The sequence below is a fragment of the Pseudomonas wenzhouensis genome (assembly GCF_021029445.1).
Classification (GTDB): Bacteria; Pseudomonadota; Gammaproteobacteria; order Pseudomonadales; family Pseudomonadaceae; genus Aquipseudomonas; species Aquipseudomonas wenzhouensis.
The window spans coordinates 4,157,819-4,215,489 of record NZ_CP072610.1 but is presented as its reverse complement, the minus strand read 5'-3'; the positions used below and the strand labels follow the sequence as shown (position 1 = coordinate 4,215,489).

Below are 57,671 nucleotides of genomic sequence, written 5' to 3'. Positions count from 1 at the left end.
TTCAACCTCGGCGGTCGTGCCCATGAGCTGGGCGTGATGGAAGTGGCGCACTATCTATGGCAGAAGTTCGGCCGCTCGCAGCGTGTGCTGTTCATCAGCGTGCCGTTCGAGGAAGTGGTCGGCGAGATTCTCGGCAAGGTCGACAACAGCCAGATGGGCGTTATCCTCAAACGCATGATGCTTCGCGCGGCCACCCGTATTGCCGAAAACCTGCAGATCGAAGCGCTGGTCACCGGTGAGGCGATCAGCCAGGTCTCGAGCCAGACCCTGACCAACCTGGCGGTGATCGACTCGGCCACCGACATGCTGGTGATGCGCCCACTGATCGCCAGCCACAAGCAGGACATCATCGACACCGCCACGCGCATCGGCACCGCCGAATTCGCCAAGAACATGCCGGAGTATTGCGGCGTGATCTCGGTCAACCCGACCACCAAGGCGCGCAGTTATCGCATCGAGTACGAGGAGGCGCAGTTCGACATGGCCATCCTCGAACGTGCCCTGGAACGCGCCACCCAACTGCCCATCGACCGTGTGATCGACGAACTGGGCAAGGACGTGCAGGTCGAGGAAGTCGGCGAAGCGCTGGCCGGACAGATCGTCATCGATATCCGTCACCCCGATGCCGCCGAAGACCAGCCGCTGGACGTGCCGGGCATCGAAGTGCAGGCGCTGCCGTTCTACGCGCTGAACAACAAATTCAAGGAACTGGATGAGAACCGCCAGTACCTGCTGTATTGCGACAAGGGCGTCATGAGTCGCCTGCATGCCCATCATCTGTTGAGTGAGGGGCATGCCAATGTGCGCGTTTATCGTCCGTCATAGAACGCCGGGGCTCAATGGCGGGAGTATCCGCCATCGCCCTCCCGACCGCTCGCTTTCACAGGTGCCGTATTCGGCCCGCTGACTCCAATTTCTTCATATTCGTCGTCCAGGCTGGGCGACACACCGAATCCTCTGATCGAGATACATACAGTGATCGAAAAACTGCGCAACATCGCCATCATCGCCCACGTCGACCATGGCAAAACCACCCTCGTCGACGCCCTGCTGCGTCAATCCGGCACCCTGGAGCGTAACGAGCTCAACGACGAGCGCGTGATGGACAGCAACGACCAGGAAAAAGAGCGCGGCATTACCATTCTGGCCAAGAACACCGCCATCAAGTGGAACGACTACCGCATCAACATCGTCGACACCCCCGGCCACGCCGACTTCGGCGGTGAAGTCGAGCGCGTGATGTCGATGGTCGACTCCGTACTGCTGGTGGTCGACGCCCAGGACGGCCCGATGCCGCAAACCCGCTTCGTGACCAAGAAGGCCTTCGAAGCTGGCCTCAAGCCGATCGTCGTGATCAACAAGATCGACCGTCCGGGCGCGCGTCCTGACTGGGTCATGGACCAGATCTTCGACCTGTTCGACAACCTCGGCGCCACTGACGAGCAACTCGACTTCCAGGTCGTTTACGCCAGCGCCCTGAACGGCATCGCCGGTCTCGACCACAGCGACATGGCCGAAGACCTGACCCCGCTGTACCAGGCCATCGTCGACCACGTGCCGGCGCCGAACGTCGACCTCGACGGCCCGTTCCAGATGCAGATCTCCGCGCTGGACTACAACAGCTTCCTCGGCATCATCGGCGTTGGCCGTATCGCCCGTGGTCGCGTCAAGCCGAACACGCCGGTAGTGGCCATCGACGTCGACGGCAAGAAGCGTAACGGCCGTATCCTCAAACTGATGGGCCACCACGGCCTGCACCGCGTAGACGTCGAAGAAGCCACCGCCGGTGACATCGTCTGCGTCAGCGGCATGGACCAGCTGTTCATCTCCGACACCCTGTGCGACATCAACCATGTCGAGGCGATGAAGCCGCTGACCGTCGACGAGCCGACCGTGTCGATGACCTTCCAGGTCAACGATTCGCCGTTCTGCGGCAAGGAAGGCAAGTTCGTCACCAGCCGCAACATCAAGGAGCGTCTGGACAAGGAGCTGCTGTACAACGTGGCCCTGCGCGTTGAAGAGGGCGACAGCGCCGACAAGTTCAAGGTCTCTGGTCGTGGCGAGCTGCACCTCTCGGTACTGATCGAAACCATGCGCCGCGAAGGCTTCGAAATGGGCGTCGGCCGTCCGGAAGTGATCATCCGTGAAGTCAACGGCGTCAAGCAGGAGCCGTACGAGAACGTCACCATCGACATCCCGGAAGAAGCCCAGGGCAAGGTCATGGAGGAGATGGGCCTGCGTAAGGGCGACCTGACCAACATGGCGCCGGACGGCAAAGGCCGTGTGCGCCTGGAATACAACATCCCGGCTCGCGGTCTGATCGGTTTCCGTAACCAGTTCCTCACCCTGACCAACGGCGCCGGCATCCTGACCTCGATCTTCGACCGTTACGACACCGTTAAGCCGGGCACCATGTCTGGCCGTCAGAACGGCGTACTGGTGTCGATCGATACCGGAAAGGCGCTGACCTACTCCCTGGAAACCCTGCAGGCGCGCGGCAAGCTGTTCATCGAGCACGGCCAGGAAATCTACAACGGTCAGATCATCGGCCTGAACAGCCGCGACAACGACCTGGGCGTCAACCCCACCAAGGGCAAGAAGCTCGACAACATGCGTGCTTCGGGCAAGGATGAAACCATCGCTCTGGTACCGCCGGTTCGCTTCACCCTGGAGCAGGCCCTGGAGTTCATCCAGGATGACGAGCTGTGCGAAGTGACGCCGAAGTCGATCCGTCTGCGCAAGAAGATCCTCGACGAAGGCGAGCGCACCCGCGCTGCCAAGAAAGCCAACAAGGCTTGATGCGGCTAGCTTAGCGCTGTAACTGAAAAGCCCCGCCAGAGCGATCTGGCGGGGCTTTTTTGTGGGTTTTCGCCGAGCGCCGGGACGCGCGGGCATGAGTCGCGGGCTAGCGGCTCAGCTCATACACACAGATGTTTACCGTGCTGGCCAGGTTCAGTGACTCGATCGCGCCGCTGCCGGCGATGCTGAACGGCGTGGCGTTGAGCTCGCTCAGCGCCTGGCTGGGGACGCCGCGCGCTTCGTTGCCGAACAGGTAGCACTCGGCCTGCGCGAAGGCCGGTGCGCGCAGGCTTTGGCCCTGCATGTCGAGGCAGGCGATGCGTGCAAAGCGCGTGCTCAGGTTGTCGAGGCTGACATCCTGCTCGATGGGGGTGTGAAAGATTGCCCCCATGCTGGCGCGCACCACCTTGGGATTGAAGGGGTCGACGCTGCCGGGGCTGAGCAGGCAGCGGAAGCCGCCGAACCAGGCGAGGCTGCGCAGGATGGTGCCGAGGTTGCCGGGGTCCTGGATCTCGTGCAGGTAGATGGCCTTGCCGGCGGGCGCCGACGGGTCGGAGCCAATCGCCGCCATCGGCACTACCGCGATGATCCCCTGGGGGGTCTTGGTGTCGGCGATCTGCGCCATCTGCCGGTCACTGATCAGGTGCGTCCTGAACGGGCTCTGCCAGTGCTCGTAGGCGGCCGTGACGTAGAGTTCGCTGCTTGCCAGTAGGGGCGCGTGCTGCGCCGCTTTCTGCAGTTCCAGCACCAGGTGTTCGCCCTCGACGAGGAAGTGGCCGAATTGCTCCCGGTACTTTTTCTGCTGCAGTTTCTTGACGTCGTCGAGTTTCATGGAAGGCCTGGAAAGGGGCGTGAAAGCGGGGCTCCTCGCGGTAGCGAGGCCGCTGCGATTGTACCTGCCACCCGGCGGGCTGTCAGGCTGCAGGGCCGGCCGGCGTGAGCCGGAGGGCTGCGATGGCTTATACTCGCGACAATTGTGCAGCCCGGGTCACCATGCCGGCGGGCTGCCTTCCTGGAATTGATCTGGTTGAACGATGAAACGCTCAAAAAGCAGCAGCCGCTGGCTGAACGAACATGTGAACGATCCCTACGTGAAGCAGGCGCAGAAGGACGGCTACCGCTCGCGTGCCGCCTACAAGCTGATCGAGATCAACGAAAAGGACAAGCTGATTCGTCCCGGTATGCTGATGATGGATCTGGGCTCGGCCCCCGGTGGCTGGTCGCAGATCGCCGGACGTATGGTGGGGGCCACCGGCCGGGTAATCGCCAGCGACATCCTGCCGATGGATTCGCTCGATAACGTCGACTTCATTCAGGGTGACTTCACCGACGACAAGGTGTTCCAGCAGATTCTCGATCTGCTCGATGGTCGTCGCCCGGATTTGATCGTCTCTGACATCGCCCCCAATATCAGCGGCGTCGGCGTGGCCGATCAGGCAGCGTCGATGTATCTGGTGGAACTGGTGCTGGACATGGCCCGACAGGTGCTCAAACCTGGCGGCAACTTCGTCGCCAAGGTGTTTCAGGGCGAGGGTTCGGATGAGTACCTGCGCGACGTACGGCGTTCCTTCGAGAAGGTCATGGTGCGCAAGCCGGCAGCCTCGCGTCCGCGTTCGCGTGAGGTGTACTTCGTCGCCAAGGGCTTCAAGGGCGACGCTCAGTAAGGATCAGTTTGCGCGCACGCGCGGCGTTTGTGCTGAGCTAGCCTGCGCTCGGCGTTCAGTGATGCGCTTGCTGCGGGGAGGCTTACGGGGGAAGTGGCCGGCCTAATGAGGCCGGCCACTGGCATGGCCCGTCGGGGCGTTGTCAGCCCTCAACCTGGCGCAGTTGCGCCGGGGTGTCGCCGAGGTTGTTGAGCATGCGCTCGCTGTACCAGTCGAGGAAGTTGATCACGCCGAACTCGTAGGTCTTGGAGTACGGGCCCGGCTGGTAGGCGGTGGAGTTGATGCCGCGCTGGTTTTCCTCGCCGAGGCGTCGATCCTGGTCGTTGGTGGCGTCCCACACCTGGCGCAGGCGCGCCACGTCATAGTCGACGCCTTCTACTGCATCCTTGTGCACCAGCCACTTGGTGATGACGATCGTCTCCTGGGCGCTGACCGGCCATACGGTGAAGTTGATCAGGTGATCGCCCATGCAGTGGTTCCACGAATGCGGCAGGTGCAGGATGCGCATGGAGCCAAGGTCCGGGTCGGTGATGCGGCCCATCAGCTTGTTACAGCCGGGCTCGCCGTCCATGGTCATGGAGACGGTGCCCTTGAGCAGCGGCATGCGCACGATGCGGTTGCGCAGGCCGAAGCTGGCGTGGGCGTAGGGAATGTTGTCCTTGTCCCAGCGGCCGGTGCATTCGGCCACCTGATCCTTGAACGCCTGGCTGGCGCGTGGGTCGGTGACGTCATCCCATTCCAGCAGGGTGTTGAGCAGTTCCGGGTGCGAACCGTTGCAGTGGTAGCACTCGCGGTTGTTCTCGATCACCAGCTTCCAGTTGGCCTTCTCGTGCATGACGCTCTGCACCGCGACCTTGGTGTTCTCCATGTCGTACGGCTCCATGTAATGAGCCAGGGTGCTCAGGAACTCGTCGATGGCCGGCGGGTTGTCCGCCAGGCTGATGAAGATGAAGCCGCCAGCGGTCTTGCAGTTGACCGGTTTGAGGTTGTAGTCGGAGAGCTTGAAGTCTTCGCCCATCTCGGTGCCGGCGAACAACAGGCGACCATCGAGCTCATAAGTCCATTGGTGGTAGGGGCAGACCAGCTTGGCGACCTTGCCTTTGTCGGAGACGCACAGGCGCGAACCGCGATGGCGGCAGACGTTGTGGAAGGCATGGATCTGACCTTCGGCGCCGCGGATGACGATGATCGGGTTGTCGCCGATCTGCAGGGTGAGGAAGTTGCCCTTGGTCGGGATTTCGCTGGTCATGCCGGCGATCAACCATTCCTTGTGGAAGATCTCCTGCATGTCGACCTGGAACAGGCGCTCGTCGTTGTAGAACGGCTGCGGCAGCGAGAAGCTGTGGTCGCGTTCGTGCAGCATCTGCGCGGTGGCCTTGCGGACGGGCTCCAGCGGGTCGCCCAGGCTCAGGTTTTGGGTGCAGTCCATGTTGGCTCCTCAGTGGCTGGCGCGTTATGCCTGCCGGAAAAAGTGGCTGATACGGTATGTGCCGCAAGGTGGTCGTTTGGCGCTGCCGCCTGCGATGGGCGTGCATGCGTGGTGAGGCGGAGTGTGGAGCCGAGCCAAGGCGAAACCTTATCCATGGGCGACATGGCCGGATTCGTTTCCGACGCGCCAGAGCCCGTGGCATGGGGCAGGTCGCGATAAGCATGCGGATGTCGCGGATGGATAAATGAAGGCGCACGGGCTTTCGCACAATCGCAGCCACATAGGCCGACATCCGGCCGCGTGGAGAGCCGTGCATGACCACCAATGCCTTCCTCAACCCGGTTACCACCCAGACCTGGACCAACGGCCGCCATCTGGTGCGTTGCGTCAAGGTGATCCAGGAAACCTGGGACGTGCGCACCTTTTGCTTCATGGCCGATCAGCCGGTGCTGTTCTTCTTCAAACCGGGGCAGTTCGTCACCCTGGAACTGGAGATCGACGGCCAGCCGATCATGCGCTCCTACACCATTTCCAGCTCGCCTTCGGTGCCTTACAGCTTCTCCATCACCATCAAGCGCGTGCCCGGTGGCAAGGTGTCGAACTGGCTGCACGACAACCTCAAGGAAGGCGACGAGGTGCCGGTGCACGGCCCGGTCGGGCTGTTCAATGCCATCGATTTCCCGTCCGAAAAAGTGCTCTACCTCTCCGGTGGCGTTGGCATTACCCCGGTGATGTCGATGGCGCGCTGGTTCTACGACACCAACGCCAATGTCGACATGGTCTTCGTACACAGCGCGCGCTCGCCCAAGGACATCATCTACCAGCGCGAGCTGGAGCACATGGCGGCGCGCATCAACAACTTCAGCCTGCACGTGATCTGCGAGAAGCATGGCCTGGGTGAGTCCTGGGCTGGCTATCGCGGCTACCTGAACAAGCCAATGCTGGAGCTGATGGCACCGGACTTCCTCGAGCGCGAAATATTCTGCTGCGGCCCGACGCCCTACATGAGCGCGGTCAAGCGTCTGCTCGAGGCGGCGGGCTATGACATGAGCCGCTACCACGAGGAGGCCTTCGGCCCGACGCCACCGGAGATCCGCGCCGAGGTCAAGGAGCTGGCCGCCGAGGCCGCCGACGCGCCGGAAGTGCCGGTGGCTGAGCTCAATCAGGTGGAGTTCGTCAGCACTGGCAAGAGCATCCGCGTGGCGCCCGGCGAAACCGTGCACGCGGCCGCCGCCAAGCTCGGCCTGCACATTCCCAAGGCCTGCGGCATGGGTATCTGCGGCACCTGCAAGGTGATGAAGACGGCGGGCGAAGTGGACATGGAGCACAACGGCGGCATCACCGACGAGGACGTGGCCGAGGGCTATATCCTGTCGTGCTGCAGCGTGCCGAAAGGGGATGTGGCGATCGATTACTGATCGTCACGGTCGCGGCTGAAGCCCCTCCCACGAGTGCGCGGCTTAGTCTGTAGCCCGGATGAAATCCGGGGCGGTTGATCGATTGCCCCGGATTGCATCCGGGCTACGGTCGCAGCTCAAGCCCCTTCCTCGGGCATGTCAGAGCGTTATTCAGGCGCTCATCACTTCACGGATATCGGCGGCGAGCTGGCGTACGCGGGCTTCGTCGGTATCCCAGCTGCACATGAAACGCGCGCCGCCGGCGCCGATAAAGGTGTAGAAACGCCAGCCGCGAGCGGTGAGGGCGGCGATGGCCGGCTCCGACAGTTGCAGGAACACGCCGTTGGCCTGTACCGGGAACATCAGGCTGACGCCGGGTACATCCGCCACCAGGCTGGCCAGCAACTGCGCACAGCGGTTGGCGTGGTTGGCGTATTTCAGCCAGACATCGTTCTGCAGGATGCCGACCCAGGGCGCGGACAGGTAGCGCATCTTCGAGGCCAGTTGGCCGGCCTGCTTGCAGCGGTAGTCGAAGTCCTCGGCCAGATCCTTGTTGAAGAAGACGATGGCCTCACCGACGGCCATGCCGTTCTTGGTGCCGCCGAAACACAGCACGTCGACGCCGGCCTTCCAGGTCAGCTCCGCCGGGCTGCAGCCGAGGAAGGCGCAGGCGTTGGAGAAGCGTGCGCCGTCCATGTGCAGGTGCAGGCCCAGTTCCTCGCAGACCTGGCTGATGGCGCGCACTTCTTCCGCGCTGTATACGGTGCCGACTTCGGTGGCCTGGGTAAGGGTGACCACGCGCGGTTTCGGGTAGTGGATATCCTGGCGCTTGCGGGCAATTTCGCGGATCGCTTGCGGCGTGAGTTTGCCGTTCTCGGTCTTGGCCAGCAGCAGTTTGGAGCCATTGGAGAAAAACTCCGGCGCGCCGCATTCGTCAGTCTCGACGTGGGCGGTTTCCGAGCAGATCACGCTGTGGTAGCTCTGGCACAGGGAGGCCAGGGCCAAGGAGTTGGCGGCGGTGCCGTTGAAGGCGAAGAACACCTCGCAGTCGGTCTCGAACAGGCGGCGGAAGTGATCGGCAGCGCGCGCCGTCCACTCGTCATCGCCGTAGGCGCGCTGGTGGCCCTGGTTGGCTTCGGCCATGGCGGCCCAGGCTTCGGGACAGATGCCGGAGTAGTTGTCGCTGGCGAATTGCTGGGCATTGTCGGACATAGGCGCGTTCCTTCTGAAAAGCCTGCCGGCGATGCTGCCGGCAAAGCGCGAATTTTACTCACGAGCCTCTGGGGAGGGCGTCCGCAGCCGCGACGAGTTGTTGTGCGGATGCGTACTGCTGGGTCGTTTCGTGGCTGGCCGTTCGGCAAAAAGATGGAACTTGCCCCGTAACGGGGGCTCACACCTTGCAGAGGGCGGCATTCGCTCCGCCTTCCGCAATCAAGAGAAGGAGTCTTCCATGACCTATCGTCACCTGCTCGCCCTTGCCCTGCCGCTGGCCGTCGCACTACCGGTTTCCGCCGCCGAGTGGTCGGACAAGGCCAAGACCGAGTTCGTTCAGCAGTGCATTGCCGGCGCTCCGGCAGGCTACGAAGAGGCGCAATTGCGTGCCTATTGCGAGTGTGCGGCAAACAAAGTCAGCCAGGCGTTCAGCGAGGAAGAACTGCAGGCCATGAGCCGCCAGACGCCGCCCGACCCGGCCATGCAGCAACGCCTGGTGAATGCCTCCAGCAGTTGCAGCGGCAACCTCAAGCCCTGACGCGGCGTTGAGCAAATAGCATGCGCTGGTGCCGGAGCCTCTGGCGCCAGGTATCCACAGCTCGTGCACAGTGAAGTCCACGGCATTTGTGCACAAGACACTTCTATCTCATTGATCTTGTTCGATTTTTAGTCGATTCTCGGCAGCCCCCGTCCAGCCTGGCCTCGCGCCCTCGTCGAACAGCCTATGCACAGTTTCATCCACACCTTTTGTGCATATCCCCACGCCTTTGCGGTACTTGCCTCGATTGCGGGTGGATAACCATTGCCGTCCCTGCGCCTGGATGGTTGTTGAGCACCTGGCCAAGGTGCCTGTCATACCTGGCCTGCAGTCAGTTGATGACAGCTTTTCCACAGGCTGTTCCACCGTATCTGTGCATGGCTTTAGTTGCTAACCGACTGATATAGATCAGGAAATGATCAAGGTGCGGGGCGCCGCGTAGCACGCGGTTTGCAACGGCCTGTGCACGGCTTATCCACAGCTTGATCCCCGCTATCTGTGCGCAAGACAGGGCGCTGATCGCGACGCGCCTGATTGCGACAAGGCCATGTCGCAAACGAATGCTCTCGCGGCGTTGGCAGGCATTTGAGGGGGCAGGGGCGGCCCTACCATCGCTGCACAGGGTCTTGCCGGCCCGCCCGTTCAAGACCGCCGCCCACAGGCGCTGCAGGAGAGTCGAGATGTTCAGCAAGCAGGATCAGATTCAGGGTTACGACGATGCGTTGCTCGCGGCGATGAGCCAGGAAGAGCGTCGTCAGGAAGCGCACATCGAGCTGATCGCCTCGGAGAACTACTGCAGCCAGCGGGTGATGCAGGCGCAGGGCAGCGGCCTGACCAACAAGTACGCTGAAGGCTATCCGGGCAAGCGCTATTACGGCGGCTGCGAGTACGTCGACAAGGTCGAGCAACTGGCCATCGACCGCGCCAAAGCCCTGTTCGGTGCCGACTACGCCAACGTCCAGCCGCACTCCGGTTCCTCGGCCAACAGCGCCGTGTACCTGGCGCTGCTCAATGCCGGCGACACCATCCTCGGCATGAGTCTGGCCCATGGCGGCCACCTGACCCACGGTGCCAAGGTGTCGTCCTCGGGCAAACTCTACAACGCCGTGCAGTACGGCCTGGATACCGCCACCGGGCTGATCGACTACGACGAGGTCGAGCGCCTGGCCGTGGAGCACAAGCCGAAGATCATCGTCGCCGGCTTCTCCGCCTATTCCAAGACCCTGGATTTCCCGCGCTTTCGCGCCATCGCTGACAAGGTCGGTGCGCTGCTGTTCGTCGACATGGCCCACGTCGCTGGCCTGGTCGCTGCCGGCCTGTATCCGAACCCGATTCCCTTCGCCGATGTTGTCACTACCACCACGCACAAAACCCTGCGTGGCCCGCGTGGCGGCCTGATCCTGGCCAAGGCCAACGAAGAGATCGAGAAGAAGCTCAACTCCGCGGTGTTCCCCGGTGCCCAGGGCGGCCCGCTGATGCACGTCATCGCCGCCAAGGCGGTGTGCTTCAAGGAAGCCATGGAGCCGGAGTTCAAGGCTTACCAGCAGCAGGTGATCGACAACGCTCAGGCCATGGCCAAGGTCTTTATTGAGCGCGGCTACGAGGTGGTGTCCGGCGGCACTGACAATCATCTGTTTTTGCTCAGCCTGATCAAGCAGGGGCTGACCGGTAAGGAGGCCGATGCTGCGCTGGGCCGCGCCGGCATCACCGTGAACAAGAACGCCGTACCCAACGACCCGCAGTCGCCGTTCGTGACCTCGGGCATCCGCATCGGTACGCCGGCGGTGACCACCCGAGGTTTCAAGGTCGTCCAGTGCCAGGCGCTGGCCGGCTGGATCTGCGACATCCTCGATCACCTCGGCGATGCCGATGTCGAGGCGCAGGTGGCCAAGCTGGTCGCCGGGCTGTGCGCGGATTATCCGGTCTATCGCTAACGCGTTTTGTTCTGTTGCCGGAGCGTGATAACCAGGGTCATAGCCGTAGGGTGGGCTTCAGCCCACTAGCAGCGGGCAGTCCTGGTGGGCTGAAGCCCACCCTACTGGAAACGTCTGACGATCAAAAAAGCATCTACAGGTTAGGCGTTCGAGAACAGATTCAAGGAGCATCTTCATGCAACGTTATTCCGGCTTCGGCCTGTTCAAGCACTCGTTCAGCCATCATGAGAACTGGCAGCGCATGTGGCGTAATCCAACGCCCAAGCCGGTGTACGACGTGGTCATCGTCGGCGGTGGCGGCCACGGCCTGGCCACGGCCTATTACCTGGCCAAGGAGTTTGGCGTGAAGAACGTCGCGGTGGTCGAGAAGGGCTGGCTCGGCGGTGGCAACACCGCACGCAACACCACCATCGTGCGTTCCAACTACCTGTGGGATGAGTCCGCGCAGCTCTACGAACATGCGATGAAACTGTGGGAAGGGCTGTCGCAGGACATCAACTACAACGTCATGTTCTCCCAGCGTGGCGTCTACAACCTCTGCCACACCCTGCAGGACATGCGCGACGCCGAGCGCCGCGTCAGCGCCAACCGTCTCAACGGCGTGGATGGCGAATTGCTCGATGCCAAGCAGGTGGCCGAGGAGATTCCCTACCTCGACTGCAGCAAGAACACCCGTTACCCGGTGATGGGCTCCACCGTACAGCGTCGCGGTGGCGTCGCCCGTCATGACGCCGTGGCCTGGGGCTACGCGCGTGCCGCCGATGCACTGGGCGTCGACCTGATCCAGAACACCGAGGTGATTGGTTTTCGCAAGCAGAACGGCGCGGTGATTGGCGTGGAAACCAACAAGGGCTTTATCGGTGCCAAGCGTGTCGGTGTGGTCACTGCCGGTAATTCCGGGCACATGGCGGGGCTCGCCGGCTTCCGCCTGCCGCTGGAATCGCACCCGCTGCAGGCGCTGGTGTCCGAGCCGATCAAGCCGATCATCGACAGCGTGATCATGTCCAACGCCGTGCATGGCTACATCAGCCAGTCGGACAAGGGCGATCTGGTCATCGGTGCCGGTATCGACGGCTACAACGGCTACGGCCAGCGCGGTTCCTACCCGACCATCGAACACACCCTGCAGGCCATCGTCGAGATGTTCCCGGTGCTCTCGCGGGTACGCATGAACCGCCAGTGGGGCGGCATCGTCGATACCAGCCCGGACGCCTGCCCGATCATCTCCAAGACCCCGGTGGACAACCTGTTCTTCAACTGCGGTTGGGGCACTGGTGGCTTCAAGGCTACGCCCGGTTCGGGCCACGTATTTGCCGCCAGCCTGGCCAAGGGCGAAATGCACCCGCTGGCCAAGCCGTTCTCCATCGACCGATTCCACACTGGTGCACTGATCGACGAGCACGGCGCTGCTGCCGTGGCCCATTAAAAGTTCGCGCGCAGCGCGACATCTGATGACCCTCTCCCTCCGGGAGAGGGTGCCCGAAGGGCGGGAGAGGGCGGTTCGACTGATCGCGGTTCCCTCACTCCCTCACCCCCGGCCCCTCTCCCAGGGGAGAGGGGAGACAAGCTTGTCCCGCATGGCTATACGAGCGGGTTTGAAGATTTTCTGGAGGTACCGAGCATGCTGCACATCTTCTGCCCCTACTGTGGCGAATTGCGCTCCGAAGAGGAATTCCACGCCAAGGGCCAGGCTCATATCGCCCGCCCACTCGACCCCGATGCCTGTACGGATGCCGAGTGGGGCGAGTACCTGTTCTTCCGCGACAACCCACGCGGCATCCACCACGAGCTGTGGGTGCACGCTGCCGGTTGCCGCCAGTATTTCAACGTCACCCGCCACACCGTGACCTACGAGATCCTCGAGACCTACAAGGTCGGCGAGAAACCCTCGGTCACCGCCGCTGGTGCCACCGCAGGAGTAACGGCATGAGCCAGGTCAATCGTCTTGCCAAGGGCGGTCGCATCGACCGCAGCCAGCCGCTGAGCTTCACCTTCAACGGCCAGACCTATCAGGGCTTCGCCGGTGACAGCCTGGCCGCCGCGCTGCTGGCCAATGGCGTGGATATCGTCGGGCGCAGCTTCAAGTATTCGCGGCCGCGCGGCATCGTCGCCGCAGGTGCGGAAGAGCCCAATGCCGTGCTGCAGATCGGCTCCAGCGAGGCGGCGCAGATCCCCAACGTGCGTGCCACCCAGCAGGCGCTGTACAGCGGTCTGGTGGCCAGCAGCACCAATGGCTGGCCGAGCGTCAACACCGACCTGATGGGCATCCTCGGCAAGGTCGGCGGCGGCATGATGCCGCCCGGTTTCTACTACAAGACCTTCATGTATCCGCAGAACCTGTGGATGACCTACGAGAAGTACATCCGTAAGGCCGCAGGCCTGGGCCGTTCGCCCACCGAGGTCGACCCGGATATCTATGACCAGCTCAACCAGCACTGCGATGTGCTGATCGTCGGCGCCGGCCCTGCCGGTCTCGCCGCCGCGCTGGCTGCCGGCCGTAGCGGTGCGCGGGTAATCCTCGCCGATGAACAGGAAGAGTTCGGCGGCAGCTTGCTTGACACCCGCGAGACCCTCGACGGCAAGCCTGCCGCCGATTGGGTCGCGCAAGCCATAGTCGAATTACAGAGCCTGCCGGAAGTGACCCTGCTGCCGCGCGCCACGGTCAACGGTTACCACGACCACAACTTCCTCACCATCCATCAGCGCCTGACCGATCACCTCGGTGAAACCGCGCCGATGGGCCAGGCCCGTCAGCGCATGCACCGCGTGCGTGCCAAGCGTGTGGTGTTGGCCAGCGGCGCCCACGAGCGGCCGCTGGTGTACGCCAACAACGACGTGCCCGGCAACATGCTGGCTGGCGCCGTGTCGACCTACGTGCGTCGCTATGGTGTGGCGCCAGGGCAGGAACTGGTACTGTCGACCAACAACGATTACGCCTACCGCGTGGTGCTCGACTGGCTCGATGCCGGGCGCCAGGTGGTGGCTGTCGCCGATGCCCGCAGCAACCCGCGCGGCAGCTGGGTCGAGGAAGCGCGTGCGCGTGGCGTGCGCATCCTCACCGGCAGCGCAGTGGTCGAGGCGCGCGGCAGCAAGCGCGTCACCGGGGCGCGTATCTGCGCCATCGATGCCAAGGCACACAAGGTCACCAGCCCTGGCGAAGTGCTGGACTGCGACCTGATCGTCAGCTCCGGCGGCTACAGCCCGGTGGTGCACCTGGCGTCGCACCTGGGCGGTCGCCCCGAATGGCGCGAGGACATCCTCGGTTTCGTGCCGGGCCCGGGCAACGGCATCCAGCAGCGCATCGACGCGGGTGCGGTGAATGGCGTGTTCGCCCTCGGCGACGTGCTTGCCAATGGCTTCGAGGCGGGCGCCAAGGCGGCTGCCGATACCGGCTACAAGGCCGTCAGCGGCATCCTGCCGCAGGCCGAGACGTTGCACGAGGAGCCGATGCTGGCGCTGTTCCAAGTGCCGCACGACAAATCCACCGCGCGCGCGCCCAAGCAGTTCGTCGACCTGCAGAACGACGTCACCGCCGCCGGTATCGAGCTGGCCACGCGCGAGGGCTTCGAGTCGGTCGAGCACGTCAAACGCTACACCGCGCTGGGTTTCGGCACCGACCAGGGCAAGCTGGGTAACATCAACGGCCTGGCCATTGCCGCGCGCTCGATGGGCATCAGCATCGTGCAGATGGGCACCACCATGTTCCGCCCGAACTACACGCCGGTGACCTTCGGCGCCGTGGCCGGTCGTCACTGTGGCGAGCTGTTCGATGCCAAGCGCTACACTGCGATGCAGGCCTGGCACCTGAAGAACGGCGCAGAGTTCGAGGATGTCGGCCAGTGGAAGCGCCCCTGGTACTTCCCGAAAAATGGCGAGGATCTGCATGCCGCCGTGGCGCGTGAGTGCTTGGCCGTACGCAACAGCGTGGGCATCCTCGATGCCTCCACCCTGGGCAAAATCGACATTCAAGGGCCGGATGCACGTGAGTTCCTCAACCGCGTCTACACCAACGCCTGGACCAAGCTGGACGTAGGCAAGGCGCGTTACGGCCTGATGTGCAAGGAAGACGGCATGGTATTCGACGACGGCGTGACCGCCTGCCTGGCCGACAACCATTTCCTCATGACCACCACCACCGGCGGCGCGGCGCGGGTGCTGGAATGGCTGGAAATCTACCACCAGACCGAATGGCCGGAGCTGAAGGTGTATTTCACCTCGGTCACCGACCACTGGGCCACCATGACCCTGTCCGGCCCCAACAGCCGCAAGCTGCTGGCCAAGGTCACCGACATCGACCTGGACAAGGACGCTTTCCCCTTCATGAGCTGGAAGGAAGGTCTGGTTGGCGGCGTGCCGGCGCGGGTGTTCCGCATCTCCTTCACTGGCGAGCTGAGCTACGAGGTCAACGTGCAGGCAGACTACGCCCTGGGCGTGTGGGAGCAGATCATCGAAGCCGGCAAGGAGTTCGACCTGACCCCCTACGGCACCGAGACCATGCACGTACTGCGTGCGGAGAAGGGCTTCATCATCGTCGGCCAGGACACCGATGCCTCGGTGACCCCGGACGATCTGAACATGGGCTGGTGCGTTGGTCGCACCAAACCGTTCTCCTGGATCGGCAAGCGCGGCATGAACCGCGACGATTGCCTGCGTGAAGATCGCAAGCAGCTTGTGGGGCTGAAACCGGTCGACCCGAACCAGGTGCTGCCGGAAGGCGCGCAACTGGTGTTCGACCCGAAACAGTCCATCCCGATGCAGATGGTCGGCCACGTCACCTCCAGCTACATGAGCGCGGCGATGGGTTACAGCTTCGCCATGGCGGTGGTCAAGGGCGGCCTCAAGCGCATGGGCGAGCGCGTGTTCGCGCCGCTGGCCGATGGCAGCGTGATCGAAGCCGAAATCTGCAGCTCCGTGTTCTATGACCCGAAAGGGGACCGCCAGAATGTCTAACGTCAACGTCTATCAGCATCGCCCCGTCGACATTGCCGGGCAGTCGCCACTGCACCACGCCGGCCTGCATGAGCTGGTCGGCAAGGGCCGCAAGAACGCCGGCATCACCCTGCGCGAGAAGAAGCTGCGCGGGCATCTGGTGATTCGCGGGGATGCCAAGGACGCCGCCTTCTCTGGCGGTGTGCATAAAGCCCTGGGCCTGGAACTGCCCCCGGCGCTGACGCTGGTGGCCGACGGCGACACCTCGCTGCAGTGGTTGGGCCCGGATGAATGGCTGCTGATCGTACCTGGCGGCAGCGAGTTCGAGGTCGAGCGCAAACTGCGCGAAGCCCTGGACGGCCAACACATCTCGGTGGTCAACGTCAGCGGCGGGCAAACCCTGCTCGAACTGCGCGGCCCCAAGGTGCGCGAACTGCTGATGAAGTCGACCAGCTACGACGTGCACCCGAGCAACTTCCCGGTGGGCAAGGCGGTGGGCACCGTGTTCGCCAAGTCGCAACTGGTGATTCGCCACACTGGCGAGGACACCTGGGAGCTGGTGATTCGTCGTAGCTTCGCCGACTACTTCTGGCTGTGGCTGCAGGATGCCAGTGCCGAGTATGGGTTGGCGGTCGAGGCCTGATGCACGTAGGGCGGACGACGCTTTTTTCGTCCGCCATGAAGCCGCAACGTGGATGGGTGAAGCGTCATCCACCCTTGTATTTTGTTTTTGCTCAAGTCGCTCTTGAGCACAAGGCACCCGGATGCCGTATCCACCCTTGGCGACAAGGCCGTGATGTAGATTTCGCACCGGTTTGCCTGCTTTAACTTGCCAGAGATCGGACAGTATCTTCGACCCGGCCAAGCCGTGAGTCAGCATTCACAAGGTGGATCGCGCAAGCCATGAGCTCTTTTGACTTCATCCCTCTGGGAATCGACATATCCAAGAAGAAAATCGATTGCGCCCTGATGCTGGGTGCAAAATTCAAGAACAAGGTCTTCGCCAATAACCCCGAAGGGTTTGTCGGGTTGTGCGCTTGGATCGATCAGCACGCCCAAGCAACAGTGCACATCTGTATGGAGGCTACGGGCATCTACTGGGAGGCAGTGGCTGTACATCTGGCCAATGCGGGGCATCGCGTCAGTGTCATCAATCCAGCCCTGGCCAAAGCCCATGCTCAATCGCTGGGTCTGCGTAGCAAGACTGATGCAATCGATGCAAAGGCGTTGGCTGATTATTGTCGGCAACGACAACCTGCCCTTTGGGTTGCTCCATCACTTTCGGAGCAGCGGTTAAAAGCGCTGGTACTGCGCCTTCAAGGCCTAGTGACCATGCGCACCGAGGAAAAGAACCGGATCGAGTCGGCCCGTGACTCGGTGCGTGAAAGTCTGGACAAGCACCTGCAATGGCTCGACGAAGAGATCAAGCGTATTGAACTGCAGATATCCCAGACGCTTGATGATGACCCGACGTTACGAGGCAAGCGTGAGCTGCTGATCTCCATCCCTGGTCTTGGGGAACGCACCTTATCCGTTCTATTGGCCTACGGCCTGGGAGGAGAACGCTTCGACAAGGCGCGCCAATTCGTTGCCTTTGCCGGCTTGAGCGTGCGTGCGTATGAGTCTGGCAGCAGCGTCAGGGGCAAGCCGCGGATGTCCAAGGTCGGTCACTCACGGCTGCGCAGTGCGCTGTACATGCCCGCGATGGTGGCTCTGTACAGAACCGACTGGGGGCGTCGCTATCGTGACCGGCTTGCCGGTAACGGCAAGCCAGCCAAAGTCATCATCGGTGCCATGATGCGCAAACTCGTGCATGTGGCCTTTGGCGTGCTGAAGTCCGGACGAAAGTTCGACCCCGAACTCCATGTCGCTTGCGCCAGATAACAGTATCTACGCCTGAACTTGAGGCATACGCGGACAGCCCCCTCTCCCTCCGGGAGAGGGATGGGGTGAGGGGGAAGGGCAGACCGCGTTGGGTCGGATAGCCCTCACCCCCGGCCCCTCTCCCGGGGGGAGAGGGGTGAAAATCATCGGAGTTTGTTATGAGCCGCACCCCCGACACCTGGATTCTCACCGCCCATTGTCCGAGCGTGTTCGGCACCGTGGATGCGGTGACGCGCTTTCTCTTCGAGCAGCACTGCTACGTCACCGAGCATCACAGTTTCGATGATCGGCTGTCGTCGCGCTTCTTCATCCGCGTCGAGTTTCGTCAGCCGCAGGATTTCGACGAAGCCGCCTTTCGCGCCGGTGTCGCCGAGCGCCTGGCGCCCTTCGACATGCAGGTCGAGCTGACTCCGCCGGGCTACCGCGCCAAGGTGGTGTTGATGGTATCCAAGGCCGACCATTGCCTGAATGACCTGCTCTATCGCCAGCGTATCGGCCAACTGGCCATGGACGTGGTGGCGGTGGTGTCCAACCACCCGGATCTCGAGCCGCTGGCGCGCTGGCACGGCATTCCCTATCACCATTTCCCGCTCGACCAGGCCGACAAGCCGGCGCAGGAGCGCAAGGTCATGCAGGTGATCGAGGACACCGGCGCCGAACTGGTGGTGCTCGCCCGCTACATGCAGGTGCTGTCGCCCGAGCTGTGCCGCAAGCTGGACGGCTGGGCGATCAATATTCACCACTCGCTGCTGCCCGGCTTCAAGGGCGCCAAGCCCTACCACCAGGCCTACCAGAAGGGCGTCAAGCTGGTCGGTGCCACGGCGCACTACATCAACAACGACCTCGACGAAGGGCCGATCATCGCTCAGGGCGTGGAGACGGTGGATCACGCCCACTACCCGGAAGACCTGATCGCCAAGGGCCGCGACATCGAATGCCTGACCCTGGCCCGCGCCGTCGGTTATCACATCGAGCGTCGCGTATTCCTCAACGCCAACCGCACGGTGGTGCTCAACGCCTGAACGCATCGCCAACCGGAATATTTGGTGGGCTAAAGCCCACCCTACGGTAACGACGCTATTCGTAGGGTGGGCTTTAGCCCACCAGTCACAACGAAGAACGCTATTGGTGGGCTGAAGCGGATCGCCGCTCGGCCCACCTTACGGAACCCGCCCTGCCAAGTTTCAACGGCGGTTCCGGCAACAGACGCAAGAAGCTCCAGTGCAAGGCTGCGCGGCCGCCGGTCGCGCCTTGTATTCACAACAAGAAAGGAGAGTGACGCATGTCTGGAAATCGTGGTGTGGTTTATCTCGGGACGGGCAAGGTCGAAGTGCAGAAGATCGACTACCCGAAAATGCAGGACCCGCGCGGCAAGAAGATCGAGCACGGGGTCATCCTCAAAGTCGTTTCCACCAATATCTGCGGCTCCGACCAGCATATGGTGCGCGGTCGTACCACCGCGCAGGTCGGCCTGGTGCTGGGTCACGAGATCACCGGTGAGGTGATCGAGAAGGGCCGCGACGTCGAGCGTCTGCAGATCGGTGACCTGGTTTCCGTTCCCTTCAACGTCGCCTGCGGTCGCTGCCGTTCCTGCAAGGAACAGCACACCGGCGTGTGCCTGACCGTCAACCCGGCTCGTGCCGGCGGCGCCTACGGCTACGTCGACATGGGCGACTGGACCGGCGGCCAGGCCGAGTACGTGCTGGTGCCTTACGCCGACTTCAACCTGCTCAAGCTGCCGGATCGCGACAAGGCCATGGAGAAGATTCGCGACCTGACCTGCCTCTCCGACATCCTGCCCACCGGCTACCACGGCGCCGTGACTGCGGGCGTTGGCCCGGGCAGCACGGTGTACATCGCCGGTGCCGGCCCGGTCGGTCTGGCCGCTGCCGCCTCGGCGCGCCTGCTCGGAGCTGCGGTGGTGATCGTCGGTGACGTCAATCCAACGCGCCTGGCTCATGCCAAGGCGCAGGGGTTCGAAATCGCCGACCTGTCCAAGGACACCCCGCTGCATGAACAGATCGCCGACCTGCTCGGTGAGCCGGAAGTCGATTGCGCGGTCGATGCGGTGGGCTTCGAAGCCCGCGGCCACGGCCATGCCGGTGCCCAGCAGGAGGCGCCGGCCACGGTGCTCAACTCGCTGATGGGCGTGGTGCGCGTAGCCGGCAAAATCGGTATTCCTGGCCTGTACGTGACCGAAGATCCGGGCGCAGTGGACGCCGCCGCGAAGATCGGCTCCTTGAGCATTCGCTTCGGCCTCGGCTGGGCCAAGTCGCACAGCTTCCACACCGGCCAGACCCCGGTGATGAAGTACAACCGCGCGCTGATGCAGGCCATCATGTGGGACCGCATCAACATCGCCGAGGTGGTCGGTGTGCAGGTCATCAGCCTGGACGACGCGCCGCGTGGCTACGGTGAGTTCGATGCCGGCGTGCCGAAGAAATTCGTCATCGACCCGCACAAGACCTTCAGTGCGGCGTGACGGCGTAGCCCCGGATGCAATTCGGACGACGTGGGCTGGCGCTGTACATGGCGCCCAGCTGTTTTCACGGCCAAGGCGCATAGACCTGCGCCTTCCTGTGGCAGCCTACGGGCTGATGCTGGTCAGATAAGTTCTTTACCACCCGTGCAGTAGACGGGGCGTTTTTTGTACGAACCAGCTTGCTGGCGATGCTTTTTGTGGCAAATCGCCGGCAAGCCGGCTCCTACAGAGAGCGGGGGCAACGGCTTCACTGATCGGCATTAGCCCACAGGCTTTTATTGCAGCCCGTACTTCTTCACCTTGTCGAACAGCGTGGTCTTGGCCAGGCCCAGTGCCTGGGCGGCCTGGCTGAGATTGCCGGCGTGGCGCTCCAGGGCAGCGGCCAGCAGGTTGCGCTCGAAGGCTTCCACCGCTTCGTTGAAACCGGGGCCGGTGCTGTCGGTCAGGCCGCTTTTCTTGAACACCGGCAGGCCTAGGGCGAAGCGTTCGGCGACGTTGCGCAGCTCACGCACATTGCCGGGCCAGTCGTGCGCCTGCAGTGCGGCCAGGGTGTGGCGATCCAGCTCCGGCACGACGCGGTCGAAGCGCAGCGCCGCCAGTTGCAGGAAGTGCTCGAACAGCAGGGCGATATCCTCGCGGCGTTCGCGCAGTGGTGGCAGCTCCAGGGTCACCACGTTGAGCCGGTAGTACAGGTCGCTACGAAATTCGCCGCGCTTGCCCAGCTCATCGAGGTCGGCCTTGGTGGCGGCGATCACCCGGCAGTCCACGGCAATTGGCTGGTTCGAACCCAAGCGCTCCAGGCTGTGCTCCTGCAATACGCGCAAGAGCTTGATCTGCAGATTGATCGGCATGCTCTCGATCTCATCGAGGAACAGGCTGCCGCCGTCGGCGTGTTCGATCTTGCCGATGCGCCGTTTGCCGGCGCCGGTAAAGGCATTTGCCTCATGGCCGAAGATTTCGCTCTCGAACAGGCTCTCCGGCAGACCGCCGCAGTTCAGCGCAACGAACTGCTTGGGCTGGCGCCGGCTGAAATCGTGCAGGCAACGCGCGATCAGCTCCTTGCCGGTGCCGGTTTCGCCCTCGATCAAGACGTTGGCATTGGTGTCGGCGATGTTGGCGATCAGTTCGCGCAACTGCTGCATGGCCGGCGAGCGGCCGATGATGCGCTGCTCCAGCGCCTGACGCCCGGCCAACTGACGTCGCAGGGCGCTGACCTCGCGGGCCAGGCTGCGCTGCTCCAGGGCGCGGCGGGCAACGTCGACCAGGCGTTCCGGCGAGAAGGGCTTTTCCATGAAGTCGTAGGCGCCATCACGCATCGCGGCCACGGCCATGCCGATATCGCCATGGCCGGTGATCAGTACCACTGGCAGGCTCGGGTCGCGCTGCTTGAGGCGGGTGAGCAGCGCCAGGCCGTCGATGCCGGGCAGGCGAATATCGCTGACGACGATGCCGGCAAAGTCCGCGTCGACCTGCGCTAGCGCTTCCTCGGCGCTGCTGACGCCGATGCTGGGAATGTCTTCCAGCGCCAGCGCCTGCTGGCAACCGAGCAGCACATGGGGATCGTCTTCGACGATCAGGACGGTGAGGCTGTCGCTCATGCTTGCGGCTCTCGTGGGTAGGGCAGGGTGAGCACGAAGGCGGTACCGCCTTCGTCCGGGTGGCGCACGCTGAGGCTGCCACCCGCGGCGGCAGCGAGGCTGGCCGATAGGGTCAGGCCGAGGCCGAGGCCTTGTTCGCCGGGCTTGGTGGTGAAGAACGGCTCGAACAGGTGCGCGCGGGTTTCCGGGGCAATGCCGGGGCCATTGTCTCGTACTTCCAGTTGGTAGCCGTCGGCATCGGCCGTGCCGCTCAGCCACAGCTTGCGGTCGACCTGCTCGCGCATGGCGTCGAGGGCGTTGCTGATCAGATTGACCAGAATCTGTTCCAGGCGAATCTGCTCGATGGCCAGGCGGGTTTCCGTGAACTCGCGGTGGATGCTCAGGCTGGTGCGCTGCAGGCGCGGGTGCAGGAGCAACACCGCTGCATCCACTGCCTGCTGCAGCGAGGCCTCGCCGCTGTCGCCGCTGCGGCGGGCGAAGGCGCGCAGGCTGGCGGTGATCTTGCCCATGCGGTCGACCAGTTCGGCGATATTCTGCAGATTGCTGCTGGCCACATCCAGCGAGCCGCGCTGGAGAAAGCGCACGGCATTGGCGGACAGGGTGCGCAGTGCCGCCAGCGGCTGGTTCAGTTCATGGGCGATGCTGGTGGACATCTGCCCGATCACCGCCAGCTTGCCAGCCTGCACCAGCTCGTCCTGAGCCAGGCGCAGGGTGGTCTCGGCCTGCAGGCGCTCGCGCACCTCGGCCTGCAGGCGCTGGTTGCTGGCCTGCAGGTCGGCGGTGCGCTCGGCGATCTTGCGCTCCAGCTCATCGTTGGCTGCCTGCAGTGCTTCGCGGGCGGCCAGGCGGGTGGCGATGACCTTGCGCCGCTCGTTCCAGGCGATCAGCAGAAAGGCCAGCAGGGCTGCCGCTGCTGCGGCCAGCATGCCGTGGCTCATGGCCGCGCTGCGTTGCTCCTGCAGCGGGCTGAGCAGGGTCAGGTGCCAGGGCGTGTCTTCCAGGCGGCGCGTCTGCAGCAGGTAGTTGGCGGGCGTGCCAGCGGTGGCGAAGCTGACCTGTTCGATGCCCTCGTCCACGGGCGAACGGTTGAACAGCTGCAGTTCTTCCAGCGCCGCCCAGTGGTATTGCAGGCTGCGCGCCAGGCGCTCTTTGGTGGCGTCGTCGAGCGGGCGCACGGATTTCAGGCGCACCATCGGATCACTGGCGAGGATGATGATGCCGTTCTCGTCGCTGACGTAGGCTTCCAGCAGGGCGCGTTGCCAGCGCTCTTCGAGGGCATCGAGGCGCACCTTGACCACTGCCACGCCGATGATGCGCTTGCCCTCGCGCAGGCCATGGGCCAGGTAGTAACCCGGCTCGCCGGTGGTGCTGCCGATGCCGTAGAAGCGGCCGGGGCGGCCTTCGATGGCGTCCTGATAGTAGGCGCGGAACGACAAATCTTCGCCCAGGTAGCTGTCGGCCTCGTCCCAGTTGCTGGTGGCGATCACCCGGCCATCCGGGTCGAGCACGTAGATGGCCAGGCTGCCGCTGCGCTGGTTGAGACCCTGCAGGTAGACGTTGACGTGATGCCGGCGGTAGGCCGTGGGCGCCAGCAGCAGGCGCGAGACATTGCCTTCCAGCTCCAGCAGGCTGGGTAGGTAGGTGTACTTGTTGATTTCACTTTCGACGGCGCGAGCGTTGAGCTCCAGTTGGCGCTCACCGTTCTCGGCCAGGGCGCGGATGCCGGCGCGATCGCTGATGTGATAGCCGGCATAGCCGCAGCCGAGCACCAGCAGCAGGAACAGCAGGATCAGCGACAGGTGACGGAGCAGGCGCGGTTTCACGGTCAGATCGGCGCGAGAAGGGGCGGGCAGGCATTGCATCATAGTCCTCCCCAGACTGGCCAGATATGTGGATGTGTAGCCCGGACGCAATCCGGGAAGCCGTGAACGGTCATCCCCGGATTGCATCCGGGCTACGTCAGGCGCGACAGGTCAGTGCTGGAGGATCTTCGCCAGGAACTGCTGGGCGCGCTCGGAGCGGGCGTTGATGTCGCCGAAGAAGTCTTCCTTGGGGCAGTCCTCGACGATCTGTCCGGCGTCCATGAAGATCACCCGGTCGGCGACCTTGCGCGCGAAACCCATCTCGTGGGTCACGCACATCATGGTCATGCCTTCCTGCGCCAGTTGCACCATCACGTCGAGCACTTCGTTGACCATCTCCGGGTCAAGTGCCGAGGTCGGCTCGTCGAACAGCATCACCACCGGGTCCATGGCCAGGGCGCGGGCGATGGCAACACGCTGTTGCTGACCACCGGAAAGCTGGCCGGGATACTTGTGCGCATGAGCCGCCAGGCCGACACGGTCGAGCAGGGCCAGGCCTTTCTGAGTGGCCTCTTCCTTGCTGCGGCCGAGCACCTTGATCTGCGCCAGGGTGAGGTTCTCGGTGATGGTCAGGTGCGGGAACAGCTCGAAGTGCTGGAACACCATGCCGACACGCGAGCGCAGCTTGGGCAGGTTGGTCTTCTTGTCGGCGATGGAGGTGCCATCGACGTTGATGTCACCCTTCTGGAACGGCTCCAGCGCGTTGACGCACTTGATCAGCGTGGACTTGCCCGAGCCGGACGGCCCGCACACCACCACCACTTCGCCTTTCTTCACCTCGGTGCTGCAATCGGTCAGCACCTGGAAGTCTCCGTACCACTTGTTGACGTTCTGGATGGAAATCATACGGCTAACCTTTTTTGCAGGAGCTTGACGCCGCGCGAGGCTGCGAAGCTGATGGTGAAGTAGACCAGGCCGGCGAAGAGCAGGAACTCATGGGGCTGGCCGATGATGTCGCCCCGCGAGCGGGCGGCGTTGAGAAAGTCCATTAGGCCCACGGTGTACACCAGCGAGGTGTCCTGAAAGAGGATGATGCTCTGCTGCAGCAGCAGCGGCATCATTTTGCGGAAAGCCTGCGGCAGGATGATCATGCGCATGCTCTGGCTGTAGGTCATGCCCAGCGCCGAGGCAGCGCCCATCTGGCCCTTGGGAATGGCCTGGATGCCGGCACGGACGATCTCGCAGAAGTAGGCTGCCTCGAACATCACGAAGGCCACCAGGCACGAGCTGAAGGCACCCACCGGGGTGTCCTCGCCGGTGATCCAGCGCAGGATGAACGGCACCGCGAAGTAGAACCAGGTGATCACCAGCAGCAGCGGGATCGAGCGGAAGTAGTTGACGTAGGTCGCGGCGATATTGGCCAGCAGCTTGTTGTGCGACAGGCGCATCAGCGCCAGCAGGGTGCCCAGTACCACGCCGCCGAGTACGCCCAGCACCATCAGTTGCAGGGTGACCAGCATGCCGTCCCACAGGCCCGGCAGGGCGGGGATGATCGATGAGAAATCCATCATTTACCCCCTACGGAAATCAGGCCGGGTACGGCGACTTTCTTCTCGATCATGCGCATGATCATCATCAGGCTCATGTTCAGGGTGAAGTAGATCAGCGTGGCCAGGGTGAAGGCCTCGAACAGGTTGGCGCTGAATTCGGCGGTCTGCTTGGTTTGCGCCAGCAGTTCCATGAGGCCGATCAGCGAGGCCACCGAGGAGTTCTTGAAGATGTTGAGGAACTCGCTGGTGAGCGGCGGAATGATGATGCGGTAGGCCTGCGGCAGCAGCACGTTGCTGTAGATCTGCGGCAGGCGGAAACCCATGGCGTAGGCCGCGGCGGTCTGCCCCTTGGGTAGCGCCTCGATGCCGGTACGCACCTGCTCGCAGACCCGCGCGGCAGTGAACAGGCCAAGGCACACCACCACCGAGAGGTAGGCCGAGGTGGCCGGGTTGAGATCCTGCTTGAACCACAGTTCCAGCGGCTCGGGCAGCAGGTCCGGTACCAGGAAGTACCAGAGGAACAGCTGCACCAGCAGCGGCACGTTGCGGAAGATTTCCACGTAGGCGGTGGCGATGCCAGCCAGCCAGCGGTTCGGCAGGGTGCGCATCACGCCGAGCAGCGAGCCCAGCGCCAGGGCGATGATCCAGCCGGCCAGGGCAATGGCGATGGTCCAGCCCAGGCCGGTGATGAACCAGTCCAGATAGGTCTCGCTGCCGATGCCGGTGGACTTGAAGTAGATACCCCAGTCCCAGTTGTAGTTCATTGCAGATTCCCTCTTATGAGGACTGGATCTGCTGCGCGTCAGCCCTGCGTTGAAAGCGGGCGTTGGCTCGCAAGATCCTGGGTACGGCTATAGATCACGAGTCCTGAGAAACAGGCAGCAGCTGCCCGTATCCGCCTTGGCGGACGGTCTCGGCTTCGTCAGAATTAGTTTGGGGAAGCCGCTGGCTTCCCCGGAGTCCCCGCGCCGCTACGCCTTGTGAGCGTGGCGGCGCATCACCGTCAGATCTGTTCTGCAGATTTGTCGGTCGGGTTGGCAATCAGCTTCTTCAGCTCATCGCTCATGGGGAAATTCAGGTTCAGGCCCTTCGGTGGTACGGGCTGTTGGAACCACTTGGCGTAGATGTCGTTGATCTCGCCGGAGGCGAAGGTGGCCGTGATGGCCTTGTCGACCACCTTTTTGAAAACGGCATCGCCCTTGCGCACCATGCAGCCATAGATCTCGAAGGATTGCGGGGTGCCAACCACGGCCCAGTCATCCGGCTTCTTGGCCTTGGCCATTTCTCCGGCGAGCAGGGCGTCGTCCATCATGAAGGCGACAGCACGGTTGGATTCGAGCATCAGGAAGGACTCGCCGTGATCCTTGGCGGAAATCACGTTCATGCCCATCTTCTTCTCGGCGTTCATCGACTTGATCAGGCGCTCGGAGGTGGTGCCGGCGGTGGTCACCACGTTCTTGCCTTTCAGGTCGTCGAAATCGTTGATGCCGCTGGTCTTCTTAGCCAGCAGGCGGGTGCCCACCTCGAAGATGCCAACGGAGAAATCGACCTGCTGCTGACGCTCGATGTTGTTGGTGGTGGAGCCGCACTCCAGATCGACGGTGCCGTTCTGCACCAGCGGAATGCGGGTCTGCGAGGTGACCAGGTTGTAGCGCACCTTCAGCTCCGGCATGCCCAGCTCCTGCTTGACCGCCTCGACCACTTTCAATTGCAGGTCGTGGGAGTAGCCGATCGGCTGACGCGAGTTGTCGCCGAAGTAGGAGAAGGGAATGGACGAGTCGCGATGGCCCAGGGTGATGGTGCCGCTGTCCTTGATCTTCTTCAGGGTGCCGGTCAGCTCTTCGGCGATCACCGGAGTGGACAGGAAGGCGGTGGCAATGGCCACGCTCAGTACACGGTGGAAGGTACGCATGAATCGAGTCCTCGGTATTGTTGTTGTGATGGCGTCGTGCGCCACTTTGCTCAGGGAAGGTCTACTGCATTCCTGAGGAGAACGGAGCAGGATATGTGCCAGGGCTTGTTTTGATTTTAAGTTATTGAAAATAAAAGATTTTATTGTTTGCTGGGTAAGGCCGTTCGTTCGGCCTGACGAATGTGGCAGGGTGTCGCGTTCGGAAAGCCGAACGCGAACGGGCGCTATGGCATCGGGCGGGCGCGCAGTTGAGCGATGCGTGCATCCTTGGCCTGCCACAACGCCGATACCCAGTTCTGCACGTACTGGCGAAACGCCGGGTCGTTCTCGTAATCGCCCTGCCACAAGCCCGGGTCCAGCTCGCGCGTCTGGATATCGATGATCACCTGCTCCACCTGGCCACTGAGCAGCGCCCAGAAGCCCGGCACCTGCTTGCCGGGATAAACCACCGTCACATCCAGCACGGCATCGATCTGTTCGCCTAGCGTTGCCAGCACGAAAGCCACCCCACCCGCCTTGGGCTTGAGCAGATAGCGGTACGGTGACTGCTGCTGAGCCTGCTTGGCCGGGGTAAAACGGGTGCCTTCCAGGTAGTTGACCACGGTCACCGGCAGGCGCTTGAATTTCTCGCAGGCGGCCCTGGTGATCTCCAGGTCCTTGCCCCGCATATGCGGGTTCTTCTGCAGAAAGGCTCTGGAATAGCGCTTCATGAAGGGGTAATCCAGCGCCCAGAAGGCCAGCCCGAGAAAGGGCACCCAGATCAGCTCCTGCTTGAGGAAGAACTTGAAGTAGGGCGTGCGGCGATTGAAGGCCTGCACCAGTGCCGGAATATCGACCCAGGACTGGTGATTGCTGATCACCAGGTAGGAGGTGTCGCGGCGCAGCTCGGCATTGCCGCGAATGTCCCAGTGCGTCGGGGTGAGCAGGGCGAAGAGGCGCTTGCAGTTCTCCGCCCAGAACTCGGCCACCCACATCACCCCGCGCGAGCAGGCATCGCGCGCCGCCTGGCCCGGCAGGACGAACTTGGCCAGGGCGATCAGCAGCAGTGGGCCGATCAGCAGCAGGGTGTTACCCAGCAGCAGAATGACATTGAGTAAGCCGATCAACAGGGGGCGCATGGCAACTCCTTGGCAGGCGTGGACGCCGCATCATAAGCACCTGTTGGTTGTGGCTCAAAATCGTCACCAGTGGCCTATGGCCATTTTTTGTCAAAGCCTTGATGCTGGTCAGTGTGAAAAATCAGGGAATTATCCGACAATGACAAGGCCCAGTTCCCGGACTCCCTCGCCAACCCGTTCTGGATGATGTCGATGTTGAAACGCATTGCGGTGGCCGATCTGCGGATCGGTATGTACATCCAGGAGTTTTGCGGATCATGGATGGATCACCCCTTCTGGAAGTCCAAGTTCGTGCTCAGCTCGGAAAAGGATCTGGCCCGCATTCGCAGCAGTGCGATCACCGAGCTGTGGATCGATGTCGGCAAGGGGGCTGATGTAGCCCCTGGTGTGCAGGCCACGACCGAAGAAGAGGCCGAATGCGAGGCCGAAGCGCGGCTGCTGGCCGCCATCGAGCCGCCCAAGGTCAAAGCCCTGTCGATGGAGCAGGAGCTGGAACAGGCCGTCAAACTCTGCGCGCGTTCCCGGCAGGCGGTCATGGAAATGTTCAACGATGCGCGCATGGGGCAGGCGCTGCAGTTCGAGCAGGCCGAGGCACTGGTCGAGGAGATTTCCGAATCGGTTCTGCGTCACCCCAACGCGCTGATCAGCCTGGCGCGGCTCAAGCACAGCAATGAATACACCTACATGCACTCGGTTGCCGTATGCGCGCTGATGATCGCGCTGGCGCGCAAGCTCGGCTTGCCCGAGGATGCCGTGCGCGAGGCCGGGCTGGCCGGGCTGCTGCATGACATCGGTAAGATGGCCGTCCCGCAGGAGCTGCTGGACAAGCCCGGCAAGCTTACCGACACCGAGTTCGCCAAGGTGCGCAAGCACCCGGAGGAAGGCGGCAGCATTCTGCTGGCGAGCAAACAGGTCAGCGCGCTGGTGCTCGACGTATGCCTGCATCACCACGAAAAGGTCGACGGCAGTGGCTATCCTCACCGTCTGCAGGGTGACCAGATCAGCCTGATGGCGAAGATGGGCGCGGTCTGCGACGTGTATGACGCCATCACCTCGAACCGTCCCTACAAGCAGGGCTGGGACCCGGCCGAGTCGATCCGCAAGATGGCCGAGTGGAAGGGGCATTTCGACGAGGCCGTGTTCCAGGCCTTCGTCAAGACGGTTGGCATCTACCCGGTCGGCGCGCTGGTGCGCCTGCAGAGCGGGCGTCTGGCGGTAGTCATGGAGCAGAATCCCAAGGCGCTGCTGGCGCCCAGGGTCAAGGTGTTCTTCTCGGCCAAGTCGCGTTTGCCGCTGCCGCAAAGCATCGTCGACCTGAGCAAGATTACCGACCAGGACCGTATCGTTGGCCGTGAATCAGCCGAGGAATGGGGCTTCGAACGGCTCGATGAACTGTGGGCCGGGATGGAACTGGAAGGACGCGGCCGCTGAACAACCATCGACCTCGCGGCCGTGCAGGCCCGGGGCCTGCGTGCATCGGCATGCGCATGTCTGCCTGACGGCGCGCAGACACTTGCGGTCAAACAATAGTGGTATCGCGCAGCATGCTGTAACGCTTTGGGTGGAACGCGGCAGGTGCATGGCAGTCCTAGGTTTGGTCACTGCAAACGAGAGGATCGAACCGTGAAATATGCTCTGCTCCTGCTGGCTGCCGCCATCAGCCTGCCGGCCATGGCCGATGAACAGCCAGACCTTTACGGCCGTTACGAACTGATCAAGCTCCCCGCACTGGGTCAGACCCTCAAGGCCAAGATGGACACCGGCGCGATGACTGCCTCGCTGTCGGCCAAGGACATCGAATCGTTCGAGCGCGATGGTCAGGACTGGGTACGTTTCCGCCTGGCGGTAGAGGGCGCCGAGGACACCCTTTACGAACACCCGCTGGTGCGCATTGCCGAAATCAAGAAACGCGCCGAAGAGAGCGACGCCGAGGTCAAGGAAGTCGCCTACTCGCAGCGCCCGGTCATCGAAATGCCGATCTGCCTGGGTGATGAAGAACGCACCATCGAGGTCAACCTGACGGATCGCAGCACCTTCAGCTACCCGCTGCTGATTGGTGCCAGCGCCATGCGCGATCTTGGTGCGGCAGTGGACCCGGCTGAGCGCTACACCCGCGACCGTCCCCAATGCTGAGTTAATTGTCGCATTTCGGAAAAGCCTGATAGTCATTGGCCAGTACACTCGACACGAGTGCCCAGTAACGACCTCATCGCCCCAAAGGGTGTTGGAGCTGGCGCCACTCAGCTGACGCACAGGCAGACGTGCCGCGCCAAGCCAAGCCTGGCGGGGCAGCCGCACAAAGCTTCGCCCCGGAGCCGCGCTCCCGGGAAAGGCTGCCGTGTGAGCCACAGCTGATCGGCGTCAGCCACGGGGCCTGCTTTTTGCTAGGTGCAACTCTTTGCCAGGCCAGTAGGCCCCCTTAGGTGGTTGAGGTGTCGCAATGTCGGGAGTACTCGAGCCGGGTGTACGGCTGCTGCAGCGTTTCAGTTTTGCTCACAAGTTTCAGCTGGTGTTTCTATTATTCGCGCTGCCGCTCGGCTATGCGCTGTGGGTCATCAGCAGCGGCTACCTGTCGCGCCTGCATGCCCTCGACTCCGAACTGGAAGGTACGCAAGCGCTCCAGCGCATGACCCAGGTACAGCATGAGCTGATCGCTCAGCGCACGCTGCTGGCGCGCTGGAAGGGCACCGAGAATGCCGCCCAGGGGCTGTTGCAGCAGCGTGAAGCGCGGCTCGACGAGGCACTGCAGCTGGCTGCCGAGCCATTGCAGAGTGAGCTGATCAGCGATCAGGCGCGGCAGCATTTTCAGACCCTGCAGGGCGAGCGTGACGGCCTGCGTGCCGAAGCGCTGGCGCGGGTCGCACTGCCCGACGCCCTCGAACGCTACCAGAAGGCGCTGCTCTACCTGATCGCCCTGCGTGAACAAGTGGCGACCGACAGCGCCCTGATTCTCGATCCGCACCTCGACACCTACCTGATGATGGAGCAGATCACCTACATCATGCCGCGCCTGCTCGAGCAGATCGGCACCTTCGCCGCGCAAGGTCACGGTGCCGTGGTTTCGCAGCATTTCACCCTGCAGAGCCGCGTGCTGATCCGCGACCTGCGCCGCAGCCTCGACGAGCAGCGGGCGCAACTGGTCAAGGCGCAAAGCACCCTGTCACGCGAGGCGCCGCAGGCCATGCGCCAGTTGGGTGCGCCGTTCGACGCCTCGCTCAAGGCGTTCGATGATTTCCTCGCGCAGATCGACCGCGACATGTTCGAGGCCAGCCCCATGGCCCTTACGCCCGAGCAGTTCGTGCAGCGTGTCGAGACCCTGGAAGGGCAACTGCAGGCGCTGCAGCAGGCGATCTATCAGCAGTTCAGCGCCAGCCTGAATGACTACCGGCAGCAGGCGCTGCAGTCGATGATCGAGGTGATTGGCGCCTTCATCATCCTCACCCTGCTGGCGATGTACGTGCTGATGTGCCTGAACGCCTCCATACGCATCAGCACCAGCAACATCATCGAGGCCGCGCGCGGGCTGCGTGACGGCGACCTGCGCGTACGCATGCAGGTCAACGGCCGTGATGACCTGGCCGCCATCGCCCAGGCGCTGAATACCGCCGTCGAGCAGATGCGTGATTCGCTGCAGGGCGTCAATCGCGAAAGCCGGCAACTGGACGGCACCGTGCAACTGCTCGGTGGCCAGGCGCGAGATGCGCTGGATGCCGTCGAGCAGCAACAGGCGCAGATGAGCCAGATCGCCACTGCCGCGACACAAATGGCGGCCACCGCACAAAGCGTGGCGCAAAGCTGCGAGCAGGCAGCGATGGAAGCGCAACAAGCCCGCGAGGTGGCGCTGAGCAGCAACCAGCGCAGCGAGCGTACCAGTGCCAGCATGCGCCACCTCAGCAGTCGCCTCGGCGACAGTGCCGCGGCGTTGCAGCAACTGCGTGAGCAGACCGTGCAGATCAACCGCGTGGTCGAGGTGATCAAGGGCATCGCGGAGCAGACCAACCTGCTGGCGCTCAACGCCGCCATCGAAGCCGCGCGTGCCGGTGAAGCCGGGCGCGGCTTTGCCGTGGTCGCCGACGAAGTGCGCTCATTGTCCAAGCGCACCCAGGACTCGACCCAGGAAATCGCCCAGACCGTCGATAACCTGCAGCGCGTGGTGGGGCAGTCAGTCACCCTGATGGAGGAAGCCTGCGGCCAGGCCGATGGCGATATCGGCAGCGTGCTGGCCATGAGCGACGAGCTGCAGAACATCGTCGACTCGGTGCAGCGCGTCAGCGACCGCCTGGCGCAGATCGCCACGGCTGCCGAGCAACAGGCGGCCACCGCCGATGAGGTCAGTGGCAACATCCAGCAGGTCGACCAGGCGGCCGGGCAGTTGCTCGATGGCGCTCAGGCGGTCAGCCATGCCGCCGAGCAGTTGCGCCGAGGCAGCGAGGGGCTGGCGCAGAATACCGGGCGCTTCACCCTTGGCTAAAGCCAGGGAAACACTGCAGAAGTCGTCATGATCTGCGCAGGCGGGCGCCCGGAATATCCGGGTTGCTGTCGCCGATAAACGGCTTGTAGAACATTACCGGGCTGACCTGGCTGGCCAACTCTGCTAAAAACACTGCAAACAACGCGGAGCCCCCAGCATGAAAACGGTTGCCGAACTGCTCAGAACCAAGTCCAACACCTTTCTCTACAGCGTCGACGCGGACGACTCCCTGCTCGATGGGCTGCGCATCATGGCGGAAAAGGGCGTTGGTGCGCTCGTGGTGCTCTCCGGCGGACGCATGGTCGGCATCGTCAGTGAGCGCGATTACGTGCGCAAGGTGGCACTGGCCGACCGCTCGATGCTGGACGCCAAGGTCAACACGATCATGACCCGTGAGGTGATCAGCGTCAGTCCGCGTGACAACCTGCAATATTGCATGCAGCTGATGACCGAGCGGCGCCTGCGTCACCTGCCGGTGCTGGCCGAAGGCGAGCTGATCGGCCTGCTGTCGATTGGTGATCTGGTCAAGGAAACCATCGCCGAACAGGCTGAGCTGATCCGTCAGCTGGAACAGTACATTCGCGGCGAAATTCCATGAACGAGTAGCCCGGATGCAATCCGGGAAGCCGTGCCGTTCGTTCCCCGGATTGCATCCGGGCTACGGGTGAGCGACAGGCCTTCGTTCTACCTCCTGCATCCATGCGGTCGCCGCGGCGCTTGTCGCGTAGGGCGGATGTAACCCGCCACCCCCTTTTGGCGGCTTGCCCCAGCCCTACGCGATTGCCCGCTTGACGCATGATCCCGCCCCCGGCAGTCTGCCGCCGTTGCTCAACAGGTGCAGGACGCCCGATGCCGCAGATACTCATCGTCGAAGACGAAGCCGCGATTGCCGATACGCTGATCTACGCCCTGCAGGCCGAAGGCTTCCTCACGCAGTGGTCGAGCCTCGCTGGCGAAGCCCTGACGCTGCTGGAAAGCGGCGCCTTCGACCTGGCCATTCTCGACGTAGGGCTGCCCGATATCAGCGGCTTCGAGCTGTGCAAGCGCCTGCGCCGTTTCTCCGAGGTGCCGGTGATCTTCCTCACCGCACGCAGCGAGGAGATCGACCGCGTGGTGGGCCTGGAAATCGGCGCCGACGACTACGTGGTCAAACCCTTCAGCCCGCGCGAAGTGGCGGCGCGGGTCAAGGCCATTCTCAAGCGTGTGGCGCCGCGTGAGGGGGCGGGCGCCACTGCGCCGGGTGCCTTCCAGATCGACGATGCAGCCTTTCGCATTCACTACCACGGCCAGGCGCTGAGCCTGACCCGTCATGAGTTTCGTCTGCTGCGCACCCTGCTCGGCCAGCCGCGCCGGGTCTATGCCCGCGAGCAGTTGCTCGATGCCCTCGGCGTGGCCAGCGAGGCGGGCTACGAGCGCAATATCGACAGCCATATCAAGAGCGTGCGCGCCAAACTGCGCGCCATCGCCCCGAGCGAAGAGCCGATCCAGACCCATCGTGGTCTGGGTTACAGCTACGAGCCGGAGAACTGAACAATGCCGTTGGGCGTACGCATCTTCCTCGTCTACTTCCTCTTCGTCGGCCTCGCCGGCTGGTTCGTGCTCAGCACGGTGATGGACGAGATTCGCCCTGGCGTGCGCCAAAGCACCGAAGAAACCCTGGTCGATACCGCCAACCTGCTGGCCGAGATCCTGCGTGACGACCTCAAGGCCGGCACGCTCGGTCAGGGCCGCCTGAACGACGCACTGGAGGCCTATGGCCGGCGCCAGCCGCAGGCGAGCATCTGGGGGCTGACCAAGGCCGAGGTCAACCACCGCATCTACGTCACCGACGCCCAGGGCATCGTCCTGCTCGACTCCAGCGGCCTGGCGGTCGGTCAGGACTATTCGCGTTGGAACGATGTGCTGCTCACCCTGCGCGGCCAGTACGGCGCCCGTTCGACCCGTGAAGACCCGAACGACCCCGACTCCTCGGTGATGTACGTGGCCGCGCCGATCAGGGATGGCGAACGCATCATCGGCGTGGTCTCGGTGGCCAAACCCAACCGCACCCTGCAGCCCTATATCGAGCGCTCGCAAACGCGCCTGGGCTGGCTCGGGGCCGGGTTGATCGGCCTTGGCCTGCTGGTCGGCGCGCTGCTGTCCTGGTGGCTCAGCGCCGCGCTGGGCAAACTCACCCGCTATGCCCAGGCCGTCAGCGAAGGCCAGCGTGCCGAGCCGCCCCAGGTACGCGGCGGCGAACTCGGGCAACTGGCGGTGGCGGTCGAGCGCATGCGTACCGAGCTGGAAGGCAAGGCCTACGTCGAGCGCTACGTACACACCCTGACCCACGAACTGAAAAGCCCGCTGGCGGCCATTCGTGGCGCTGCCGAACTGCTCGACGGCGAGATGTCCACCGACCAGCGCCAGCGTTTCGTGGCCAATATCCAGCAGGAAAGCGCACGGTTGCAGAATCTGATCGAACGCCTGCTGCACCTGGCCCAGGTGGAGCAACGTCAAGGGCTGGAGGAGCGCGTGGCGGTGCCGCTGGTGCCATTGGTGAACGAACTGCTGCAAGCGCAGCAGGCGCGTATCACCGCTGCCAGCTTGCAGATCGAGCAGGCTCTACCCGCTGGGCTCAACCTGCGCGGCGAGCGCTTCCTGCTGCGCCAGGCCCTGGCCAACCTGCTGGACAACGCCCTGGACTTCACCCCGCCCGGCGGCTGCATCCGCATCGCTGCCGAATGCCAGGGCGAGCGCATCCTCCTGCGTCTGTTCAATCAGGGACAGGCCATCCCCGACTACGCCCTGGGTCGGCTGACCGAACGCTTCTACTCCCTGCCGCGCCCCGATGGTGGTCGCAAGAGCACCGGCCTGGGTCTGAACTTTGTGCAGGAAGTGGCTGAGTTGCATGGTGGTGGATTGCATATCGGCAATGTCGACGGCGGTGTGGAAGTACGCCTGACATTGCCCGCGTAGGGTGCGCTGCGCACCGCGCCTCGTGGAAGAGGCCTCAGCCGCGACGGGCATTGGGCTCGCGTAGGATGGGTAGCGCAACGCGCAACCCATCATCTGTGAGTTACACGCTTTGATGCCAGCGCCTGAGTGCCGCGCGGCGCTCCGGCTCATTAAAATGCCAGCTACTGGCACCTCTCGGCGCATGGCCGCATACAATAGCGAGCCATCTATACGGCTGTATCGAGCAAGGAACCCGCCCCATGGCCTCCCCGGATAAACAGAAAAAGCGTGCCCAGCGGGCCAAAGCCAAGGCCAAGCAGAACCGCATCGGCAAGCCCAAAAGCCATGCACTGCATCCGCTGCTGGCCAACCCGCTGATCGATGAGCCGTTCGACGATGTGGCCATCGACCTGAACACCTTCGACTTCAAGGACATCGAAGAGAACGGCTTCGACCCGGCGGACTTCGACGACCTGTTCCAGGCGATGAAAATGGGCGAAGCCATCAGCCTGCTGGCGATGTGCCTGGTATTCCTGCAATACCCGGTGCTGGAACTGGTCGTCTCCGAAGAAGAGGAAGACCCAGCTACCGACTTCATGATGGGCCTGCTGATCGTCTACCGCGCGATCTACCACAACGAAGACGAAGACACCGCAGTGGCGTGGATCGGCAGCGAAGCCTTCCAGACGGCCTACAACGAAGCCTCCGTGATCCTGCAGCAAAAGAACGCCCGCGCAGCAGGCCGCACTAACTAGGCACCGTCCCCGCTGCCGGGCCTGGGGTAACGACCGGTAGCCGCGCATTGATCCGGGCTACTCATGATCTTCGTGTGGTTGTGGTGAACAGCAGCACTGCCGGAGCAGGCGAGCCCTGCTGCGGAGCAAGGCCGATAACAATGATGATCTTCGTGATCGATTGAACGCTTGGTCCCCGCTGCGCGAACTACAGAATGGCCAGGGCGGTAGCGCCCAGAACAGGCCGGATATACGAATGCAACCGCGCTGACGACAGGTGCAAAAGCAAAGCTTTACTCACTGCTTGTTGGGAGAGTCCATATACCTATTGTTATGCGATTGTTAAAGACCGTTGGCTAATGCCTGCTGGATTATTGGCGCTACTGATTCATACGTAATTTGACGATCTACACAGTATTTTGAAAGAAGCCATTCGGATAGCTGCTTCTGTCCTTTGCTTGCATTGCATGAACAGCAGCATAGCGCAATGTTTTCTCTGGTTATAATCTTTGCGTCATTTATGATGTGCTCCCAGCTAGCGCAAGTTTTCTTCGAAACCTTAGCGGTTGTAAAAGCAGTGCCGCAGTAAATGCAATTCTTGTCCCGTGTTCGAACCTCTTTTTCAAGCCAGCTTGGAATGTTCCAACTATTTGCCATACTGACTCCTTTATTGTTTACGCATAACGTTTGGTTAAGGGGCGGGCTTTAGCCCGTCATATTGAGCGAAACGAACAGTTTGAAGTTGTTAGGTGTGGTTATAGGTTATACACCATGTCGGATAACCGCTGGCAAGTGCGTAGGATGGGTAGAGCACCGCGAAACCCATCGTCTGTGGGTTCCCGGGTTTCGCGGTGCTCTACCCAGGCTACGGCTCTATGATTTCCGGCCGCATGATCGCAGATAAGTCCGTTTCTACAGGTCGGGTTGCGGCTCGGGAGTGGGGGCTTTGAGCGGCAAACGCAGCAGTTCCACCCGCCACCAACTCGGCAGCAGGCGGCGGACTTCGGGGCGGGCGAAGCGGTCGTCGATCAGGTAGAGCACACCCTGATCCTCTGGCGTGCGGATCACCCGGCCGGCGGCCTGCACGACCTTCTGCAGGCCGGGAAACAGGTAGGTGTAGTCGTAGCCATTGCCGAACAGGGCGTCCATGCGCTGGCGGATTTCTTCGTTGATCGGGTTGAGCTGGGCCAGGCCGAGGGTGGCGACGAAGGCGCCGATCAGGCGTTCGCCAGGCAGGTCGACACCTTCGCCGAATACGCCGCCAAGCACGGCGAAGCCGATGCCGCGTCCGCCGATCTGGAAGCGCTCGATAAAGCCCTGACGTGCCGCTTCGTCCATCTGCCGCGATTGCGTCCACACCGGGATCTGCGGGTGGTCGCGGCGCAGCTCCTGCAGCACCTGCTCCAGATACTGATAGCTGCTGAAGAAGGCCAGGTAGTTGCCGGGGCGTTCGGCGTACTGCCGCGCCATCAACTGGCAGATCGGCGCCAGCGAGGCGTCGCGGTGCTGGTAGCGGGTCGACAGGTTGCGCACCACCTGCACATGCAGTTGTTCGGCGCTGAACGGCGAGGCGACGTCCAGGCACTGGGTCTCGATCGGCAGGCCGAGCAGGTCGAGGTAATAGTGGCTGGGGCTGAGCGTGGCAGAGAACAGCGTGGCGCTGTGGGCGTCCTCGAAGCGCGGGCCTAGGAAGGGCGCCGGCAGGATATTGCGGATGCACAGGGTCGAGTAGCTGCGTCCGTTGCCGGCGTCGATGCGGTTGATATCGAACAGCGAGTGCGGGCCGAAGCTTTCTGCCAGGCGGCAGAACAGCATTGCGTCCAGATAAAAGCTGAGCAGTTCGCCGCCATTGCCTTCGGGCTGGTCGGTGAGCAGGTCGGTGATGGCGCTGACCGCCTTGCCCAGGGCGGCGAGCAGCAGGTCCGGCGCCAGCGGGTAGACCTGATAGGGCACCTCCTGCTCGCGGTGCAGTTGATCCCAGTGGCGGTCGACCCGTTCCAGCACGCTCTTCAGGCGTTTCGGCGCGTCGCGGCACATGGCCTTGAAGCGCGCCTGATCCAGCTCGGCGCTGTACATGCCGCGCCCGCGTTCCACCAGATTGTGCGCCTCGTCCACCAGTAGGCACACGCGCCACTGGTTGATCAGGGTGAGGCTGTGCAGCAGGGCGCCGAGGTCGAAGTAGTAGTTGTAGTCACCCACCACCACGTCGCTCCAGCGGCACAGCTCCTGGCTCAGGTAGTAAGGGCACACGCCATGAGCGATGGCGATATTGCGCACGGCTCGTTGATCCAGCCAGCGCTCCTTCAGCGCCGCGCTGCGTGCTGCCGGTAGGCGGTCGTAGAAGCCTTTGGCCAGCGGGCAGGAGTCGCCATGGCAGGCCTTGCTCGGTTGCTCGCAGGCCTTGTCGCGGGCCACGTGTTCCAGTACGCGCAGCGGCGTGTCCGGCTCGCGCAGGCGTTGCAGGGCATCCAGCGCCAGGCGCCGGCCCGGCGTCTTGGCGCTGAGGAAGAACAAGCGGTCGAGCTGCTGGCCGGGCATGGCCTTGAGCTGCGGGAACAGGGTGCCAAGAGTCTTGCCAATGCCGGTGGTGGCCTGCGCCAGCAGGTAGTGGCCGTCGCGTGCGGCACGATATACGGCTTCGGCCAGTTGCCGCTGGCCATGGCGAAATTCGCCGTAGGGGAACTGCAGCGCGTCCAATGCCTGATTGCGTGCTTGCTGATGCGCCTGTTCCTGCCGCGCCCAGTCGATGTAACGGCGGCAGTGCAGGGCGAAAAACTCGCCCAGCGATTCGGCGCTGTGGCGTTCGCGGAACACCGTTTCCTGCTGGGTGATGACGTTGAAGTAGACCACCGCCAGATCCAGTTCCTCGAAGCCCAGCTCCTGGCACAGCAGCCAGCCGTAGATCTTCACCTGCGCCCAGTGCAGCAGGCGGTGGTTGGCAGGGATGCGCGAGATGTCGCCGCGATGGGTCTTGATCTCTTCCAGCAGGCGAAACTCGGGGTCGAAGCCATCGGCGCGGCCACTGACCGTCAGCCCCTCGAACTGGCCGATCAGCGGCAGTTCGCACACGTAATCCGGCCCACGCCGGGCAACTACCGTGGCGTGCCCGGCCATGCCCTCCTGCGCGGTGGGCGAGGGGGTGAAGCGCAGGTCGAGGTCACCTTCCTTGGCGGTGAACTCGCACAGCTCGCGCACGGCGATGCGCAGGCTCAATCGCTCCACTCCACATAGCAGACGCTGACCGGCATGCCATGTTCGGCACAAAAGGCCAGCCAGCGTTTCTGGTTGTCCTGCAGGCGGTCGCCTGGGCCTTTAACCTCGATCATCCGGTAGCGGCCCTCGGCGGGCCAGAACTGGATCAGGTCGGGCATGCCGGCACGGTTCTCGCGGATATCGGCCAGCAGGCGGCGGAACCAGGCGGCGAGGTGCGCAGGCGGTAGGCAGGCCAGTGCCTGTTCCAGGCGCTCGGCATCGAGCAGTTCCCAGAGCACGAAGGGCGACTGGATGCCGAATTTCTCGGCATGGGTACGGCGCATGGCGTCGAGGTAGCTGCCATCTTCAAGGCGCGTTAGGCAGGCGGCGAACAACTCGGCACGGCGCGCATGGAAGTCGGCACGATGCAGATCCACCGGGCCGGTGTGAAAAGGATGAAAGAAGGCGCCGGGTAGCGGGGCGAAGATCGCCTCCCAGCAGAGCAGGCCGAACAGTCCGCAGATCAGCGTGTTCTCCACGTAATGCACGGGTGCATCGGGTTCGGCCAAGTGCATGGCCACGGCCAGCTCGACTCTGGCGGCGCGCGGCAGGCGCAGGTCGAGGCGATCCTCGATCAGCTTCGCCGCCTTGGCCGCTGGCGGCAGGCCGAGGCGCTTGCGCAGACGCGAGCGTGCGCGTTCGGCCAGTTGCGCTTCTTCGGCGTTGTGCGGCGCGTTGAGCACCTGTTCGGCCAGCGCTAAGGCTTCGGCATCCCGGCCGAGGCGCTCCAGCACGCGGATCTGCCGCTGTCGCGAGCCCAGCGCGCGGGTGTCGCGGTACAGCGCCAGCGCCGAGTCCAGTTCACCAGTGCGTTCCAGGTGTTGCGCCAGTTGCAGCAGCAGGCGCTGGTGACGGTCGCTGATATGGGCGCTGTCGCTGCTGAAATCGCCGAGCTGCTGCAGCACCTCGGTAACCGCCATACCGGCCTCGAAGGCCTCACGGCAGGCGCGCAGGTGCAGGTAGTCGTCGACGTCCTGGCGGTGGCGAAAGCCGCGTGAACCGGGGGTGATCGGCACTTGTTCGTAGCGGAATATGCCTAAGTCGGCCAGCACGAATTCCGACCAGTCCTGCGCCAGATTGCCGAAGAACATCAGGCGCAGGCGGTCGCACAGTGGGCCGATAGCCAGGCTCAGCAGGCGTTCGTCCAGTTGCGGGCACCAGTCGGCCAGGCTGCGGGGTTCGCTGTGCAGCTCGCGCAGGTGGTCGAGCGCTTCGCTCTTTTTCAGGTTGCCGCCTGGCAGATCGCTGGCGAAATGCGCGGCCAGTTCGTCCTTGAGCAGCAGGGCGCCCAGCTCGTCGAAGCTCAGTGCGGCGCAGTCGATCAGCCAGCCCCGTTGCAGCAGCGGTGCGGCAGCGCTCGGTATCTCACCGATCTCGGCGTAGCGCAGTTTGCTCACGCGAAAGTGCACGCCCTTGCGCATCACCAGACGCACCAGCAGCGCCTGGGCGGGCAGGGGTTGCCGAGGGAAATCCGCAACGAAGGCGCGTTCGGCGTCGTCCATCAGGTCACGGTGATGGGCGTCGAGCCAGGCAAGCGCCTTGCGAAAGTTCGCCAGGTAATAGAGTTCGGGGGCATCGAGGCTGAGCATGGGACGAAGTTTTACTGGTTTTTTATACAGATGCCAGTGCCGCCGAGCTGCTGGATGACGAATCGGCGTACAGCGCTCCCGCATTCTCCACACAATCTCCACGTGCGCCCCACACGCCTCCCATCATCGCTGCCCAGACTCTGCCGTACTTTCACTCGCTACGGAGAGCCGTACCCATGAGCCGTTCCCTGAGTTTCAAGCTGGGCGCCATTGCCCTGTTGATTCTGCTGCTGATGATTCCCCTGTTGATGATCGATGGCCTGGTCGATGAGCGCCAGGGCCTGCGCTATGAGGTGATGCAGGGCATTGCCCGCAGTTCCAGCTACAGCCAGCAGATCACCGGGCCGATCCTGGTGCTGCCTTACATCAAGACCACCCACGAGTGGAAAACCAACGAGAAAACCGGCGAGCGTTACAGCGAAGAGCGTCAACGGCGCGGGCGCCTGTACTTCCTGCCGGAGCGCTTCGTGCTCGAAGGCCAGGTGGGAACCGAGCTGCGAGCGCGCGGCATTTACGAAGCACGTCTGTACCGCAGCGACAGCCAGGTCAGTGGTCAATTCCGCTTGCCGGCGCGCCTCGGGCTGGGCGACGACCTGGGCTTCTACCGTTTCGAGAAACCCTTCCTCTCGGTCGGCATCAGCGATATCCGGGGTATCAGCAACGACCTGCAACTGCGCTTGAATGGCCAGACCCTGAGTTTCGCACCGGGCAGCGGCGACGATAATTTCGGCGCCGGCGTGCATGCGCCGCTCCCGGCTCTGGATGCGCAGGGTGGGCAGACGCTCGAGTTCGCCTTCGATCTGAAACTGCAGGGCACCGAGCAGCTCTCGATCGTGCCGGTCGGGCGCGATAGCCGGGTCAAGCTGCACTCCGACTGGCCGCACCCGAGCTTCATCGGTGAATACCTGCCGAGCAGCCGCGAGATCTCTGACAAAGGCTTTAGCGCCGAGTGGCAGACCAGCTTCTTCGCCACCAACCTGGAAGAGGCATTGCGCGGCTGCGTGGGCGCTGAGCGTTGCCAGAATCTCTTCGGCCGCAACTTCGGGGTGAGTTTCGTCGACCCGGTGGATCAGTACCTGAAGACCGACCGCGCGATCAAATATGCGCTGCTGTTCATTGCCCTGACCTTCGCCACCTTCTTCCTCTTCGAGGTGCTCAAGCGCCTGGCCGTGCATCCGGTGCAGTACGCCCTGGTCGGCCTGTCGCTGGCGCTGTTCTACCTGCTGCTGCTGTCGCTGTCCGAGCATCTGGCGTTCGCCCTGGCCTATCTGCTGTCGGCCAGCGCCTGCGTTGGGCTGATTGGCTTCTACGTCAGCTTCGTGCTGCACAGCTGGCAGCGCGGCCTGGGCTTTGGCGCGTTGCTGGCAGCGCTGTACGCCATGCTCTACGGCCTGCTCAATGCCGAGGACTACGCCCTGCTGATGGGCTCGCTGCTGGTGTTCGGTGTGCTCGGCAGCGTGATGGTGCTGACCCGCAAGCTGGACTGGTACGACGTCGGCCGCACTGCGCCGCAAGCCTGAATCCAATCGGCGCGGCGAGTGCCGCGCCTCTTCTCTGGAGGTGATCCCATGCGTCTTCTCATGCAATTTTCCGCCTGCCTGGGCCTCGGCCTGGTGGTGGCGGTGATGATCCTTGTCGGCCTGATGTTCGGCGGCTGGTTCAACCTGATCGACGGCCTGCTGCTGACCGGCAAGCCGCTGGCCAGCCTGAGCCTGATGCTGCTGCCGGAAGGTTTCTGGAGTGCCCTGACCGGCATTCAGGATGCGGCGCAAAACAGCACGTTGCGCTCTTTTCTGTCGCTGTGCGCGGCGCTGGGCCAGGTCGGCCTGCTGCTGGCGCTGGGCTTCATGCGCCTGTGGTATCGGGCATGAGCGGGCATATCGGTTTGCGCGAGGAGGCGCATGCCGGGCACCTGCTGGCGCGGCGGATTGCCGGGTTGTTTCGTCGATGGCAGACGCAACAACGAACCTGTCAGGGGGTATATACCGAGGTACGGCAGAAGGCGTGCTTGCATAGTGAGACGATGCCGTAGCCCGGATGAAATCCGGGGATCAGGCGGCTAGAAAAGCCCCGGATTGCATCCGGGCTACGGAGTGGCGTGCCAGGTGAACCGCGTTCACCTGGCGCTTGGCTTTACAGGCTGAGCGAAATCCCCGCCTGCAGCGTGCGTGGTTCACCCGGATAGCTCCAGACGTTCCAGGCGCGTTCTTCGTAGTGCTTGTCGAAGACGTTGTTGAGATTGAGGTTCAGGCGCACGTTCTCGGTCAGCGGGTAGTAGGCCAGCAGGTCGACCAGGCCGTAGCCGTGCATGTCGAAGGTGTTGTTGCTGGTCTGGCCCTGACGCTCGCTGACGTATTTCAGACCCACGCCCAGGCCCAGGCCGGCCAGTGCACCGCTGTCGAACTCGTAGGTGTCGAGCAGGTTGAAGCTGTGCCGTGGCACGTTGGCCAGGTGCGAGCCCACCGGCATGGTGGCCGTGGTGCTTTCGGTCACTTCGGCGTCGACATAGGCATAGCCGCCGATCACCCGCCATTGCGGGGTGATGTTGTCGGCCACCTTTGAAAACGCCACTTTTCTTCTACAGTTCTGGCAGGCCGTTGACGGTTCGGGCGACAACTGCATGGAGCAGGGGGCCAGTGCCGGGGTGGTTGTTCAGCAGCCTGCTAATACCAATGTCTAGCTGTCGGTAGGTACTGGCCTGCTGCTAGCTTGAAGGTGCATCAGAATAACAATAACCGGAGGCGTCTATGACTTCTGAACAAACAAATGCCGCGGCCTATTGGAAGGCCAACGTGCGGCTCATCACCTGGAGCCTGGTTGTCTGGGCTCTGGTTTCCTACGGATTCGCCATGGTTCTGCGCCCGATGGTCGCGGGAATCTCGGTTGGCGGCTCCGACCTCGGATTCTGGTTCGCCCAGCAAGGCTCCATCCTTTTCTTCATCGGGCTCATTTTTCACTACGCGTGGAGACTGAACAAACTCGACAAAAAATTCGGGGTCGAGGAGTAAGTCATGAGCCAATTCGTAATCAACCTGCTCTTCGTGGGGGCGTCCTTCGCGCTCTACATCGGTATCGCCGTGTGGGCGCGTGCCGGCTCCACCAAGGAGTTCTACGTCGCTGGCGGTGGTGTGCATCCGATCACCAACGGCATGGCGACGGCCGCTGACTGGATGTCCGCTGCTTCCTTCATTTCCATGGCGGGCCTGATCGCCGCTGGCGGTTATGCCAACTCCACCTTCCTCATGGGCTGGACCGGCGGCTATGTGCTGCTGGCGATGCTGCTGGCACCGTACCTGCGCAAGTTCGGCAAGTTCACCGTGCCGGATTTCATCGGTGATCGCTTCTACAGTCGCGGCGCACGCCTGACTGCGGTGATCTGCCTGGTGATCATCTCCGTGACCTACGTGATCGGCCAGATGGCCGGTGCCGGTGTGGCCTTCTCGCGCTTCCTCGAAGTGAGCAACTCCACCGGTATCTGGATTGCCGCAGCCGTGGTCTTCGCTTACGCCGTATTCGGCGGCATGAAGGGCATCACCTACACCCAGGTCGCGCAGTACGTGGTGCTGATCGTGGCCTACACCATCCCGGCCATCTTCATCTCCCTGCAGCTGACCGGTAACCCGATTCCGCCGCTGGGCCTGTTCGGTGACCATGTCGATTCCGGCGTGCCGCTGCTGCAGAAACTCGACGAAGTGGTGCGTGAACTGGGCTTCGCCGCCTACACCGCCGATGTCGACAACAAGCTGAACATGGTGCTGTTCACCATGTCGCTGATGATCGGTACCGCCGGTCTGCCGCACGTGATCATCCGCTTCTTCACTGTGCCGAAAGTGGCCGATGCGCGCTGGTCCGCTGGTTGGACGCTGATCTTCATCGCCATGTTGTATCTCACCGCGCCGGCTGTTGCCTCGATGGCACGTCTGAACCTGATTACTACCATTTATCCGGAAGGCGCTTCGGCCCCGGCCCTGTCCTACGAAGAGCGTCCTGAGTGGGTCAAGACCTGGGAACAGACTGGCCTGATCACCTGGGAAGACAAGAACGGCGACGGTCGCATCCAGATGTACAACGATGCTGCCCCGGCCTTCACTGCGACCGCGCAGGAACGTGGCTGGAACGGTAACGAATTGACCGTGAATAACGACATCCTGGTACTGGCCAACCCCGAGATCGCCAACCTGCCGGGTTGGGTGATCGGTCTGATCGCAGCGGGCGCCATCGCGGCGGCTCTGTCGACGGCGGCTGGTTTGTTGCTGGCGATTTCTTCGGCGATCAGTCATGACCTGATCAAGACGCTGATAAATCCGAAGATCAGCGAGAAGAACGAGATGCGCGCAGCGCGGCTATCGATGGCAGCGGCGATTCTGCTGGCGACCTATCTGGGCCTCAATCCACCAGGGTTCGCTGCGCAGGTGGTGGCGTTGGCCTTCGGTATCGCCGCTGCAACGCTGTTCCCGGTGCTGATGATGGGGATCTTCTCCAAGCGCATGAACGACAAGGGTGCGATCTGCGGCATGATCGCCGGCCTGGTGATCACCCTGCTGTACATCTTCACCTACCTGGGCTGGTTCTTCATTCCGGGTACCAACATGCTGCCGAACACCCCGGACCAGTGGTTCATGGGTATCTCGCCGGCTTCTTTCGGTACCGTCGGTGCGCTGATCAACTTCGCCGTGGCCTATGCCGTATCGCAGGTCACTGCTGCACCGCCGCAGGAAATCCAGGACCTGGTGGAAAGCGTACGTACTCCAAAAGGTGCTGGTGCCGCTCTGGACCACTAAGCATAATCCTGGCCTGACGCCATCGCTTGATGGTCCAGGCTCTGACAGACGGGCCTCCATTGGAGGCCCGTCTTTTTTCGGGAACATTTCTATGTTGTGGACATTGCTTGCCATCGTGGTGGCGGGGCTCGGTACTGCCGGTATCGCTCTGCTGCTGCGCAAACTGACGCGCAACAAGCTGCCAAAGTGGATCGTGCCGCTGTTCGGTGGCCTGGGGATGCTGGGTTATCAGGTGTTCTACGAGTATTCCTGGTTCGAGCATCAGCAGGCGCGCCAGCCTGCAGAATCAGTGGTGGTGGCGACCGAGGCGGGGCATGTGTTCTGGCGTCCGTGGAGTTACTTCGTGCCGATGGTCACTGCCTTTACCGTGCTCGACAGCAAGAGCGTCGTGCACAAGCAGCTGGCGGATGCGCAAGTGGCCGAGTTCATGCTCTATCGGTTCGAGAAGCAGCATATCGACCACGTATCGCACCGCGCTCATCTGCTCAATTGCACGACGGCCGAGCTGTTGCCGCTGGATGAGAAACAGCAGCCCCTGCTGGCGCAACTCAAGCGTATCGACCAGGACGACGCGCTGTATCGCCAGGTGTGTCGCTAGCCTTCCATTTTTGCGTCGCGGCAGTGGTGCGCACGGCGCACCCTACGCGACCGCCTGATCCATTTAACCCACCAGGTGCTTTTCCGCGCCCGATAGACCCAGATCAATATCCACGCCTGCCACCTGCATAGAATCGCCAGCCCCTGATTTTCGAGCGTGCGGTCATGCCCCGTTTTCCCGAACTGTTGTCGCCAGCCGGCACCCTGAAGAACATGCGCTACGCCTTTGCCTATGGCGCCGATACGGTGTATGCCGGGCAGCCGCGTTACAGCCTGCGCGTGCGCAACAACGAGTTCGACCACGCCAACCTGGCCCTGGGCATCGCCGAGGCACATGCGCAGGGCAAGCAGTTCTACGTGGTGGTCAACATCGCCCCGCACAATGCCAAGCTGAAGACCTTCCTCAAGGATCTGGCGCCGGTGATCGAGATGGCGCCCGATGCGCTGATCATGTCCGACCCTGGCTTGATCATGCTGGTGCGTCAGCACTATCCGCAGGTGCCGATCCACCTGTCGGTGCAGGCCAACGCGGTGAACTGGGCCAGTGTCGAGTTCTGGCGTCAGCAGGGGCTGAGCCGGGTGATCCTCTCGCGCGAGCTGGCGCTGGAGGAAATCGAGGAAATCCGCAGCCAGGTGCCGGACATGGAACTGGAGGTGTTCGTCCATGGCGCGCTGTGCATGGCCTATTCCGGGCGTTGCCTGTTGTCGGGCTACATCAACCGCCGCGATCCGAACCAGGGCACCTGCACCAACGCCTGCCGCTGGCAGTACCAGGCCACGCCGGCGAACGAGAACGAGCTGGGTGAGATCGTTCGCGTGGTCGAGCCGACGCTTGGCCAGGGTGCGCCGACCACCCAGGCATTCGTGCTGCAGGAAGCAGGGCGGCCGGACGATGAAATGACCGCCTTCGAAGACGAGCACGGCACTTACATCATGAACTCCAAGGACTTGCGCGCGGTGCAGCACGTCGAGCGCCTGGTGCGCATGGGCGTGCATTCGCTGAAGATCGAGGGGCGCACCAAGAGCCATTTCTACGTGGCGCGCACCGCGCAGGCGTACCGTCGCGCCATCGATGATGCCGTGGCTGGCCGGGCGTTCGAGCACGGCCTGCTGCGCGATCTCGAGTCGCTGGCCAGTCGTGGTTACACCGAAGGTTTTTTACGCCGGCACGTGCATGACGAGTACCAGAACTACCAGTACGGCAACTCGCGCAGTGAGCGGCAGCAGTTCGTTGGTGAACTGACAGGCGAGCGCCGTGGTGAGTTGGCCGAGGTGCTGGTGAAGAATCGTTTCGAGGTGGGCGACGGCATCGAGTTGATGACGCCGCAGGGCAACCGGCATTTCACCTTGGCGTACATGGAAAATCTGCGTGGCGAGCACATCGCGGTGGCGCCGGGGGATGGCCATCGGGTCTACCTGCCCGTGCCGGCGGCAGAAGATTTGCGCCATGCCCTGATCTTGCGTGACCTGTAGCCTCCCGACCTTGGTCGTAGGCGTCCCCGGGAAACCCTTATGGAGACTGGATAGTCCATGCTAGAGGGGTTTGCGTAATACTAAAGTCGTCTGTCGTGCGTTCATGACAAGCCTAGAGTACGGAGCACCAGCCTTCCCTCTGTAAAGGTTTGAAACAAAATGCATGACGATACTTACACGCGGATTCAGGCTAATCCGCATTTCCAAGACCTGGTGGCCAAGCGTGATCGTTTCGCCTGGACGCTGTCCGCCATCATGTTGAGCCTGTATGTGGCTTTCATCCTGCTGATCGCCTTCGAGCCGCAACTGCTCGGTGCGCGCATCAGCCCCGAATCACCGATCACCTGGGGTATTCCCATGGGCGTCGGGCTGATTCTCTCCGCCTTCGTGCTCACCGGCGTCTATGTGTTCCGCGCTAATGGTGAGTTCGACACCCTCAATCAGGCCGTGCTCGATGAGGTGCAGAAATGATCGCCCGTCTCCTGACTTTCGCAGTGCTGCTGCTTACCAGCTCGGCCCTCTGGGCAGCTGGTGCCCTGGAAGTCGAGGTGCAGCGTCAGCCGATGAACACTTCGGCCATCATGATGTTCCTGGTCTTCGTGGGCGGCACCCTGTACATCACCTACTGGGCCTCCAAGCGCAATACCTCGACCTCCGACTTCTACACCGCAGGCGGCAGCATCACCGGTTTCCAGAACGGTCTGGCGATTGCCGGTGACTACATGTCGGCGGCGTCCTTCCTGGGCATTTCCGCCCTGGTGTTCACCAGCGGCTACGACGGCCTGATCTACTCCATCGGCTTTCTGGTCGGCTGGCCGGTGATCCTCTTCCTGATCGCCGAGCGCCTGCGCAACCTGGGCAAATACACCTTCGCCGACGTGGCCTCCTACCGTCTCAAGCAGATGGAAATCCGCACCCTGTCGGCCAGCGGCTCGTTGGTGGTGGTGGCCTTCTACCTGATCGCACAGATGGTCGGTGCCGGCAAACTGATCCAGTTGCTGTTCGGCCTTGACTACCACGTTGCGGTGATCCTGGTCGGCGTGCTGATGGTGCTGTACGTGCTGTTCGGCGGCATGCTGGCGACCACCTGGGTACAGATCATCAAGGCGGTGATTCTGCTGTCCGGTGCCTCGTTCATGGCGCTGATGGTGATGAAACACGTCAACTTCGACTTCTCCATGCTGTTCTCCGAAGCCATCAAGGTGCACGAGAAGGGCGAGGCGATCATGAGCCCCGGCGGCCTGGTGAAAGACCCGATTTCGGCGATCTCCCTCGGCCTGGCGCTGATGTTCGGTACTGCGGGCCTGCCGCACATCCTCATGCGCTTCTTCACCGTGAGTAACGCCAAGGAAGCCCGCAAGTCGGTGTTCTACGCCACGGGCTTCATCGGTTACTTCTACATCCTGACCTTCATCATCGGCTTCGGCGCGATCCTGCTGGTCGGCACCAACCCGGACTTCCGCGATGCCGCAGGTGGCCTGATCGGTGGCAACAACATGGCGGCGGTGCACCTGGCCAACGCCGTGGGCGGCAGTATCTTCCTCGGCTTCATCTCGGCTGTGGCCTTCGCCACCATCCTCGCGGTGGTTGCCGGTCTGACCCTGGCCGGCGCCTCCGCCGTGTCGCACGACCTGTACGCCAGCGTGTACAAGAAGGGCAAGGCCAACGAGAAGGATGAGCTGCGCGTATCGAAGATCACCACCCTGTGCCTGGGCGTGCTGGCCATCGTCCTGGGCATCGCCTTCGAGAAGCAGAACATCGCCTTCATGGTCGGCCTGGCCTTCTCCATCGCCGCCAGCTGCAACTTCCCGGTGCTGTTCCTCTCCATGTACTGGAAGAACCTGACCACCCGTGGCGCCATGATCGGCGGCTGGCTGGGCCTGATCACCGCGGTCACCCTGATGATCCTTGGCCCGACCGTCTGGGTATCGGTGCTGGGCAACGCCCAGGCGATCTTCCCCTACGAGTACCCGGCGCTGTTCTCCATCACCGTGGCCTTCATCGGTATCTGGTTCTTCTCGATCACCGACAAGTCGACGGCTGCCAACGACGAGCGTGCACGCTTCCTGCCGCAGTTCGTTCGTTCGCAGACTGGCCTGGGTGCCAGTGGTGCAGCGGCTCACTGATTCCTCCGCCACCCAGAACAAGGGCAGCCCTCGGGCTGCCCTTTTTTGTGGGTGCGCCAGGCATGGCGCGTAGCGCCGTGACTGGCGCTGTTCGGTTCACTGTGGTGGTGAACCGGACGACTTGGAGGTGAAAGTCCTCTGCACGCCCGGCAAGGGGAAGTGCTAGCGGAAGGCAAGGGTGTCGCGGGTGACTGCGAATCTGAAGGAAGCCGGAAGCAAATGGCTGGCCTGACGAACAGGAAGCGGATGGAGGCGGCGTAGCGGGGTGAGACGGCCCAATTCGTCAAAGCCCGGTACTTGCACGGCACGCTACGACGTAGATCCGCCAGGCATAAGCCGGAAGGTCGCGCGAATTACCCTGGGAGATCTGCATGTTTGCCGCTGGGCTACCGGGCGTCGAGAGGCGACGGGATGGGCGTGCAGAAGTCAGCCGAGGCCGTAGTAAGTGACGAGCAACCACGTCACCAAGGGCCGAACAGGTCATACCGCCGGTAGGCGTTGGAGTCTCATGGGATGTCGAACCGCAGAAGCTTCCCCCCAGGGGAAGGCTGTTCCCCGGCATGGTGGACGGAATCCGCGCATGCCGGCTGACAGTGCGCAGACACCGATGGCGTCTGTAACGTGGACGAAAGCGGAGCCGAACGCGCTGATGGAGCGGGTGCTGTCGCCGGCGAACCTGAGGCGTGCGTATCGACGGGTGGTGAACAACCGGGGCGCACCGGGGGCCGATGGCCTGTCGGTGGACGAACTCGCGGGCTACCTGAAGCAGTATTGGCCGTCCCTGCGGGAGCGGCTGCAGACGGGTGAATACCAGCCGCACGGCGTCCGTGCGGTGAACATTCCCAAGCCCGAGGGCGGGGTCAGAACGCTGGGGATACCCAGCGTGCTGGATCGCCTGATCCAGCAGGCGCTGCTGCAGCAACTGACGCCGCTTTTCGAACCGCTGTTCTCGGACTTCAGCTACGGCTTTCGTCCGGGGCGCAGCGCGCACCAGGCCATCGAAATGGCCCGCGCCCATGTGGCGTCGGGCTATCGCTGGAGCGTGGAACTGGACCTGGAGAAATTCTTCGACCGGGTCGACCACGATCTGCTGATGGATCTGCTGGCGCGTCAGGTCGAAGACCCGCGTGTGCGGCGGCTGGTTCGGCGCTACCTGGAAGCCGGTGTCATGGCGGGTGGGCTCGTGAGCCTGCGACGAGAAGGCACGCCGCAAGGCGGGCCGCTCTCGCCCCTGCTCTCGAACATCCTGCTGAACGAGCTGGACCAGGAACTGAGCCGGCGCGGCCATCGCTTCGTGCGCTATGCCGACGACGCGAACGTCTACGTCCGCAGTCGGCAGGCGGGCGAGCGGGTGCTGGCCAGTCTGGAGCGTTTCCTGGAGCAGCGGCTGCGGTTGCGGTTGAACCGGGCCAAGAGCCAGGTCATCCGCCCGTGGCGCAGCAGTTACCTGGGCTACGGCATGACCGTGCACCGGCAGCCGAAACTGCGGATTGCCGGCAGCAGCCTGCAGCGCCTGCGCGAACGGGTGAAAAGCCTGCTACGTGCTAGGCGGGGTAGTCAGCTGACCTGGCTGATCGAGCGGCTCAACCCGGTTCTGCGTGGCTGGAGCAGCTACTTCAAGCTGAGCCAGAGCAAGCGGCCTGTGGAAGAGCTGGATGGCTGGGTGCGGCGGTTGCTGCGCAATGTGCTGTGGCGGCACTGGAAACGACCGGTTACCCGGGCACGCAATCTGATGCGGCTGGGCTTACCGGAGGAGCGGGCCTGGAAGTCGGCCACCAACGGGCGCGGCCCCTGGTGGAACGCCGGCGCCTTGCACCTGCGGCAGGCGCTGCCGAAGAAACGCTGGGATGCGCTTGGACTGGTGTCAATACTGGATACGATCACTCGGCTTAGCCGTATGGCCTGAACCGCCGTATACGGAACCGTACGTACGGTGGTGTGAGAGGACGGCGGGGGCGACCCCGCCTCCTACTCGATTTCTTCGCATATTTTGGGGGAAGTGCGGGTTGATACCGGACTGGCAACTACGTGTTAGCTGTCGATGACTTGGCACTATCCCTTAGCGTGTTGTCTGGCCTGATAGGTTTCGCCCCTTACGGGCGAGTCACTTTCTCTTGCTTGCCCAAGAGAAAGTAACCAAAGAGAAGGGCACCCCACCATCCGGCCCCGGCTGCGCCGGGGTTCCCTCGCTCCATCACCGCTCCAGAGGCACGCCACGAAGGGCCGTCCCTGGCCCATCGTGGCTCTCGCGACATCCATGTCGCTCAACCCCTTCAACGGCGATTCCACTCGGCCTACTGAAGGGGACTTGGGCGTCGTCTGTGAGAACGTGCGTCAAGAGCAAAAGCCAAACGCTACCGACTTTGATCTTCCAGAGATGTCGCAAGCTCGCGACCTGGTCCCCTTCAGGAGGCCGAGTGGAGGTGTTGCGCAGGGGGACGAGCCGCATGGATGCGGCGAGAGGCTTAATGGGCCAGGGACGGCCCATGTAAGCCGGCCCCCGGAGCAGCGCCGGAGCGAGGGAAGTTTCGCGTAGCGAAACCCGGATGTCGGGGTGCCCTTCTTTGGCACACCTTTCTTGGGCAAGCAAGAAAGGTGTGGCGCCCGTAAGGGGCGCAACCCAAACGCCCAGTACACGCGGTAATGGATAGTGCTAAATCAGTAAGCAGTACGCACATAAACTTGCCAGTCCCGTGTCAAGCGTATCTTCCCCGCGATAACGCGAAGAGCCTTTTTTGTGGGCTGCGTCTGATTTAGCTGTTGCAGAAAATCCCTCAGAAGATCGCAGGCCTTGTAGGAACGGGCTTGCCCGCGATGCTTTGGCGTTGTCGGTTTTCGCGGGCAGGCCCGCTCTTATAAAGAGTTACCGCTCGGCGCAGCAGGTAACAGGCACATGGCCTTTTCGTTGGCGTCTGCGCGTCGCTGCATCCGGGCTATCTGCAGGCAATAGCCGGGTAGGCTGGCGCAGCCGGTGCCAGAGTGTGGGGAGGGCGAGGGATTAGAGCGACATGGCGTGCTGACGCCGCCGCCGGCTGGCCAGTTGCCGCTCCAGTTCGACGAGGCTGTCGATACCCTGGCGGCGCGCCTTGCTGAACAGCATCAGGGCCAGCTCGGCGGTGACCAGGGCATCGGCGCTGGCGTTATGACGCTGGTGCACCTGCAGGCCGAACTCGGCGACCCATTCATCGAGTCCACCCTGGCGAATGCGCGATTGCGGGCACAGCAGCGGGGCAATTTCGGCGACGTCGAAGAAGTGGTGCTGCAGGCGATAGCCCAGGCTCTGGCGCAGTGCGCGAGCGAGCATGCGCTGGTCGAACTCGGCATGAAACGCCAGCAACGGGCTGTTGCCGACGAACTCCATGAAGTCCAGCAGCGCCTCGGCCGGTTCCACGCCCCGTGCCACTGCGCTGGGCGCGATGCCATGGATCAGCGTGCTGGCGCTGGCCTGATGGTCGGGGCGGTGCAGGGTGCATTCGAACTGCTCGGCGAAATCGATGGCGCCGTTGTCGATCACCACCGCGCCGATGGCCAGCACCTGATCACGGCGCATGTTCAGCCCGGTGGTTTCCAGGTCGAGGACGACGAAGCGCTGTTGGTGCAGCGGGCGTTCGTCGAACGCTGCCGGCGTGCTCAGGGCCGCGCGGCGTTGCAACTGCTGCTGGGTCAGGGCCGGGCCACGGCCGGTGAACCAGGTGAACTTGCTCATAGCTGATACCTCATGGCCAGGCTGCTCTGCAGGCGCTGCGCCTGGCGGAACGACTCGCGCAGAATACGCCGGTCCAAGTGATTGAGGTGGTCGGGGTCGACGCGGTTGGAGTAGGGCTGCTCGTTGCGTGCCTGCAACTGATGCTGCTGCATGCGCGTCTGCTGGATGAAATGGTAGGCCTCTTCGTAGGCGGCACCGTCCAGTGCATCGATCACACCCTGGGTGATCAGCGCGCGCAGGCGCTCCAGGGTACCGACCGCGCTGATGCCATTGGCCAGCGCCAGCAGGCGGGCGCCGTCGACGAACGGGGTCAGCCCCTGCACCTTGAGATCCAGGGTGTCTTTGTCGGCGCCGGAGCGGGCCACCACGAAATCGCGGAAGCGTCCGACCGGTGGGCGCTGGCGCAGGGCGTTCTCGGCCATCATCTTCTGGAACAGGCTGTTGTTGGCGATGCGGCCGAGCAATTCCTCACGCAGGTGCTCGCAGCCTTCGTCCGGGCCCCAGATGGTGCGCAGATCGAAGTAGATCGACGAACCCAGCAGGTTCTCCGGCGTGGCTTCGAGGACGAAACCGGTGAAGCGCCGCGACCATTCCTGGCGTGACAGGCACAGCTCGGGGTTGCCGGCCATGATGTTGCCCTTGCACAGGGTAAAGCCGCACTGCGCCAGGCGCTGATTGATCTCGCGTGCGATCGGCAGCAGGCGCTCACGGATGGCGGCCGCATCGCTGGCGCTGTCGGCCTCGAAGAGGATGCCGTTGTCCTGGTCGGTGTGCAGGGTCTGCTCGCGGCGGCCTTCGCTGCCGAAGCACAGCCAGGTGAAGGGAATGCCCGGATCGCCCATGTCCTCCAGGGTCAGCTCGATGACCCGGCATACGGTGTGGTCGTTGAGTAGGGTGACGATGTGGGTGATCTGCGTCGAGCTGGCGCCGTGGGCGAGCATGCGGTCGACCAGCAGGCGGATGTCGCTGCGCAGCCCGGCCAGGGTTTCGACCTTGCCGGCGTGGCGGATGGTGCGCGCCAGGTGCACCAGGTCGACACGCTGCAGGCTGAACAGGTCGCGCTCGGAAATCACCCCGCAGAGTTTCTCGTGCTCCACCAGGCAGACGTGCGCGATGTGCCGCTCGGTCATGGCGATGGCGGCATCGAAGGCGCTGGCATCGGGCGCCAGATGAAACGGATTGGGCGTCATCAGGTTGTCGATCGGCTGGGCCAGGTCGACGCCGTCGGCGACCACTCGGCGCAGGTCGCGCAGGGTGAAGATGCCCAGCGGTTTGCCGGCCGGGTCGAGCACCACGATGCTGCCCACATGCTGCTCGTGCATCAGTCGCACGGCATCACGCAAGGGTGTGTCCGGTGCGCAGCCGATGGGTTGGCGCATGGCCAGTTCGCCCAGGCGGGTGTCCAGCGAATATTGTGCGCCGAGGGTTTCCACCGCGCGCAACTGCACCTGCTGGTTGACCTGATCGAGCAGGCTGCTGACGCCGCGCAGGGCGAAGTCGCGCAGCGGGTTGGAAACGGCGAAGAGTTTGACGAAGGCGAGCTTGGACAGCAGCAGGCAGAAGGTGTCTTCGGCGGCCAGGTGCTCGGTACGCGTGGCGCGTTCGCCGATCAGCGCGGCCAGGGGGAAGCATTCGCCAGCGGTGATCTCGAAGGTGGTTTCGGTGCCGCGCCTGGCCGAGTGAGGGCGCTCGCCATGCACGCGGCCCTGTTTGACGATGTAGAAGTGCTCGACCGGGCCATCGCTGGGCTTGATGATCGAGTCGCCCTCGGCATAGAAGCGCAGCTGGCAGTGCTCGACCAGAAACGCCAGATGGGCGGTGTCCATCTGGTTGAAGGGCGGAAACTTGTGCAGGAACTCCATGGTGCCGTGGATGTTCTGAAGCACCGCAGTCTTGCCGGCATCGGCCATTGCGTCGGCCTTGCTCATGGGCGTGCGCCTCGCAGTTTCGGGATGGTGTCAGTGTGGCGCTGGCCCGTCGCGTTGCCCATTGCACCTAAGTAGGGGGCAGCCGGGCTAAAACTATAGCCCACGAAAAAGCCGCCCGTAGGCGGCTCGTTCTGCTGCGCTGAATCAGAGGCCGTTCTTGGCCTTGAATTCGCGGCGACGGCGGTGCAGCACCGGCTCGGTGTAGCCGTTGGGCTGCTTGGTGCCCTCGATCACCAACTCCAGCGCGGCCTGGAAGGCGACGTTGTTGTCGAAGTCCGGGGCCATCGGGCGATACAGCGGGTCGCCCGCGTTCTGACGATCGACCACCGGCGCCATGCGCTTGAGGCTTTCGACCACCTGCGCTTCGCTGACGATGCCGTGGCGCAGCCAGTTGGCCAGCAGTTGGCTGGAGATACGCAGGGTGGCGCGGTCTTCCATCAGGCCGACGTCGTTGATGTCCGGCACCTTGGAGCAGCCGACGCCTTGGTCGATCCAGCGCACCACGTAGCCGAGGATGCCTTGCGCGTTGTTGTCCAGCTCGTTGCGGATTTCGTCTGCCGACCAGTTGGTGTCCTTGGCCAGCGGGATGGTCAGGATGTCGTCCACCGAAGCCGGGGTGCGCTTGGCCAGTTCGGCCTGACGGGCGAACACGTCGACCTTGTGGTAGTGCAGGGCGTGCAGGGTGGCGGCAGTCGGCGACGGTACCCAAGCGGTGTTGGCGCCGGACAGCGGGTGGGCGATCTTCTGCTCGACCATTGCCGCCATCAGATCCGGCATGGCCCACATGCCCTTGCCGATCTGCGCACGGCCTTGCAGGCCGGTGGCCAGGCCGACGTCGACGTTGTTGTTCTCGTAGGCACCGATCCAGGCTTCGCTCTTCATGGCGGCCTTGCGCACCACGGCGCCGGCTTCCATGGAGGTGTGGATCTCGTCACCGGTGCGGTCGAGGAAGCCGGTGTTGATGAACACCACGCGCTCGCTGGCGGCTTTGATGCAGGCCTTGAGGTTGACAGTGGTGCGGCGCTCTTCGTCCATGATGCCGACTTTCAGGGTGTTGCGGGCCAGGCCCAGCACATCCTCGACGCGGGCGAAGATTTCGCTGGTGAAGGCGACTTCTTCCGGGCCGTGCATCTTCGGTTTGACGATGTACACGCTGCCGGTGCGGGTGTTCTTGCGCGTGGTGTTGCCGATCAGGTTGTGCACCGCGATCAGGCTGGTGAACAGTGCGTCCTGGATGCCTTCCGGAACCTCGTTGCCTTCGGCGTCGAGGATGGCCGGGTTGGTCATCAGGTGGCCGACGTTGCGCACGAACAGCAGCGAGCGGCCGTGCAGGGTCAGCTCGGAGCCGTCCGGTTGGGTGTAGACGCGATCCGGGTTCATGGTGCGGGTGAAGGTGCTGCCGCCCTTGGACACTTCCTCGGCCAGGTCGCCCTTCATCAGGCCCAGCCAGTTCTTGTAGACCACCACCTTGTCGTCGGCATCGACGGCAGCGACGGAGTCTTCGCAGTCCATGATGGTGGTCAGCGCCGCTTCCATCAGCACGTCTTTGACGCCAGCAGCGTCGGTGCTGCCGATGGGGCTGGAAGCGTCGATCTGGATCTCGAAGTGCAGGCCGTTGTGCTTGAGCAGCACGGCGATCGGCGCGCTGGCCTCGCCCTGGAAACCGACCAGTTGCGCGTCGTCACGCAGGCCGCTGTTGCTGCCGCCCTTGAGGGCAACGACCAGCTTGCCGTCGACGATGGCATAGCCGGTGGAGTCGACGTGCGAGCCGGCAGCCAGCGGTGCGGCCTCGTCGAGGAAGGCGCGAGCGAAGGCGATGACCTTGTCGCCAC

General features: G+C 63.2%; 44 protein-coding genes and 1 pseudogene (2 of these 45 running past the window's edge). 29 read left to right on the top strand and 16 right to left on the bottom strand.

The window, feature by feature from the left end; all coding sequences use genetic code 11:
- Positions 1–825 carry the 3' portion of a tRNA uracil 4-sulfurtransferase ThiI gene (gene thiI, locus J7655_RS19640; protein ID WP_230925844.1) on the top strand. It extends 630 nt beyond the left edge of the window, so only the last 825 of its 1,455 coding nucleotides appear in the window; its start codon lies beyond the left edge, outside the window; its stop codon occupies positions 823–825.
- Between the two features lie 150 nt (positions 826–975).
- The gene (gene typA / locus J7655_RS19635) at positions 976–2,799 is read left to right on the top strand and encodes a translational GTPase TypA (protein ID WP_230925843.1); all 1,824 of its coding nucleotides are present in this window, start codon (positions 976–978) and stop codon (positions 2,797–2,799) included.
- A gap of 106 nt (positions 2,800–2,905) precedes the next feature.
- Here the strand turns inward: typA and J7655_RS19630 are convergent, their stop codons facing one another.
- On the bottom strand, positions 2,906–3,631 hold the full coding sequence (locus tag J7655_RS19630; protein WP_179574704.1) for a TrmH family RNA methyltransferase: 726 nt from the start codon (positions 3,629–3,631) through the stop codon (positions 2,906–2,908).
- A 202-nt stretch (positions 3,632–3,833) separates the two neighbouring features.
- Here J7655_RS19630 and rlmE point away from each other — a divergent pair, with 202 nt between their 5' ends.
- Entirely contained in the window at positions 3,834–4,463 is a 630-nt protein-coding gene (rlmE, locus tag J7655_RS19625; RefSeq protein WP_003463912.1) for a 23S rRNA (uridine(2552)-2'-O)-methyltransferase RlmE, read from the top strand.
- A gap of 142 nt (positions 4,464–4,605) precedes the next feature.
- On the opposite strand, the gene gbcA is transcribed toward rlmE, so the two are convergent.
- A complete protein-coding gene (gene gbcA, locus J7655_RS19620; protein ID WP_230925842.1) occupies positions 4,606–5,892 on the bottom strand; it encodes a glycine-betaine demethylase subunit GbcA in 1,287 nt (428 codons plus the stop codon).
- A gap of 314 nt (positions 5,893–6,206) precedes the next feature.
- On the opposite strand from gbcA, the gene gbcB reads away from it, so the two are divergent.
- Complete coding sequence (gene gbcB, locus J7655_RS19615; RefSeq protein ID WP_230925841.1) at positions 6,207–7,310, top strand: glycine-betaine demethylase subunit GbcB; 1,104 nt, start codon at positions 6,207–6,209, stop codon at positions 7,308–7,310.
- Positions 7,311–7,460: 150 nt separating this feature from the next.
- Here gbcB and J7655_RS19610 read toward each other — a convergent pair whose 3' ends face one another.
- Positions 7,461–8,501: a threonine aldolase family protein gene (locus J7655_RS19610; protein ID WP_104726915.1), complete on the bottom strand. Its 1,041-nt coding sequence runs from the start codon at positions 8,499–8,501 to the stop codon at positions 7,461–7,463.
- Positions 8,502–8,739: 238 nt separating this feature from the next.
- On the opposite strand from J7655_RS19610, the gene J7655_RS19605 reads away from it, so the two are divergent.
- The 9 genes from J7655_RS19605 (at position 8,740) to fdhA (ending at position 20,268) form a co-directional block, all read left to right on the top strand.
- Positions 8,740–9,039 carry a hypothetical protein gene (locus J7655_RS19605; protein ID WP_230925840.1) on the top strand — a complete coding sequence of 100 codons (300 nt, stop codon included), beginning with the start codon at positions 8,740–8,742 and terminating at the stop codon, positions 9,037–9,039.
- A 680-nt stretch (positions 9,040–9,719) separates the two neighbouring features.
- Positions 9,720–10,973 (top strand): serine hydroxymethyltransferase, encoded by a 1,254-nt coding sequence (gene glyA / locus J7655_RS19600; RefSeq protein ID WP_230925839.1) that lies wholly within the window; start codon positions 9,720–9,722, stop codon positions 10,971–10,973.
- Between the two features lie 175 nt (positions 10,974–11,148).
- Complete coding sequence (locus J7655_RS19595) at positions 11,149–12,399, top strand: sarcosine oxidase subunit beta family protein (RefSeq protein ID WP_230925838.1); 1,251 nt, start codon at positions 11,149–11,151, stop codon at positions 12,397–12,399.
- 195 nt (positions 12,400–12,594) lie between these two features.
- Positions 12,595–12,903: a sarcosine oxidase subunit delta gene (locus J7655_RS19590; protein WP_230925837.1), complete on the top strand. Its 309-nt coding sequence runs from the start codon at positions 12,595–12,597 to the stop codon at positions 12,901–12,903.
- Entirely contained in the window at positions 12,900–15,923 is a 3,024-nt protein-coding gene (locus tag J7655_RS19585) for a sarcosine oxidase subunit alpha (RefSeq protein WP_230925836.1), read from the top strand. The genes J7655_RS19590 and J7655_RS19585 overlap by 4 nt, the downstream gene beginning before the upstream one ends.
- On the top strand, positions 15,916–16,545 hold the full coding sequence (locus tag J7655_RS19580) for a sarcosine oxidase subunit gamma (protein ID WP_230925835.1): 630 nt from the start codon (positions 15,916–15,918) through the stop codon (positions 16,543–16,545). The genes J7655_RS19585 and J7655_RS19580 overlap by 8 nt, the downstream gene beginning before the upstream one ends.
- A gap of 260 nt (positions 16,546–16,805) precedes the next feature.
- Positions 16,806–17,786, top strand: a complete 981-nt coding sequence (locus tag J7655_RS19575; RefSeq protein ID WP_230925834.1) for an IS110 family RNA-guided transposase — start codon at positions 16,806–16,808, stop codon at positions 17,784–17,786.
- A gap of 158 nt (positions 17,787–17,944) precedes the next feature.
- A complete protein-coding gene (gene purU, locus J7655_RS19570) occupies positions 17,945–18,808 on the top strand; it encodes a formyltetrahydrofolate deformylase (RefSeq protein ID WP_230925833.1) in 864 nt (287 codons plus the stop codon).
- 260 nt (positions 18,809–19,068) lie between these two features.
- Positions 19,069–20,268 (top strand): formaldehyde dehydrogenase, glutathione-independent, encoded by a 1,200-nt coding sequence (gene fdhA / locus J7655_RS19565; protein ID WP_021490386.1) that lies wholly within the window; start codon positions 19,069–19,071, stop codon positions 20,266–20,268.
- 275 nt (positions 20,269–20,543) lie between these two features.
- Here the strand turns inward: fdhA and aauR are convergent, their stop codons facing one another.
- From aauR to J7655_RS19530, 7 genes are all read right to left on the bottom strand, one after another.
- Positions 20,544–21,866, bottom strand: a complete 1,323-nt coding sequence (gene aauR / locus J7655_RS19560; RefSeq protein ID WP_420850898.1) for a two-component response regulator AauR — start codon at positions 21,864–21,866, stop codon at positions 20,544–20,546.
- Positions 21,863–23,731, bottom strand: coding sequence for a sensor histidine kinase (locus J7655_RS19555; protein WP_230925832.1), 1,869 nt, complete (start codon positions 23,729–23,731; stop codon positions 21,863–21,865). Before J7655_RS19555 ends, aauR begins: the two co-directional genes overlap by 4 nt.
- Before the next feature lie 108 nt (positions 23,732–23,839).
- Entirely contained in the window at positions 23,840–24,574 is a 735-nt protein-coding gene (locus tag J7655_RS19550) for an amino acid ABC transporter ATP-binding protein (protein ID WP_230925831.1), read from the bottom strand.
- Positions 24,571–25,239: an amino acid ABC transporter permease gene (locus J7655_RS19545; protein ID WP_230925830.1), complete on the bottom strand. Its 669-nt coding sequence runs from the start codon at positions 25,237–25,239 to the stop codon at positions 24,571–24,573. Before J7655_RS19545 ends, J7655_RS19550 begins: the two co-directional genes overlap by 4 nt.
- Complete coding sequence (locus tag J7655_RS19540; protein ID WP_230925829.1) at positions 25,236–25,982, bottom strand: amino acid ABC transporter permease; 747 nt, start codon at positions 25,980–25,982, stop codon at positions 25,236–25,238. Before J7655_RS19540 ends, J7655_RS19545 begins: the two co-directional genes overlap by 4 nt.
- Before the next feature lie 239 nt (positions 25,983–26,221).
- Positions 26,222–27,130, bottom strand: coding sequence for a glutamate/aspartate ABC transporter substrate-binding protein (locus J7655_RS19535; protein WP_230925828.1), 909 nt, complete (start codon positions 27,128–27,130; stop codon positions 26,222–26,224).
- 224 nt (positions 27,131–27,354) lie between these two features.
- A complete protein-coding gene (locus J7655_RS19530; protein ID WP_230925827.1) occupies positions 27,355–28,248 on the bottom strand; it encodes an acyltransferase in 894 nt (297 codons plus the stop codon).
- Positions 28,249–28,440: 192 nt separating this feature from the next.
- Between J7655_RS19530 and J7655_RS19525 the strand changes: the two genes are divergently transcribed.
- The 7 genes from J7655_RS19525 to J7655_RS19495 all read left to right on the top strand — a co-directional run bounded on the left by J7655_RS19525 (position 28,441) and on the right by J7655_RS19495 (position 36,408).
- Positions 28,441–29,679, top strand: coding sequence for an HD-GYP domain-containing protein (locus J7655_RS19525; protein WP_230925826.1), 1,239 nt, complete (start codon positions 28,441–28,443; stop codon positions 29,677–29,679).
- 192 nt (positions 29,680–29,871) lie between these two features.
- Positions 29,872–30,381, top strand: a complete 510-nt coding sequence (gene rloA2 / locus J7655_RS19520) for a retropepsin-like aspartic peptidase RloA2 (RefSeq protein ID WP_230925825.1) — start codon at positions 29,872–29,874, stop codon at positions 30,379–30,381.
- A 307-nt stretch (positions 30,382–30,688) separates the two neighbouring features.
- Positions 30,689–32,719, top strand: a complete 2,031-nt coding sequence (locus J7655_RS19515; protein WP_230925824.1) for a methyl-accepting chemotaxis protein — start codon at positions 30,689–30,691, stop codon at positions 32,717–32,719.
- 157 nt (positions 32,720–32,876) lie between these two features.
- Positions 32,877–33,317, top strand: coding sequence for a CBS domain-containing protein (locus tag J7655_RS19510; RefSeq protein WP_125836347.1), 441 nt, complete (start codon positions 32,877–32,879; stop codon positions 33,315–33,317).
- Between the two features lie 251 nt (positions 33,318–33,568).
- Complete coding sequence (gene creB, locus J7655_RS19505; protein WP_230925823.1) at positions 33,569–34,249, top strand: two-component system response regulator CreB; 681 nt, start codon at positions 33,569–33,571, stop codon at positions 34,247–34,249.
- 3 nt (positions 34,250–34,252) lie between these two features.
- A complete protein-coding gene (creC, locus tag J7655_RS19500; protein ID WP_230925822.1) occupies positions 34,253–35,674 on the top strand; it encodes a two-component system sensor histidine kinase CreC in 1,422 nt (473 codons plus the stop codon).
- Positions 35,675–35,913: 239 nt separating this feature from the next.
- A complete protein-coding gene (locus J7655_RS19495) occupies positions 35,914–36,408 on the top strand; it encodes a hypothetical protein (protein ID WP_230925821.1) in 495 nt (164 codons plus the stop codon).
- 891 nt (positions 36,409–37,299) lie between these two features.
- On the opposite strand, the gene J7655_RS19490 is transcribed toward J7655_RS19495, so the two are convergent.
- Together J7655_RS19490 and J7655_RS19485 are read right to left on the bottom strand one after the other, a co-directional pair.
- Positions 37,300–39,600, bottom strand: coding sequence for an ATP-dependent DNA helicase (locus J7655_RS19490; protein ID WP_230925820.1), 2,301 nt, complete (start codon positions 39,598–39,600; stop codon positions 37,300–37,302).
- Positions 39,597–41,228: a VRR-NUC domain-containing protein gene (locus tag J7655_RS19485; RefSeq protein ID WP_230925819.1), complete on the bottom strand. Its 1,632-nt coding sequence runs from the start codon at positions 41,226–41,228 to the stop codon at positions 39,597–39,599. Before J7655_RS19485 ends, J7655_RS19490 begins: the two co-directional genes overlap by 4 nt.
- 176 nt (positions 41,229–41,404) lie before the next feature.
- Here J7655_RS19485 and creD point away from each other — a divergent pair, with 176 nt between their 5' ends.
- Together creD and J7655_RS19475 are read left to right on the top strand one after the other, a co-directional pair.
- Positions 41,405–42,748, top strand: coding sequence for a cell envelope integrity protein CreD (gene creD, locus J7655_RS19480; RefSeq protein ID WP_230925818.1), 1,344 nt, complete (start codon positions 41,405–41,407; stop codon positions 42,746–42,748).
- Positions 42,749–42,796: 48 nt separating this feature from the next.
- Positions 42,797–43,099 (top strand): hypothetical protein, encoded by a 303-nt coding sequence (locus J7655_RS19475; protein WP_230925817.1) that lies wholly within the window; start codon positions 42,797–42,799, stop codon positions 43,097–43,099.
- 262 nt (positions 43,100–43,361) lie between these two features.
- On the opposite strand, the pseudogene J7655_RS19470 reads toward J7655_RS19475, so the two are convergent.
- Positions 43,362–43,784 (bottom strand): annotated as a pseudogene (locus J7655_RS19470) (TonB-dependent receptor domain-containing protein); the annotation flags it as partial.
- Between the two features lie 191 nt (positions 43,785–43,975).
- Between J7655_RS19470 and J7655_RS19465 the strand changes: the two are divergent.
- The 7 genes from J7655_RS19465 (at position 43,976) to ltrA (ending at position 52,111) form a co-directional block, all read left to right on the top strand.
- Positions 43,976–44,236: a DUF4212 domain-containing protein gene (locus J7655_RS19465; RefSeq protein ID WP_230925816.1), complete on the top strand. Its 261-nt coding sequence runs from the start codon at positions 43,976–43,978 to the stop codon at positions 44,234–44,236.
- A gap of 3 nt (positions 44,237–44,239) precedes the next feature.
- The gene (locus J7655_RS19460) at positions 44,240–46,009 is read left to right on the top strand and encodes a sodium:solute symporter family protein (protein WP_230925815.1); all 1,770 of its coding nucleotides are present in this window, start codon (positions 44,240–44,242) and stop codon (positions 46,007–46,009) included.
- 91 nt (positions 46,010–46,100) lie between these two features.
- The gene (locus tag J7655_RS19455) at positions 46,101–46,607 is read left to right on the top strand and encodes a hypothetical protein (RefSeq protein WP_230925814.1); all 507 of its coding nucleotides are present in this window, start codon (positions 46,101–46,103) and stop codon (positions 46,605–46,607) included.
- A 164-nt stretch (positions 46,608–46,771) separates the two neighbouring features.
- Complete coding sequence (gene trhP, locus J7655_RS19450; RefSeq protein ID WP_230925813.1) at positions 46,772–48,079, top strand: prephenate-dependent tRNA uridine(34) hydroxylase TrhP; 1,308 nt, start codon at positions 46,772–46,774, stop codon at positions 48,077–48,079.
- A gap of 159 nt (positions 48,080–48,238) precedes the next feature.
- Entirely contained in the window at positions 48,239–48,550 is a 312-nt protein-coding gene (locus J7655_RS19445) for a DUF485 domain-containing protein (RefSeq protein ID WP_230925812.1), read from the top strand.
- Positions 48,547–50,205, top strand: a complete 1,659-nt coding sequence (locus J7655_RS19440) for a cation acetate symporter (protein ID WP_230925811.1) — start codon at positions 48,547–48,549, stop codon at positions 50,203–50,205. The genes J7655_RS19445 and J7655_RS19440 overlap by 4 nt, the downstream gene beginning before the upstream one ends.
- A gap of 580 nt (positions 50,206–50,785) precedes the next feature.
- Complete coding sequence (gene ltrA, locus J7655_RS19435) at positions 50,786–52,111, top strand: group II intron reverse transcriptase/maturase (RefSeq protein ID WP_204100715.1); 1,326 nt, start codon at positions 50,786–50,788, stop codon at positions 52,109–52,111.
- Positions 52,112–53,203: 1,092 nt separating this feature from the next.
- Here ltrA and J7655_RS19430 read toward each other — a convergent pair.
- From J7655_RS19430 to J7655_RS19420, 3 genes are all read right to left on the bottom strand, one after another.
- Complete coding sequence (locus tag J7655_RS19430; RefSeq protein ID WP_230925810.1) at positions 53,204–53,911, bottom strand: 3'-5' exonuclease; 708 nt, start codon at positions 53,909–53,911, stop codon at positions 53,204–53,206.
- Positions 53,908–55,839 (bottom strand): putative nucleotidyltransferase substrate binding domain-containing protein, encoded by a 1,932-nt coding sequence (locus tag J7655_RS19425; protein ID WP_230925809.1) that lies wholly within the window; start codon positions 55,837–55,839, stop codon positions 53,908–53,910. Before J7655_RS19425 ends, J7655_RS19430 begins: the two co-directional genes overlap by 4 nt.
- A gap of 144 nt (positions 55,840–55,983) precedes the next feature.
- A protein-coding gene (locus J7655_RS19420) for a malate synthase G (protein WP_230925808.1) crosses the window boundary here: on the bottom strand, positions 55,984–57,671 show its 3' portion. Its footprint extends 490 nt past the window's final position; the window shows 1,688 of its 2,178 coding nt (coding positions 491–2,178); its start codon lies off the right edge, out of view — the gene reads right to left on this strand; the stop codon is at positions 55,984–55,986.

Coding starts and splice junctions, on each gene's coding strand:
- J7655_RS19630 (WP_179574704.1), bottom strand. CDS start 3,631: ATGAAACTCGACGACGTCAAGAAACTGCAGCAGAAAAAGTACCGGGAG.
- rlmE (WP_003463912.1), top strand. CDS start 3,834: ATGAAACGCTCAAAAAGCAGCAGCCGCTGGCTGAACGAACATGTGAAC.
- gbcA (WP_230925842.1), bottom strand. CDS start 5,892: ATGGACTGCACCCAAAACCTGAGCCTGGGCGACCCGCTGGAGCCCGTC.
- gbcB (WP_230925841.1), top strand. CDS start 6,207: ATGACCACCAATGCCTTCCTCAACCCGGTTACCACCCAGACCTGGACC.
- J7655_RS19610 (WP_104726915.1), bottom strand. CDS start 8,501: ATGTCCGACAATGCCCAGCAATTCGCCAGCGACAACTACTCCGGCATC.
- J7655_RS19605 (WP_230925840.1), top strand. CDS start 8,740: ATGACCTATCGTCACCTGCTCGCCCTTGCCCTGCCGCTGGCCGTCGCA.
- glyA (WP_230925839.1), top strand. CDS start 9,720: ATGTTCAGCAAGCAGGATCAGATTCAGGGTTACGACGATGCGTTGCTC.
- J7655_RS19595 (WP_230925838.1), top strand. CDS start 11,149: ATGCAACGTTATTCCGGCTTCGGCCTGTTCAAGCACTCGTTCAGCCAT.
- J7655_RS19590 (WP_230925837.1), top strand. CDS start 12,595: ATGCTGCACATCTTCTGCCCCTACTGTGGCGAATTGCGCTCCGAAGAG.
- J7655_RS19585 (WP_230925836.1), top strand. CDS start 12,900: ATGAGCCAGGTCAATCGTCTTGCCAAGGGCGGTCGCATCGACCGCAGC.
- J7655_RS19580 (WP_230925835.1), top strand. CDS start 15,916: ATGTCTAACGTCAACGTCTATCAGCATCGCCCCGTCGACATTGCCGGG.
- J7655_RS19575 (WP_230925834.1), top strand. CDS start 16,806: ATGAGCTCTTTTGACTTCATCCCTCTGGGAATCGACATATCCAAGAAG.
- purU (WP_230925833.1), top strand. CDS start 17,945: ATGAGCCGCACCCCCGACACCTGGATTCTCACCGCCCATTGTCCGAGC.
- fdhA (WP_021490386.1), top strand. CDS start 19,069: ATGTCTGGAAATCGTGGTGTGGTTTATCTCGGGACGGGCAAGGTCGAA.
- aauR (WP_420850898.1), bottom strand. CDS start 21,866: ATGAGCGACAGCCTCACCGTCCTGATCGTCGAAGACGATCCCCATGTG.
- J7655_RS19555 (WP_230925832.1), bottom strand. CDS start 23,731: ATGATGCAATGCCTGCCCGCCCCTTCTCGCGCCGATCTGACCGTGAAA.
- J7655_RS19550 (WP_230925831.1), bottom strand. CDS start 24,574: ATGATTTCCATCCAGAACGTCAACAAGTGGTACGGAGACTTCCAGGTG.
- J7655_RS19545 (WP_230925830.1), bottom strand. CDS start 25,239: ATGATGGATTTCTCATCGATCATCCCCGCCCTGCCGGGCCTGTGGGAC.
- J7655_RS19540 (WP_230925829.1), bottom strand. CDS start 25,982: ATGAACTACAACTGGGACTGGGGTATCTACTTCAAGTCCACCGGCATC.
- J7655_RS19535 (WP_230925828.1), bottom strand. CDS start 27,130: ATGCGTACCTTCCACCGTGTACTGAGCGTGGCCATTGCCACCGCCTTC.
- J7655_RS19530 (WP_230925827.1), bottom strand. CDS start 28,248: ATGCGCCCCCTGTTGATCGGCTTACTCAATGTCATTCTGCTGCTGGGT.
- J7655_RS19525 (WP_230925826.1), top strand. CDS start 28,441: ATGTTGAAACGCATTGCGGTGGCCGATCTGCGGATCGGTATGTACATC.
- J7655_RS19515 (WP_230925824.1), top strand. CDS start 30,689: ATGTCGGGAGTACTCGAGCCGGGTGTACGGCTGCTGCAGCGTTTCAGT.
- J7655_RS19510 (WP_125836347.1), top strand. CDS start 32,877: ATGAAAACGGTTGCCGAACTGCTCAGAACCAAGTCCAACACCTTTCTC.
- creB (WP_230925823.1), top strand. CDS start 33,569: ATGCCGCAGATACTCATCGTCGAAGACGAAGCCGCGATTGCCGATACG.
- creC (WP_230925822.1), top strand. CDS start 34,253: ATGCCGTTGGGCGTACGCATCTTCCTCGTCTACTTCCTCTTCGTCGGC.
- J7655_RS19495 (WP_230925821.1), top strand. CDS start 35,914: ATGGCCTCCCCGGATAAACAGAAAAAGCGTGCCCAGCGGGCCAAAGCC.
- J7655_RS19485 (WP_230925819.1), bottom strand. CDS start 41,228: ATGCTCAGCCTCGATGCCCCCGAACTCTATTACCTGGCGAACTTTCGC.
- creD (WP_230925818.1), top strand. CDS start 41,405: ATGAGCCGTTCCCTGAGTTTCAAGCTGGGCGCCATTGCCCTGTTGATT.
- J7655_RS19475 (WP_230925817.1), top strand. CDS start 42,797: ATGCGTCTTCTCATGCAATTTTCCGCCTGCCTGGGCCTCGGCCTGGTG.
- J7655_RS19465 (WP_230925816.1), top strand. CDS start 43,976: ATGACTTCTGAACAAACAAATGCCGCGGCCTATTGGAAGGCCAACGTG.
- J7655_RS19460 (WP_230925815.1), top strand. CDS start 44,240: ATGAGCCAATTCGTAATCAACCTGCTCTTCGTGGGGGCGTCCTTCGCG.
- J7655_RS19455 (WP_230925814.1), top strand. CDS start 46,101: ATGTTGTGGACATTGCTTGCCATCGTGGTGGCGGGGCTCGGTACTGCC.
- trhP (WP_230925813.1), top strand. CDS start 46,772: ATGCCCCGTTTTCCCGAACTGTTGTCGCCAGCCGGCACCCTGAAGAAC.
- J7655_RS19445 (WP_230925812.1), top strand. CDS start 48,239: ATGCATGACGATACTTACACGCGGATTCAGGCTAATCCGCATTTCCAA.
- J7655_RS19440 (WP_230925811.1), top strand. CDS start 48,547: ATGATCGCCCGTCTCCTGACTTTCGCAGTGCTGCTGCTTACCAGCTCG.
- ltrA (WP_204100715.1), top strand. CDS start 50,786: ATGCCGGCTGACAGTGCGCAGACACCGATGGCGTCTGTAACGTGGACG.
- J7655_RS19430 (WP_230925810.1), bottom strand. CDS start 53,911: ATGAGCAAGTTCACCTGGTTCACCGGCCGTGGCCCGGCCCTGACCCAG.
- J7655_RS19425 (WP_230925809.1), bottom strand. CDS start 55,839: ATGAGCAAGGCCGACGCAATGGCCGATGCCGGCAAGACTGCGGTGCTT.